Source organism: Bradyrhizobium lablabi (assembly GCF_001440475.1).
GTDB lineage: Bacteria > Pseudomonadota > Alphaproteobacteria > Rhizobiales > Xanthobacteraceae > Bradyrhizobium > Bradyrhizobium lablabi.
The window spans coordinates 1-54,251 of record NZ_LLYB01000128.1 but is presented as its reverse complement, the minus strand read 5'-3'; the positions used below and the strand labels follow the sequence as shown (position 1 = coordinate 54,251).

General features: G+C 63.2%; 62 protein-coding genes and 3 pseudogenes. 32 read left to right on the top strand and 33 right to left on the bottom strand.

Going from position 1 to position 54,251, the window contains the following annotated elements:
- Positions 1–269: 269 nt before the first annotated feature.
- Positions 270–455: a hypothetical protein gene (locus tag CQ14_RS38170; RefSeq protein WP_057840049.1), complete on the bottom strand. Its 186-nt coding sequence runs from the start codon at positions 453–455 to the stop codon at positions 270–272.
- A gap of 237 nt (positions 456–692) precedes the next feature.
- On the opposite strand from CQ14_RS38170, the gene CQ14_RS38165 reads away from it, so the two are divergent.
- Both CQ14_RS38165 and CQ14_RS45075 read left to right on the top strand, forming a co-directional pair.
- Positions 693–926: a DUF6894 family protein gene (locus CQ14_RS38165; protein ID WP_057862890.1), complete on the top strand. Its 234-nt coding sequence runs from the start codon at positions 693–695 to the stop codon at positions 924–926.
- Positions 927–937: 11 nt separating this feature from the next.
- Entirely contained in the window at positions 938–1,096 is a 159-nt protein-coding gene (locus tag CQ14_RS45075) for a hypothetical protein (RefSeq protein WP_199805729.1), read from the top strand.
- 134 nt (positions 1,097–1,230) lie between these two features.
- On the opposite strand, the gene CQ14_RS38160 is transcribed toward CQ14_RS45075, so the two are convergent.
- From CQ14_RS38160 to CQ14_RS38150, 3 genes are all read right to left on the bottom strand, one after another.
- Complete coding sequence (locus tag CQ14_RS38160) at positions 1,231–2,019, bottom strand: SDR family NAD(P)-dependent oxidoreductase (protein ID WP_057862889.1); 789 nt, start codon at positions 2,017–2,019, stop codon at positions 1,231–1,233.
- Positions 2,020–2,161: 142 nt separating this feature from the next.
- Positions 2,162–3,124: an aliphatic sulfonate ABC transporter substrate-binding protein gene (locus CQ14_RS38155; RefSeq protein ID WP_156435835.1), complete on the bottom strand. Its 963-nt coding sequence runs from the start codon at positions 3,122–3,124 to the stop codon at positions 2,162–2,164.
- Positions 3,125–3,159: 35 nt separating this feature from the next.
- On the bottom strand, positions 3,160–3,357 hold the full coding sequence (locus CQ14_RS38150; protein ID WP_057862888.1) for a hypothetical protein: 198 nt from the start codon (positions 3,355–3,357) through the stop codon (positions 3,160–3,162).
- A gap of 451 nt (positions 3,358–3,808) precedes the next feature.
- Here CQ14_RS38150 and CQ14_RS38145 point away from each other — a divergent pair, with 451 nt between their 5' ends.
- Entirely contained in the window at positions 3,809–4,243 is a 435-nt protein-coding gene (locus CQ14_RS38145) for a hypothetical protein (RefSeq protein WP_057862887.1), read from the top strand.
- A 20-nt stretch (positions 4,244–4,263) separates the two neighbouring features.
- Here the strand turns inward: CQ14_RS38145 and CQ14_RS38140 are convergent, their stop codons facing one another.
- Positions 4,264–4,626, bottom strand: a complete 363-nt coding sequence (locus tag CQ14_RS38140; RefSeq protein WP_057862886.1) for a hypothetical protein — start codon at positions 4,624–4,626, stop codon at positions 4,264–4,266.
- 183 nt (positions 4,627–4,809) lie between these two features.
- Between CQ14_RS38140 and CQ14_RS44250 the strand changes: the two genes are divergently transcribed.
- Positions 4,810–4,968: a hypothetical protein gene (locus CQ14_RS44250; protein WP_156435834.1), complete on the top strand. Its 159-nt coding sequence runs from the start codon at positions 4,810–4,812 to the stop codon at positions 4,966–4,968.
- Positions 4,969–5,084: 116 nt separating this feature from the next.
- Here CQ14_RS44250 and CQ14_RS38130 read toward each other — a convergent pair.
- A pseudogene (locus CQ14_RS38130) lies at positions 5,085–5,835 on the bottom strand (SDR family oxidoreductase).
- Positions 5,836–5,993: 158 nt separating this feature from the next.
- Between CQ14_RS38130 and CQ14_RS38125 the strand changes: the two are divergent.
- Together CQ14_RS38125 and CQ14_RS38120 are read left to right on the top strand one after the other, a co-directional pair.
- Positions 5,994–8,078 (top strand): methyl-accepting chemotaxis protein, encoded by a 2,085-nt coding sequence (locus CQ14_RS38125; protein ID WP_057862884.1) that lies wholly within the window; start codon positions 5,994–5,996, stop codon positions 8,076–8,078.
- Positions 8,079–8,214: 136 nt separating this feature from the next.
- Positions 8,215–9,951 (top strand): ATP-binding protein, encoded by a 1,737-nt coding sequence (locus tag CQ14_RS38120; protein WP_430650250.1) that lies wholly within the window; start codon positions 8,215–8,217, stop codon positions 9,949–9,951.
- A gap of 11 nt (positions 9,952–9,962) precedes the next feature.
- Here the strand turns inward: CQ14_RS38120 and CQ14_RS38115 are convergent, their stop codons facing one another.
- A complete protein-coding gene (locus CQ14_RS38115; RefSeq protein WP_057862883.1) occupies positions 9,963–10,640 on the bottom strand; it encodes a nitroreductase in 678 nt (225 codons plus the stop codon).
- A 17-nt stretch (positions 10,641–10,657) separates the two neighbouring features.
- Entirely contained in the window at positions 10,658–11,533 is an 876-nt protein-coding gene (locus CQ14_RS38110) for an MBL fold metallo-hydrolase (RefSeq protein ID WP_057862882.1), read from the bottom strand.
- A 117-nt stretch (positions 11,534–11,650) separates the two neighbouring features.
- On the opposite strand from CQ14_RS38110, the gene CQ14_RS38105 reads away from it, so the two are divergent.
- From CQ14_RS38105 to CQ14_RS38095, 3 genes are all read left to right on the top strand, one after another.
- Positions 11,651–12,526: a dienelactone hydrolase family protein gene (locus CQ14_RS38105; protein WP_057862881.1), complete on the top strand. Its 876-nt coding sequence runs from the start codon at positions 11,651–11,653 to the stop codon at positions 12,524–12,526.
- Positions 12,527–12,604: 78 nt separating this feature from the next.
- Positions 12,605–13,579, top strand: coding sequence for a glycerophosphodiester phosphodiesterase family protein (locus CQ14_RS38100; protein WP_057862880.1), 975 nt, complete (start codon positions 12,605–12,607; stop codon positions 13,577–13,579).
- A gap of 100 nt (positions 13,580–13,679) precedes the next feature.
- A complete protein-coding gene (locus CQ14_RS38095) occupies positions 13,680–14,048 on the top strand; it encodes an avidin/streptavidin family protein (protein WP_057862879.1) in 369 nt (122 codons plus the stop codon).
- 13 nt (positions 14,049–14,061) lie between these two features.
- On the opposite strand, the gene CQ14_RS38090 is transcribed toward CQ14_RS38095, so the two are convergent.
- Complete coding sequence (locus CQ14_RS38090) at positions 14,062–15,684, bottom strand: ABC-F family ATP-binding cassette domain-containing protein (RefSeq protein ID WP_057862878.1); 1,623 nt, start codon at positions 15,682–15,684, stop codon at positions 14,062–14,064.
- Between the two features lie 171 nt (positions 15,685–15,855).
- On the opposite strand from CQ14_RS38090, the gene CQ14_RS42965 reads away from it, so the two are divergent.
- Both CQ14_RS42965 and CQ14_RS47355 read left to right on the top strand, forming a co-directional pair.
- Positions 15,856–16,038: a hypothetical protein gene (locus CQ14_RS42965; RefSeq protein WP_082650216.1), complete on the top strand. Its 183-nt coding sequence runs from the start codon at positions 15,856–15,858 to the stop codon at positions 16,036–16,038.
- Positions 16,039–16,055: 17 nt separating this feature from the next.
- A complete protein-coding gene (locus tag CQ14_RS47355) occupies positions 16,056–16,562 on the top strand; it encodes a hypothetical protein (RefSeq protein WP_245320854.1) in 507 nt (168 codons plus the stop codon).
- A 17-nt stretch (positions 16,563–16,579) separates the two neighbouring features.
- Here the strand turns inward: CQ14_RS47355 and CQ14_RS38070 are convergent, their stop codons facing one another.
- Together CQ14_RS38070 and CQ14_RS38065 are read right to left on the bottom strand one after the other, a co-directional pair.
- Positions 16,580–16,957 (bottom strand): response regulator transcription factor, encoded by a 378-nt coding sequence (locus CQ14_RS38070; RefSeq protein WP_057862876.1) that lies wholly within the window; start codon positions 16,955–16,957, stop codon positions 16,580–16,582.
- Positions 16,954–17,829 (bottom strand): S1C family serine protease, encoded by an 876-nt coding sequence (locus CQ14_RS38065; RefSeq protein ID WP_057862875.1) that lies wholly within the window; start codon positions 17,827–17,829, stop codon positions 16,954–16,956. Before CQ14_RS38065 ends, CQ14_RS38070 begins: the two co-directional genes overlap by 4 nt.
- Positions 17,830–18,139: 310 nt before the next feature.
- Between CQ14_RS38065 and CQ14_RS38060 the strand changes: the two genes are divergently transcribed.
- From CQ14_RS38060 to CQ14_RS38050, 3 genes are read left to right on the top strand one after another with little or no spacing between them, the layout of a single operon-like run.
- Positions 18,140–20,389, top strand: a complete 2,250-nt coding sequence (locus CQ14_RS38060; RefSeq protein WP_057862874.1) for a TonB-dependent siderophore receptor — start codon at positions 18,140–18,142, stop codon at positions 20,387–20,389.
- Between the two features lie 52 nt (positions 20,390–20,441).
- A complete protein-coding gene (locus tag CQ14_RS38055; RefSeq protein WP_245320852.1) occupies positions 20,442–21,545 on the top strand; it encodes a PepSY-associated TM helix domain-containing protein in 1,104 nt (367 codons plus the stop codon).
- Complete coding sequence (locus CQ14_RS38050) at positions 21,542–21,748, top strand: hypothetical protein (RefSeq protein ID WP_057862872.1); 207 nt, start codon at positions 21,542–21,544, stop codon at positions 21,746–21,748. Before CQ14_RS38055 ends, CQ14_RS38050 begins: the two co-directional genes overlap by 4 nt.
- Before the next feature lie 92 nt (positions 21,749–21,840).
- On the opposite strand, the gene CQ14_RS38045 is transcribed toward CQ14_RS38050, so the two are convergent.
- Complete coding sequence (locus tag CQ14_RS38045; RefSeq protein ID WP_057862871.1) at positions 21,841–22,545, bottom strand: GrlR family regulatory protein; 705 nt, start codon at positions 22,543–22,545, stop codon at positions 21,841–21,843.
- 85 nt (positions 22,546–22,630) lie between these two features.
- Positions 22,631–22,780 carry a hypothetical protein gene (locus tag CQ14_RS44245; protein WP_141686549.1) on the bottom strand — a complete coding sequence of 50 codons (150 nt, stop codon included), beginning with the start codon at positions 22,778–22,780 and terminating at the stop codon, positions 22,631–22,633.
- Between the two features lie 138 nt (positions 22,781–22,918).
- On the opposite strand from CQ14_RS44245, the gene CQ14_RS38040 reads away from it, so the two are divergent.
- Positions 22,919–23,359, top strand: coding sequence for a DMT family transporter (locus CQ14_RS38040; RefSeq protein ID WP_057862870.1), 441 nt, complete (start codon positions 22,919–22,921; stop codon positions 23,357–23,359).
- 10 nt (positions 23,360–23,369) lie between these two features.
- On the opposite strand, the gene CQ14_RS38035 is transcribed toward CQ14_RS38040, so the two are convergent.
- The 4 genes from CQ14_RS38035 to CQ14_RS38020 form a co-directional block, all read right to left on the bottom strand.
- On the bottom strand, positions 23,370–24,194 hold the full coding sequence (locus tag CQ14_RS38035; RefSeq protein WP_082650215.1) for a tetratricopeptide repeat protein: 825 nt from the start codon (positions 24,192–24,194) through the stop codon (positions 23,370–23,372).
- 32 nt (positions 24,195–24,226) lie between these two features.
- Positions 24,227–24,910, bottom strand: coding sequence for a substrate-binding domain-containing protein (locus CQ14_RS38030; protein ID WP_057862869.1), 684 nt, complete (start codon positions 24,908–24,910; stop codon positions 24,227–24,229).
- A gap of 6 nt (positions 24,911–24,916) precedes the next feature.
- The gene (locus tag CQ14_RS38025; protein WP_057862868.1) at positions 24,917–25,621 is read right to left on the bottom strand and encodes a GrlR family regulatory protein; all 705 of its coding nucleotides are present in this window, start codon (positions 25,619–25,621) and stop codon (positions 24,917–24,919) included.
- A gap of 190 nt (positions 25,622–25,811) precedes the next feature.
- Entirely contained in the window at positions 25,812–26,849 is a 1,038-nt protein-coding gene (locus CQ14_RS38020) for a glutamine synthetase beta-grasp domain-containing protein (protein WP_057862867.1), read from the bottom strand.
- A 574-nt stretch (positions 26,850–27,423) separates the two neighbouring features.
- On the opposite strand from CQ14_RS38020, the gene CQ14_RS38015 reads away from it, so the two are divergent.
- Positions 27,424–27,627: a DUF2735 domain-containing protein gene (locus CQ14_RS38015; RefSeq protein WP_245320851.1), complete on the top strand. Its 204-nt coding sequence runs from the start codon at positions 27,424–27,426 to the stop codon at positions 27,625–27,627.
- 93 nt (positions 27,628–27,720) lie between these two features.
- Here the strand turns inward: CQ14_RS38015 and CQ14_RS47740 are convergent, their stop codons facing one another.
- A complete protein-coding gene (locus CQ14_RS47740; RefSeq protein ID WP_082650214.1) occupies positions 27,721–28,038 on the bottom strand; it encodes an MliC family protein in 318 nt (105 codons plus the stop codon).
- Between the two features lie 110 nt (positions 28,039–28,148).
- The gene (locus CQ14_RS38005; RefSeq protein WP_210183184.1) at positions 28,149–29,732 is read right to left on the bottom strand and encodes a CYTH and CHAD domain-containing protein; all 1,584 of its coding nucleotides are present in this window, start codon (positions 29,730–29,732) and stop codon (positions 28,149–28,151) included.
- A gap of 579 nt (positions 29,733–30,311) precedes the next feature.
- Here CQ14_RS38005 and CQ14_RS38000 point away from each other — a divergent pair.
- Positions 30,312–31,067, top strand: coding sequence for a tyrosine-protein phosphatase (locus tag CQ14_RS38000; RefSeq protein WP_057862864.1), 756 nt, complete (start codon positions 30,312–30,314; stop codon positions 31,065–31,067).
- A 310-nt stretch (positions 31,068–31,377) separates the two neighbouring features.
- Here the strand turns inward: CQ14_RS38000 and CQ14_RS37995 are convergent, their stop codons facing one another.
- The 3 genes from CQ14_RS37995 to CQ14_RS37985 form a co-directional block, all read right to left on the bottom strand.
- A complete protein-coding gene (locus CQ14_RS37995) occupies positions 31,378–32,016 on the bottom strand; it encodes a hypothetical protein (protein ID WP_245320849.1) in 639 nt (212 codons plus the stop codon).
- Positions 32,017–32,140: 124 nt separating this feature from the next.
- Positions 32,141–32,341, bottom strand: a complete 201-nt coding sequence (locus tag CQ14_RS37990) for a hypothetical protein (RefSeq protein ID WP_057839937.1) — start codon at positions 32,339–32,341, stop codon at positions 32,141–32,143.
- Positions 32,342–32,448: 107 nt separating this feature from the next.
- The gene (locus CQ14_RS37985) at positions 32,449–33,150 is read right to left on the bottom strand and encodes an SGNH/GDSL hydrolase family protein (RefSeq protein WP_057862862.1); all 702 of its coding nucleotides are present in this window, start codon (positions 33,148–33,150) and stop codon (positions 32,449–32,451) included.
- A 128-nt stretch (positions 33,151–33,278) separates the two neighbouring features.
- Between CQ14_RS37985 and fabG the strand changes: the two genes are divergently transcribed.
- Positions 33,279–33,959: a 3-oxoacyl-ACP reductase FabG gene (gene fabG, locus CQ14_RS37980; protein ID WP_057862895.1), complete on the top strand. Its 681-nt coding sequence runs from the start codon at positions 33,279–33,281 to the stop codon at positions 33,957–33,959.
- Here fabG and CQ14_RS37975 read toward each other — a convergent pair.
- Entirely contained in the window at positions 33,956–34,669 is a 714-nt protein-coding gene (locus CQ14_RS37975) for a GrlR family regulatory protein (protein WP_057862894.1), read from the bottom strand. The two genes, fabG and CQ14_RS37975, sit on opposite strands and share 4 nt — an antisense overlap.
- Before the next feature lie 196 nt (positions 34,670–34,865).
- Between CQ14_RS37975 and CQ14_RS37970 the strand changes: the two genes are divergently transcribed.
- Together CQ14_RS37970 and CQ14_RS37965 are read left to right on the top strand one after the other, a co-directional pair.
- Positions 34,866–35,552, top strand: coding sequence for a DUF2161 domain-containing phosphodiesterase (locus CQ14_RS37970; RefSeq protein WP_057862861.1), 687 nt, complete (start codon positions 34,866–34,868; stop codon positions 35,550–35,552).
- Between the two features lie 148 nt (positions 35,553–35,700).
- Positions 35,701–36,003: a hypothetical protein gene (locus tag CQ14_RS37965; protein WP_057862860.1), complete on the top strand. Its 303-nt coding sequence runs from the start codon at positions 35,701–35,703 to the stop codon at positions 36,001–36,003.
- 77 nt (positions 36,004–36,080) lie between these two features.
- Here CQ14_RS37965 and CQ14_RS37960 read toward each other — a convergent pair whose 3' ends face one another.
- Positions 36,081–36,713, bottom strand: a complete 633-nt coding sequence (locus tag CQ14_RS37960; RefSeq protein ID WP_057862859.1) for a GNAT family N-acetyltransferase — start codon at positions 36,711–36,713, stop codon at positions 36,081–36,083.
- 263 nt (positions 36,714–36,976) lie between these two features.
- Between CQ14_RS37960 and CQ14_RS37955 the strand changes: the two genes are divergently transcribed.
- From CQ14_RS37955 to CQ14_RS37940, 4 genes are all read left to right on the top strand, one after another.
- Positions 36,977–37,930 (top strand): AraC-like ligand-binding domain-containing protein, encoded by a 954-nt coding sequence (locus CQ14_RS37955; protein WP_057862858.1) that lies wholly within the window; start codon positions 36,977–36,979, stop codon positions 37,928–37,930.
- A 145-nt stretch (positions 37,931–38,075) separates the two neighbouring features.
- On the top strand, positions 38,076–39,089 hold the full coding sequence (locus CQ14_RS37950; protein ID WP_057862893.1) for a carbon-nitrogen hydrolase family protein: 1,014 nt from the start codon (positions 38,076–38,078) through the stop codon (positions 39,087–39,089).
- Between the two features lie 29 nt (positions 39,090–39,118).
- Positions 39,119–40,159 (top strand): phenylacetaldoxime dehydratase family protein, encoded by a 1,041-nt coding sequence (locus CQ14_RS37945; protein WP_057862857.1) that lies wholly within the window; start codon positions 39,119–39,121, stop codon positions 40,157–40,159.
- A gap of 554 nt (positions 40,160–40,713) precedes the next feature.
- Entirely contained in the window at positions 40,714–41,226 is a 513-nt protein-coding gene (locus CQ14_RS37940; protein WP_057862856.1) for a hypothetical protein, read from the top strand.
- 163 nt (positions 41,227–41,389) lie between these two features.
- On the opposite strand, the gene CQ14_RS37935 is transcribed toward CQ14_RS37940, so the two are convergent.
- On the bottom strand, positions 41,390–41,788 hold the full coding sequence (locus CQ14_RS37935) for a PaaI family thioesterase (protein ID WP_057862855.1): 399 nt from the start codon (positions 41,786–41,788) through the stop codon (positions 41,390–41,392).
- Between the two features lie 175 nt (positions 41,789–41,963).
- Here CQ14_RS37935 and CQ14_RS37930 point away from each other — a divergent pair, with 175 nt between their 5' ends.
- Together CQ14_RS37930 and CQ14_RS37925 are read left to right on the top strand one after the other, a co-directional pair.
- Positions 41,964–42,545, top strand: a complete 582-nt coding sequence (locus CQ14_RS37930) for a hypothetical protein (protein WP_057862854.1) — start codon at positions 41,964–41,966, stop codon at positions 42,543–42,545.
- Positions 42,546–42,596: 51 nt separating this feature from the next.
- Positions 42,597–43,403, top strand: a complete 807-nt coding sequence (locus tag CQ14_RS37925) for a cobalamin-binding protein (RefSeq protein WP_057862853.1) — start codon at positions 42,597–42,599, stop codon at positions 43,401–43,403.
- A gap of 76 nt (positions 43,404–43,479) precedes the next feature.
- Here the strand turns inward: CQ14_RS37925 and CQ14_RS37920 are convergent, their stop codons facing one another.
- Together CQ14_RS37920 and CQ14_RS37915 are read right to left on the bottom strand one after the other, a co-directional pair.
- Positions 43,480–44,757 carry an ArgE/DapE family deacylase gene (locus CQ14_RS37920; RefSeq protein ID WP_057862852.1) on the bottom strand — a complete coding sequence of 426 codons (1,278 nt, stop codon included), beginning with the start codon at positions 44,755–44,757 and terminating at the stop codon, positions 43,480–43,482.
- A gap of 52 nt (positions 44,758–44,809) precedes the next feature.
- Positions 44,810–45,547 carry a pyridoxamine 5'-phosphate oxidase family protein gene (locus CQ14_RS37915; RefSeq protein ID WP_057862892.1) on the bottom strand — a complete coding sequence of 246 codons (738 nt, stop codon included), beginning with the start codon at positions 45,545–45,547 and terminating at the stop codon, positions 44,810–44,812.
- A 63-nt stretch (positions 45,548–45,610) separates the two neighbouring features.
- On the opposite strand from CQ14_RS37915, the gene pdxR reads away from it, so the two are divergent.
- The 3 genes from pdxR to CQ14_RS37905 all read left to right on the top strand — a co-directional run bounded on the left by pdxR (position 45,611) and on the right by CQ14_RS37905 (position 47,599).
- On the top strand, positions 45,611–47,110 hold the full coding sequence (gene pdxR / locus CQ14_RS37910) for a MocR-like pyridoxine biosynthesis transcription factor PdxR (protein WP_057862851.1): 1,500 nt from the start codon (positions 45,611–45,613) through the stop codon (positions 47,108–47,110).
- Positions 47,111–47,195: 85 nt separating this feature from the next.
- Positions 47,196–47,348, top strand: a complete 153-nt coding sequence (locus CQ14_RS45060; RefSeq protein WP_199805726.1) for a hypothetical protein — start codon at positions 47,196–47,198, stop codon at positions 47,346–47,348.
- 20 nt (positions 47,349–47,368) lie between these two features.
- Entirely contained in the window at positions 47,369–47,599 is a 231-nt protein-coding gene (locus CQ14_RS37905) for a DUF6719 family protein (RefSeq protein ID WP_057862891.1), read from the top strand.
- 16 nt (positions 47,600–47,615) lie between these two features.
- On the opposite strand, the gene CQ14_RS37900 is transcribed toward CQ14_RS37905, so the two are convergent.
- The 4 genes from CQ14_RS37900 to CQ14_RS45055 form a co-directional block, all read right to left on the bottom strand.
- Positions 47,616–48,065, bottom strand: a complete 450-nt coding sequence (locus CQ14_RS37900; RefSeq protein WP_057862850.1) for a nuclear transport factor 2 family protein — start codon at positions 48,063–48,065, stop codon at positions 47,616–47,618.
- Between the two features lie 40 nt (positions 48,066–48,105).
- Positions 48,106–49,332 (bottom strand): serine hydrolase domain-containing protein, encoded by a 1,227-nt coding sequence (locus tag CQ14_RS37895; RefSeq protein WP_057862849.1) that lies wholly within the window; start codon positions 49,330–49,332, stop codon positions 48,106–48,108.
- Positions 49,333–49,432: 100 nt separating this feature from the next.
- A complete protein-coding gene (locus CQ14_RS37890; protein WP_057862848.1) occupies positions 49,433–49,831 on the bottom strand; it encodes a hypothetical protein in 399 nt (132 codons plus the stop codon).
- 45 nt (positions 49,832–49,876) lie between these two features.
- Positions 49,877–50,038, bottom strand: a complete 162-nt coding sequence (locus tag CQ14_RS45055; protein ID WP_199805725.1) for a hypothetical protein — start codon at positions 50,036–50,038, stop codon at positions 49,877–49,879.
- Positions 50,039–50,563: 525 nt separating this feature from the next.
- Between CQ14_RS45055 and CQ14_RS45410 the strand changes: the two genes are divergently transcribed.
- A complete protein-coding gene (locus CQ14_RS45410) occupies positions 50,564–50,716 on the top strand; it encodes a hypothetical protein (RefSeq protein ID WP_156435832.1) in 153 nt (50 codons plus the stop codon).
- A 40-nt stretch (positions 50,717–50,756) separates the two neighbouring features.
- Here CQ14_RS45410 and CQ14_RS47345 read toward each other — a convergent pair.
- Positions 50,757–51,048: pseudogene (locus CQ14_RS47345) on the bottom strand (CreA family protein); the annotation flags it as partial.
- Positions 51,049–51,102: 54 nt separating this feature from the next.
- Positions 51,103–51,307: pseudogene (locus CQ14_RS47340) on the bottom strand (CreA family protein); the annotation flags it as partial.
- Positions 51,308–51,641: 334 nt separating this feature from the next.
- On the opposite strand from CQ14_RS47340, the gene CQ14_RS37875 reads away from it, so the two are divergent.
- Together CQ14_RS37875 and CQ14_RS37870 are read left to right on the top strand one after the other, a co-directional pair.
- Positions 51,642–53,315 carry a L,D-transpeptidase gene (locus CQ14_RS37875; protein ID WP_245320847.1) on the top strand — a complete coding sequence of 558 codons (1,674 nt, stop codon included), beginning with the start codon at positions 51,642–51,644 and terminating at the stop codon, positions 53,313–53,315.
- A 72-nt stretch (positions 53,316–53,387) separates the two neighbouring features.
- Positions 53,388–53,960, top strand: coding sequence for a glutathione peroxidase (locus CQ14_RS37870; RefSeq protein WP_057862845.1), 573 nt, complete (start codon positions 53,388–53,390; stop codon positions 53,958–53,960).
- Positions 53,961–54,251: the final 291 nt, after the last annotated feature.

Here is a 54,251-nt window from a genome sequence, read left to right as displayed (position 1 = left end):
TCGGCGCTGACACCGCCGCCTCCGGCGCGGCAGGTCACGCCTCCGCCCGCCCCGCGCAGGCCGAAGCCTGTCACGTCCTACCCGCCGTCCTATTCACCCGCGCCGATGGCGACCGCTCCCGCAGCGCCGCCTCCGCCGGTGCAGGCCGCCGCGCCCCCACCGCCTCAGCAAACGATCGCTGACGACGGCGCGCCGGTGATACGCCCGCCGATGCCGCTGCGGTAAGTCATGTGCTTCCCGGATGCGGCGCACCGCATCCGGGATCATCGCTAGCTCTGATGCGGCCCCCGCATCATCTTCATCGCGTCTTCAATGTGACGCCACTCCTTGGCTTCCTCGATGTCGCCCTTGCTCTCGCAGGCCTGTGCATTGTGGGCGGCTTGCGCGATCGCGGTGAGGCCATGCTTCTCCATCATCTGACGCGCAATCGTGTGGATCTGCATTTCCGAGATCATGTCGCTCTCCCAGGGTTCCGCCACGCCGTTCTTCCGAATCGTCGCAGCTCCTCGTGAAAACGGCCGAACCGAAACTCTCGTTCCTCCCGGTGACATGGATAATTTTCAGACAATTGCAGGTAACAGTTCCACCGCGGCGCGCTACTCCCCGTAGTATCCCGTCCGCAATCTCCCCGAATATTAAGCCGCTCTTCCGCCTGCTATTTTCAGCGTAAATCGCAACTGCGGGAGTCGGACATGGCACGAATCTATTTCCACTGCTCCAATTCCGAGGGCGTATGCTTCGACCAGAGCGGCGCCGCCGTCGAAGATCTGGCCGAGGTGCGCGCCCATGCCGCCCGTGTCGTGCAGTCGCTGATCATGCTGCAGGACCCGGAAGACTGGCGCGACTGGACACTGCATGTCAGCGACGATCTCGACGAGGAAATCTTCGCCCTGCCGTTTTCGTCCCTGCTCGGCAAGCCGCATTGAGAGGTGTCGCCATGCTGGCCATTCAACCGCTGGTCCGACGCCTGACCGAGATCATGACCCGATGGCGGATTCTGCTCGATCCTGCCCGCAACCGCTATCGCCCCGAGCTGCATTATATGCGCGGCCCCGGCCCGAAATGGCACGCGAAGCATCAGGAACATAGCGCGTAACCCGTAAACCGGATGGGGCGAAGTGCTATCCATCCGGGAACAGAGCTCTCGTAGGATGGGTAGAGCACAGCGAAACCCATCATCCCCGCCGCAAACGCGATGGGCATCGCGTTGCTCCCCATCCTACGGGCCCCTTACATCTCCCCCAATTCCGGCGGCTCGAACCAGTTCGTCAGCGATAGCCCGCCGTCGACCACGATCGCCGCGCCCGTGACGTAGCCCGATATCCGGTTCGACAGCACCGCCAGCGCCAACGGCGCAAGGTCGTTGGCATCGCCAAGCCGGCCAAGCGGAATGTGCCTGGCAAGCGCGGGGTCGGCGACGAAGCCGCCGGCCGCGATCGCGCCGGGCACCAGCGCGTTGACGCGGATGCCAAAGCGGCCGAACGTTTTGGCCAATTCCTTCACCAGCATCGAAAGCCCGGCTTTCGCCGTCGAGTAATGCGGCAGGTTGCGTGGCGTGCTGGCATGCAGCGAGGTCAGCAGCAGGAACGAGCCGGCTTCGTTGTCGGCGATCAGCTTTTGCGCCAATTCGCGGCAGAGATGAAATCCGGCTTCCAGGTTCACCGCATGCATCCGCGCCCAGATCTCGGGGGTGACGCCGAGCGCATGATCGCTCTCGCGCCGCGGCGGCGAGGCGCTGTGCACGAAATGCGTCACGCGCCCGAGCACTTTGCCAGATTCCGCCAGCAGAGCCTCGCGTGCGGCGGGATCGGCGAGATCGCCGACCCACGGCATCGCCAGTTCCGGGCGCGCCGAGGCCTTGATCGCCGCAGTCACGGTGTCCCCGTTCACATCGGCAAACACCGTGCGCACGCCCTCTCCAACCAGCGCTTGCGCAATCGCGCGGCCGATCCCGTTGCCGGCGCCGGTGACGAGCGCGGCCTCGCCCGCCGAATCGAATGGTCTGTCGAAGAGGCTCATGGCGGTGGCTCCCGAAGGCGTTGCACGGCCAAGGTTTGACGCAACCCGCCTTCCTCTGCAACGCCCTCCGAACGAAAATGGGGCGGACCCGCCATGTCCGCCCCAACCGTATCAGGATATCCCGAAAGTGACGTCGCTGCGATCAGGACCCCGGGGACCATTTCCAGACGATATCTGACACGTTGACCGGTTTCGGAATGAGCCCGAGCTTCGCGAAACGATCCGCAATCGCCTGCTGGCTCCTGACGACTTCGTCATCGACGGGAACGACGCGATAATTCGAACGGGCGACGAAACGTTTGACGGCATCGATATCCACGCCGGTCGCCTCGGCCTGCGCCTTCGCGACCTCGTCGGGGTGGCGCTCCGCCCACTGTCCTTCCGAGGAAAAGACGGCGTTGAGTTTCGTGACCAGCGCCGCATGCTTGTTCACGAAATCCGATCCGGCGATGTAGAACGCGTTGAGCTTGTGCACGTCCTTGTCGAACGCGATGATCCGCGCGTTCTCCTTCAGCTCGGCCAGTGCCAGATAGGGATCCCAGATCGACCACGCATCGACCGAGCCTTTCAGAAAGGCCGCGGTCGCATCGGCCGGCGCGAGCGGCGCCGGCGTAATATCGCCATAGGAAAGCCCGGCCTGCTCCAGCGCCGCGACCAGAAGGTTATGCGCACTCGATCCCTTTCCGAAAGCGACGCGCTTGCCCTTGAGATCGGCGACCGTTTTGATCGGCGAGTCCCTGGGAACGATGATGGCCTGGGTGTTACCGTCCGATTTGACCGCGGCCACGTAGCGTATTCGCGCGCCACCCGCCTGCGCGAAGATCGGCGGCGAGTCGCCGACGAAACCGAAATCGACCGCGCCGACATTGATGGCCTCGAGCAGCGGTGGACCGAACTGGAAATCGATCCATTTGATCTCGATGCCGAGCGGCTTGAAGGCATCCTCGACCGTGTGACGCTGGCGGACGGCCGGAAAGAAGCCGCCCTTCTGCGTGCCGATGCGTATTTCGGTTGGCCTGTCCGTCGACTGCGCTTGCGCGGGTACCACAGCGAGCGATGCGAAGATCAGCGCGCCGATGACGATGCCTCTTCTGGTGATGGTCATGCGTTTGTCCTTTCTGATGTGATCGCGACGGCGGCTCACGGCAGTGAATGCGTGCTGGTTTTCCTGCCCAGCATCGCCCTGGCCGCGCGCTCAGCTTCCCGGGCGGAGCTGAAATCGCGGCCGTCGAGGCGATCGAAGGCGCGGTCGGAGGAGAAAAACGTAAAGCCGCGCTCGTTGCCGGCGACGATGCCCGCGGTGCGGTCTTGAACTTCGATGATGTAGGCTTTGGACATAGCTGCTCGTTCGCCGAAATGGCGCTCCTGTCGAATGAGTGATCGCGAGAATGTGTTATGTGCGGATCAGCAACAGGCGCCGGTCGCCGCCGAGACGCAGCGGCGCGTGATGCGCTTGCGCATATCGCCCACGACTGGCTTTGGATTCGATCTCATGCGGTGACCCTGACTTTGCGAAAGCAGCGTCAAATATCCGGTCGTTCGCCGGGTTGGTCAATGAAATGGCTATCCAATGTTTCCCGCGCGACACCTGCGCTCTTCTCCGCAACGCGCGCAAAACGGATGAAACCATTTTCGGCCATCGCAAGTTGTTCTACCTGCCGATCTGCGCGCAGAAGCGCTAGCCCTCGCGTGCACCGTCTCAATTTGGCGCACGCCTGCACCGTCAGGTTGCTTCCGCCCGCGGTGAAATCGGCTTAACCTGCTCCGACAAGCAGCGGGGAGACGAAACATGCAGACCCGCGTTCGAAAAGTTGCCCACGTTCTGGAACGCCTTGGGCTTGCAATGGCAGGTGCAGCGAGCGGGCTGTTTGTGGCCGCACTGGTCGGCACGAGCCATTCCGCGCTCACCAACCAGGCCTTCCTGCTCCTGATGATGATCGGCGGCGCGATCGGATTTTACCTCGGCATCGATACGCCGCCCCTTCCTGTCAGCGTCTCAAACAAGCCGCCCGCCGATGGCGCCTGGGTCGGCAAGATCGACACGCCGGAACTGCTCAGCGCAGTTGGCACCTTCCTCGCGGCCTTCTCGGCGTTCGCTTGCGTTGGCGTCATCGTACTGCGCCAAAATCCGCATCTGGGATGGATAGGGATGATCATGGCGGGATGGATGGTCGGCGTCACCATGCAGATCGTCGCCGGCGCGATCGCCCGCCTGCGCCGCTGATCAGGCAAGCCGTCCGACCTTCAGCTTTCTTCTTCCAGCGTCAGTACCAAACCGGTCAGCGCTGAGCCGATGCCAAACATCAGGGCGTAGGTCGTGACCAGCATCACCGTGGTCTGAACCGGTGCGGTGCTCTTGGCAACGAGATCTCTGACATGGAAGGCCTCGATGAGGCTGAGCAACAGGACCATCGACAGCCCAAGCGCCACACCCATCAGGAAATGGGTAAGCAGCTTATTGAAGAGTGACTTTTCCGGACGCATAGGCCGTGCCTTCGGCATGATGCCGGGCCAACGCACGGCCGGAGAAACTGGTTCCTGCGCGCGAGAACAGAATTCGCCCTGCGCCCCGGCGCGGTCGCGCGGCGTTTGCCAATTGTTAAGCAAGCGGCGCTACGCCCAACGGCATTCCCAAATATCTCCACAATATCTTTTAGGAAGAACACATCGTTTTCGAGAAAAGGAGAATTTGTCATGCGGCTAGGGCAAGCGATCTTCTTCGGTTCAGCGGCTGCGCTCCTCACCTTGGCAGCGCCGACGCTCGCCAGGAACTCAAGCACGAACTCTCATATGGCTAAGACGAGCGAGGCGCCCGCTTCCGCCTCCTGTCATGCCTATCAGCAGGAAACCGACGGCACATGGACGCAACTGCCGTGTCATGCGATGGGTTCCAAGGCTCCGGCCCAGTCGCGCCCCTCCGCAAAGGATGCGACCGAAGAAGCGCAGTGAGTGGGCGCTACATCTCCCCGTCCGCCAGTTCGTAGGGTGCAAAGGCGCGCCAGCGTCGTGCCCATCCTTCACCCATCGTCGCTCCTGATGGTGGGCACGCTTTCGCTTTGCTCACCTTACGAACTTCGCTGAGCCAGCCAATCATCAAACCGCGTCGGCATGATCCGCGCGCCGTCGTCCGGCACCAGCGTGCGCAACGCGAGCGGCGCGCCGAAATACGGCACGTCGGTATCAGCCACGAGCTTGCTGGTATCGCCCTGCTTGCGGAGCCAGCGGGCAACGAAATCCGCCATCGGCGCCGCTTCGGGACCTGCGACCTCGCGGATGCCGCCGGCAGGCTCGCCAAGCGTCACATCGGCCAGCGCTAGCGCGACCTCGTTGGACAACAACGGCTGCATCAACTGGCTGGAGACATGGACCGCGCCATCCCTGCGCCCGGAATCCGCGATCGCGCCGACGAATTCATAAAACTGCGTGGCGCGCAGGATCGTGTAGGCCAGGCCGGCATTTTCGATCAGCCGCTCCTGCGCCAGCTTGGCGCGGAAATAGCCGCTGCTCTCGAGCCGGTCGGTGCCGACGATCGATAACGCCACGAAGTGCCGCACGCCGGCCTGCTTCGCCGCCGCGATCAGGTTGCGCGTTCCCGTCTCGAAGAAGTGCAGCACCGCCTTGTCCTCGAACGAGGGCGAATTCGACACGTCGACGACGGTGTCGGCGCCCGTCAGCGCCGCCTGCAGGCCCTCCCCGGTCACGGGCGTTGACGCCATTGCTCGGCGAGGCCTGCAGCACCTCATGGCCGCGCGAGCGCAGTAACGGAGCCAGTTTCGAACCGATCAGGCCGGTACCACCGATGATAACGATCTTCATGTTCCTTGCTCCTCTCCTGAAAACCGCGGAACCCCCCGTTAAATCAAGACGAAATGGAAGGCACGGGTGTGACACGCCCACCCGTAACTCTGGATTAATTAGCACCACTTATACTGGTGGTCCGCACTCCCAGACCCGCGCAAATGGCCTGAAATCCCATGAAAATCGGCACCCTCCTCACCGCTGCCATCGTCTCGCTCTCCGCCGTCGGCGGCGGGCTCGCCGTCTATGTGGCGGTTGCGAAGTACCAGACCATGGACAAGGTCTCGCTTGCGCAGAGCCGGCTGGAGGTGGTGCGCGCGGTCGGCGACATCCCGCGCTACATGAACTCCGAGCGCGGCTTCTCGACCAACATCCTGTACGGCCCGCCCGCGGTCGATCCGGCGGTGCGGAAGGAACTCAACGAAAAACTGCGCAAGAACACCGACGGCGCCCGCGACAAGATGAACGCGGTTCGCAAGAGCCTGTCCGGCGGGCTCGACGATGCCGCCGCGATCGGCACCGGCATCGACGAACTGAACGTGAAATTCAACGCGCTGCGCGACGCCATCGACAAGGCGATCGACGGCCCGGCCGAAGCGCGCAAGGACGCCGCCAGAAAGATCGTCGCCGACAACGCCGTGTTCAACGCCGCGGTCACCAAGCTGCTCGACGAGCAGGTACGCCGCATGGCGCAGCTCGACGGCGATGCCTATCGGCAGGCCGTCTATGCCAACATCGCCTGGAACCTGCGCGACGTCGGCGGTTACAACGCCAGCATCCACAAGAACCTCGTCGGCGCCAATCGCGCCGCCACCGAGGCCGAAAAGATGGAATATTCGCGCTCTCAGGGGCGCGCCGACCAGATCCTGATGTCGCTGCAGGAACTGCGGGGCAACCCGGCGACGCCACCCAACGTGGCCGCGGCATTGGAAAAGATGAATGAAGTCTATGTCGGCCGTTTCGGCAAGGAGCTGAAGCTCGCCAAGGAAGGCGCGGCGTCAGGCAAATACGAGCACAATGTCGATTTCTTCTACAACGAATCCCAGGTCGGCCTCGGCACCGTCGTCGAAGTCCGCAACGCCTTCTACGATAATGCCGAGTATGTTCTGGGCTCTGCCTATTCTTCGGCGCGCTTCAGCTTCCTGATCGCGCTCGCCGGCCTCATTGTGGTTAGCGTTGCCAGCGCCGCGCTGATCGCGATGGTTCGCCGCCGTGTCTGCGGCCCCATCGTCGACCTCACTTCCACAATGTCACGGCTGGCCAGCGGCGACGTATCCGGCGATATCGCCGGTGCCGGACGCGCCGACGAGATCGGCGCGATGGCTGCGGCGGTAGGCGTCTTCAAGCACAACATGATCGAGGCGGAACGTCTTGCCGCCGAGAAGGCTTCCGAGAGTGACGGCAAGATGCGTCGCGCCCAGGTGCTCGACGAACTCACCCGCGCGTTCGAAGCCAAGGTCATCGAACTGGTCGGCGGGCTTTCAGCGGCCTCGTCCGTTATGGAGGACACCGCGCAGTCGATGTCGTCGACCGCAACCCTCACCAATCGTCAGGCCGCGATCGTTGCCGCCGCGTCCGAGCAGACTTCCGCCAACGTACAGACGGTTGCCAGCGCCACCGAGGAGCTCGCCTCCTCGATTTCCGAGATCGGCCGCCAAGTCGCGCAATCGACCGAAATCGCCTCCCGCGCCGTCGACAATGCCCGGCGCACCGGCGATACCGCCCGCTCGCTCGCCGAAGGCGCGCAGAAGATCGGTGACGTCGTGACGCTGATCCAGAGCATCGCGGCGCAGACCAACCTGCTCGCACTGAACGCGACCATCGAAGCCGCGCGCGCCGGCGATGCCGGCCGCGGCTTTGCCGTCGTCGCCTCCGAGGTCAAATCGCTGGCCGGCCAGACCGCAAAGGCGACCACCGAAATCTCCGAACAGATCGCCGCTATCCAGACGGCGAGCGACCAGACCGTGACGGCGATCCAGAACGTCGCCAACGTGATCGCCGAAATCGACCAGATCGGCACCGCCATCGCAGCGGCGATCGAGGAGCAGGGCTCGGCGACCAAGGAAATCTCACGCAGTGTGCAGGAAGCCGCGCGCGGCACCCAGGAGGTCAACTCCAACATCACGGGCGTGCAGAAGGCCGCCGACGACACCGGCGCCGCCGCCAATCAGGTGCTGGGCGCCGCCGAGCAATTGTCTTCGCAGTCCAAGGATCTTGCCGGACAGGTCAACCGCTTCCTCTCCGAGGTACGTGCGGCGTAACCAAGCCGCACTACCCCGCCTATCCGACCGGCGTGCGAGTAAAAGGAACTTTTCGCGCCGCTGGAACTTGATATGGCGCAATGAGGCACACCTCTGAACCGACAACTGTTGTTGCGGTCGCCACCGGCGGCTGCGCATGGTGACTCTGGTCGACATCGATGAACTGGAGCGCCGGATCACGGCGCTAGAAGCCGAGAACGCGCGGCTCAGGGCGCTCCTGGTCGCCGACAACACCGAACGGGAACGAGCCGAGAGCGCCCTCGCGGACAGCGAACAGCGTTACCGAACCCTGTTCAATTCCATCGACGAGGGCTTTTGCATCATCGAATTCCTCGACGGTCCGCACGGCCCGCTGAGCGACTACATCCACATCGAGGCCAATCCTGCCTACGCGCAACATGCCGGCATCCCCAACGTGGTCGGCCAGAAGCTCCGCGAGATGGTGCCCGACGAGGCCGACGGCTGGGCCGAACTCTATGGCGGCGTACTGCGCACGGGGGTACCGATCCGCTTCGAGCGCGAGCTGATTGCGACCGGTCGCTATCTCGAACTCGCGGCCTTCCGGATCGAGCCTGCCAGCCGCCGGCAGGTCGCCGTGCTGTTCCAGGACATCACCCCGCGCAAGCGCGCCGAGGCCGAGGCGCGCCGCCTCAACGAGACGCTGGAGGCGCGTGTAGCGGAGGCGATCGCCGAACGCAAACAGGCCGAGGAAGCCTTGCGTCAGTCGCAGAAGATGGAAGCGGTGGGCCAGCTCACCGGCGGCATCGCGCATGACTTCAACAATCTCCTGACCGGGATCATCGGCTCACTGGAATTGCTCGAGGTACGGCTGCGCCAGGGCCGCACCTCCGACATCCACCGCTACGTTGCCGCCGCGCAAGGCGCGTCGAAGCGCGCCGCGGCCCTCACCCATCGCCTGCTCGCGTTCTCACGCCGGCAGACGCTCGATCCCAAGCCGACCGACGTGAATCGGCTGGTAATGGACATGGAGGAATTGATCCGGCGCACCGTGGGGCCGCAGATCACGCTCGAAGTAGTCACGGCCGGCGGCCTCTGGCCGGCATTGATCGATGCGTCCCAGCTCGAAAGTGCTCTGCTCAACCTCTGTATCAACGCCCGCGATGCCATGCCGGAGGGCGGGCGCATTACCATCGAAACCGCGAACAAATGGCTCGACGACCGCGCCGCCAAAGAGCGCGACCTGCCGCCGGGCCAATATATGTCGCTCTGCGTCACCGATACCGGCACCGGCATGACGCCGGACGTGATTGCGCGCGCATTCGATCCGTTTTTCACTACCAAGCCGATCGGCCAGGGCACCGGCCTCGGGCTGTCGATGGTCTATGGCTATGTGCGCCAGTCCGGCGGCCAGGTCCGCATCTATTCCGAAGTGGGATGCGGCACCACGTTGTGCCTCTATTTGCCGCGGCATTGCGGGAGTTCGTCGGAGGCCGTCGTCAGCACGCGTCCTGCCGCCTCCGCCCGCGCGCCGACCGGCAAGACGGTGCTGATCGTCGATGACGAGCCGAGCGTTCGTATGCTGGTGACAGACGTGCTCGAAGAGCTCGGTTATGCCTCGATCGAAGCCGCCGACGGTCCTGCGGGACTGCGTATCCTGGAATCCGAGGCGGCCATCGACCTGCTCATCACCGATGTCGGCTTGCCCGGGGGCATCAACGGCCGTCAACTGGCCGATGCTGCGCGCGTCTCGCGGCCGGAGCTCAAGGTCCTGTTCATCACGGGCTATGCGGAGAACGCCATCATCGGCAGCGGTCATCTCAGCCCGGGCATGCGGGTGCTGACAAAACCGTTCGTGGTGGAAACGTTGGCGAACCGCATCCACGAAATGATCGGCGACGACAAGAAGCGCTGACCGGCACGGCGTCAGTCGGCGAACCCGACATAGCGGACGAAATCGCTGTTGGCTTCACGGTCGGACCGCACCGCATTGGCGGGAAAGCTGTCGTCGGGATAGCCCATGGCGACGCAGGTCATGATGACCTCGTCCTCGGGGATGTTGGCGACCTTGCGCACGATGTCCGAGCGCATGATGCCCTGCCCGTTGATGACGCTGCCGAGCCCGCGGTCCCAGGCGGCGAGCACGATGCCGTAGCAGAGCGCGCCGAGATCGAAATGGCAAACCGCGCCGGGATCGAGAATCTTGTCATAGGTCAGCACCAGCGAGACCGGCGCGTCGAACTGGCGGAAGCCGCGCAGCACCCAGTCCTGCCGCATCGGCTTGTCGTCGCGGGCGATGCCCATCACCGCGAACAGTTTCTTTGCAATGTCCACCTGCCTGCCGCGATGCACGCCCTGATATTCGCCATGGCTGATGATGTCGCGCTTCGGTTTGGCGCCGGCGATCATCTCCTCCATGTTGCGGCGGCGCACTTCCTCCAGCGGCTCGCCTGTCAGGGCATGGATATGCCAGGGCTGGGTGTTCATCGACGACGGCGCGCGCTTGGCGACCTCGATGATCTCCTCGATGACGGCGCGAGAAGCCGGCTCGCTGGTAAACCCGCGCACGCTCTTGCGGGTCTGAACCAGCGTCTCGAAATCCATCCGTTGCATTCCCATAATCAGTCCCTTTTGAAGCGATAGTCGAAGCGGTCGCCGTCCGCGGTAATCAGGCCGACGGTCGGCGCCGGAAAATGGATCGGCAGGATCAGCGTGTCGGTGCCGGCAACGGAGGCGAAGAACTTGCGCCGCGAGATCGCCGACTGTTTCGGGTCCCAGTCGGGCTTGGCCGACCAGTCCGGCTCGCGGCACTGGATCACGTGATGCATGAGATCGCCGGCCACCACCGCGCGCTTGCCCTCTGAGAAGATGTTGACGCAGCAGTGACAGGGCGAATGCCCCGGAGTCGGCGTCAGCGTAATGGTATCGTCGAGGGCGTAATCGTCGTCAACCAGAACGGCCTGCCCGGCCTCGACGATCGGCAGGCAATTGTCGCGGAAAACCGTGCCGGGCGGGTTGGCGCCCTTGGCGTTTTCTGCCTCCCATGCCGCATATTCCCTCTTGTGAAATATGTACTTCGCATTGGGAAAGGTCGGCACCCAGCGCCCGTCGCGCAGCGTGGTATTCCAGCCGGTATGATCGATGTGCAGATGGGTGCAGAATGCGTAATCTACCTGCTCATAACTAATGCCAAGCGCGAACAGCTCGTTGCGCCAGCGCTCCTTGCCCGGAAAATCGAACGGCGGCGGATGGCCCTTGTCCTCGCCGGTGCAGGTGTCGACCAGGATGGTGTAACGCGGCGTGCGGACCACGAAGGTCTGGTAGGTAATGACCATCAGCCCCAGCACGGCGTCGAACACCTCGGGCTCCATGCCGGCGAGGTGATGCCTGAACACCGCCTCGTCATAGGCCGGGAAGAAATCCTGTGGCCGCCGCCACGGTCCCTCGCGCTCGATCGCCGCATCGATGGTGACGTCACCGATCCTGAGCTGCTTCATCCTCGCCCCCTTTTTCGCTCAGCGTAGCTGCGAGCCCCGATCTCCACAAGGCGAGCACGGCTCGCTTTGCCATGCGTCCTTGCATTGCAAGTCCGAATTGTTGCTAATGCTACCCAGATGGCCAACCACTCGATTCACTTTGTCTTCCTCGTGGTGCTCGCAATGCTGCCAGCACGCTCAGCCCTCGCGGCGCCCGACACGGTGTTTTTTCCGAGCGCCGACGGCGCGAGCGAAATCGTCGCCTATCTCTTCAAACCGCAAACGCCGGGTCCTCACCCCGCCATCGTCATGCTGCACGGCCGCGGCGGGCCCTACTCGGCCAACGTCAGCAAGGGTTGCACGCTGGTGTCGCGTGCCGGCCCGTCGGCGTGCAATGCGAACAGCCTGTCGAAGCGGCACATGATGTGGGGTCAGTATTGGGCGGAACGCGGCTACGTCGCGCTGCTTCCGGACAGTTTTGGACCGCGCGGCAAGGCGCACGGCTTCGGCCGCTTCACCCACGACGCCCCCGATCGCGCCGACGTCAATGAACGGACCGTGCGGCCGCTCGATGCCGAGGGCGCGCTGAGCTGGCTGCGCAAACAGCCCGACGTCGTTGCAAATCGCATCTTCCTGCAGGGCTGGTCGAATGGCGGCAGCACCGCGCTGAACGTGATGCAACGGCAAGGCGCGAAGACTTCGGGTTATCGCGCCGCACTGGCGCTCTATCCCGGCTGCGGGCCGAAAGCCCTGCTTGCACCCGCCCTCGTCACCAGCGCACCGGTCACGTTGTTGCTCGGCTCGGACGACGAAGAGGTATCGCCGGTGAGATGCCAGGACATGGCGCAGCGTTCCATCGCCGCGGGCAGCAAGATCGATGTCGTGCTCTATCCCGGCGCGACACATGGCTTTGACGACCCGGGACGGAGCCACCAATCCATTCCAGGCAACCGCGCGGCGCTTGAGGATGCGCTGAAGCGCGCGATCGCCTTTGTGGAGCGATTAAAGGATTAACGGAGCCGGCAGCGCTCTCCGCCGCAAATCGAACAGAAATGCTGCCTAGCGAATGCGCCTCTCACGCGGGGGCAAGCCTTGAACAAGAAACTCAGATATGCCGCGACGGCGATCGCCATTATCGCGGCCGCGATCTACCTCAACAATACCAATCTTCTCACCGAGCACCGTGACGGCAAGCCTGTCCTGCTCGCCCACCGCGGCATGGCGCAGCGCTTCGACGAACGCGACCTGAAGAACGACACCTGCACGGCGGCAAGGATGCTGCCTCCGACGCACGAATATCAGGAGAATACAATCAGCTCGATGCGGGCGAGCTTTGCGGCCGGCGCCGATATCGTCGAGCTCGATGTCCACCCGACGACAGACGGCGAGTTCGCCGTATTTCACGACTGGACGCTGGATTGTCGCACCGACGGGCAAGGCGTCACGCGCGAACACTCCATGGCCGATCTGAAGAAGCTCGATATCGCTCATGGCTATACCGCCGATGGCGGCAAGACCTTTCCCTTCCGCGGCAAAGGCGTCGGCCAGATGCCGACGCTCGCCGAGGTGCTGTCAACCTTCCCGCAGGCGCGGCTATTGATCAACGTCAAGAGCCGCGATGCATCCGAGGGGGAGAAGCTGGCGGCCGTGCTGGCCAAGCTGCCCGCCGAGCGCCGCGTGCAGATCATGGTCTATGGCGGCGACGAGCCGGTCGATGCCGTGCGCAAGCGACTGCCGGAGATCCGCACAATCTCGCGCGCGACCATCAAGAGCTGCCTGCTCGGCTACATCGGCTACGGCTGGACCGGCCTGGTGCCGAAGGCCTGCAGCAACGCGATGGTCATGCTGCCGATCAACGTCGCGCCGTGGATGTGGGGGTGGCCCGATCGCTTCCTCAACCGGATGAAAGCGGCCAACAGCGAAGTCTTCGTACTCGGCCCCTATCGTGGCGGCGAATTTTCCAGCGGCGTCGATACATCAGAGCAGTTTGCACGGCTGCCGCAAAACTTTTCCGGCGGCATCTGGACCAACGAGATCGAGGTCATCGCCCCGCTGGTGCGCAAATAGCGTTCCATGGACCGGCGCAGAGCCCGGGAACCCGCCTCGTGCGAGGCGGAACATCCAGCGTTTGCTTTCGTTAGTCGGCGTTGACGGAAGGGACGCACCGATGACGTGGAAGGGCAAATGGCGAAATCAATACGGCTCCATCGTTGACATTACCGACGATGCCAATCGCAGGATCAGCGGCACCTTCAAGACCGCCCTGAAGGACAGCGGCTTCTACGGACAGGAAATTCCCGTCGTCGGTATCCATCAGGGCAATTGCATCAGCTTTGTCGCCGGCGGTGAAACGGCAGCGGGAGATGCCGCGGTCTCCTACACGGGTTTGCTGCGCGACGGGAAAATGGAAACGATGTGGTTCGTCGTCGCCGACAGCGTGGTCAGGGCCACGGCCGAGGGCGCTGCCGGCAGACGAGAGAAGCTGAGCTGGTGGCGTTCAATCAGCACCAACGCCGATACGTTCGAGCGCCTGTGACAAGTCTTCCCGCTCAGCTGCGCAATCCCGGCGCTTCCTGCCCGGTGCGCGCGACATATTCGGTATAACCGCCGCCATACTGGTGGATGCCGTCGGGCGTCAGCTCCAGCACGCGGTTGGAGAGCGCCGCCAGAAAATGCCGGTCGTGCGAGACGAACAGCATGGTGCCCTCGAATTCGGAGAGCGCGCCGATCAGCATCTCCTTGGTCGCGAGATCGAGATGGTTGGTCGGCTCGTCCAGCACCAGAAAGTTCGGCGGATCATACAGCATCTTCGCCATCACCAGCCGCGCCTTCTCGCCGCCCGAGAGCACCCGACACCTCTTCTCGACATCGTCGCCGGAGAAGCCGAAGCAGCCCGCAAGTGCCCGCAGCGAGCCTTGGCCGGCTTGCGGGAAGGAATCTTCCAGCGACTGGAACACGGTGCGTTCGCCGTCGAGCAGATCCATGGCGTGCTGCGCAAAATAACCCATCTTGACGCTGCCGCCGATCGCCACCGTGCCGTCGTCGGGTTCGGCCGAGCCCGCCACCAGCTTCAACAGCGTCGACTTGCCAGCGCCGTTGATGCCCATCACGCACCACCGCTCCTTGCGGCGGATCATGAAATCAAGCCCCTGATAGATACTGCGGCTGCCATAGCCCTTGTGGACGTTCTTCAGGCTGACGACGTCCTCGCCCGAACGCGGCGCCGGCATGAATTCGAACGCCACGGTCTGCCGCCGCTTCGGCGGCTCGACGCGCTCGATCTTGTCGAGCTTCTTGACCCGGCTCTGCACCTGCGCCGCGTGGGAAGCGCGCGCCTTGAAGCGCTCGATGAACTTGATCTCCTTGGCCAGCATCGCCTGCTGGCGCTCGAACTGGGCCTGCTGCTGCTTCTCGTTCAGCGCACGCTGCTGCTCGTAGAATTCGTAATTGCCGGAATAGGTCGACAACGTGCCGCCGTCGATCTCGACGACCTTGTTGATGATGCGGTTGATGAACTCGCGGTCGTGCGAAGTCATCAACAGCGCGCCCTCATATCCCTTCAGGAACTGTTCCAGCCAGATCAGGCTTTCGAGGTCGAGATGGTTGCTCGGCTCGTCCAGCAGCATCACGTCGGGCCGCATCAGGAGGATGCGCGCCAGGGCGACCCGCATCTTCCAGCCGCCCGAGAGCGCGCCGACATCGCTGTCCATCATCTCCTGGCTGAAGCCAAGACCCGACAGCGCCTCACGCGCACGGCCGTCGAGGGCATAGCCGTCGAGCTCCTCGAAGCGGTGCTGCACCTCGCCGTAGCGCGCGATGATATCTTCCATCTCGTCGGCGCGATCCGGATCGGCCATCGCGGCCTCGAGTTCCCTCAACTCGGCCGCCACGACGCTGACCGGGCCGGCGCCGTCCATGACTTCGGCGACTGCGCTGCGGCCCGACATCTCGCCGACATCCTGGCTGAAATAGCCGATGGTAATGCCGCGATCGAGGGAGACCTGGCCTTCATCCGGCAGTTCCTGCCCTGAAATCATCCGGAAAAGCGTGGTCTTGCCTGCCCCGTTCGGGCCGACGAGACCGATCTTCTCGCCCTTCTGCAGGGCTGCGGAAGCTTCGATGAAGAGGATCTGGTGGCCGACTTGCTTGCTGACGTTATCGAGGCGGATCATGGGGGTCTGAAAGGAGGAAATCGCTGCGGCCGCTGCTTAGGACATCGCGGCCGGACCTTCAAGTTCCGTGAAACTCCGGCGATGTAGTTCCCGAAAAATCGGCCAGAAACCCTCGCGGTTCGCCGCGCGTTGACCTCGCAGCACAAAGCGAACCAACAACGGGAGCCCGCAATGACCAAGCCTCCGCCCGTCCCGCAGGATAATCAAAGTCACAAGGGTACCGGTGATCCCAAGTCCGGCAATGCCCATCAGGCCCGGAAGGATCGCGGCCGTATCGAAGATCCGGAGCAGCAGGGCCAGCAGGGCAACACCGCCCAGAATACCACCCATCAGAGCCATCAGCAGAACCGCTAGCGAGGGAGGAGCGCATCATGAGCTCCAAGCACGTGAAACTGAGCCGGCCGACCAACGCCGATCTGCATCGCAATCCGCTGATCGGCGGTTCGAAAGGCACCGCGATGGCGCAGGTGACGCCGGATGAACTGGAGGAGTTCGAAGGCGCCAATACCTTCGAGGGCGACATCGAGAACGACACCAACGCTCAGGGCGGCATCGACAAGGCGGAGGTTCGCGACCGGCGGCGCGGGCCGCCGCAGAACGATCGGGATTGCGGCCCGCGGAAAACAACGCTGCAGGGCAAGAAGACGCATGAGCAGCAGCTGCGCATGCTGGAAAGGAAGCCTGATGTTCCGGATGCCAGACAGGTCGAGGATGACATCGCGCGGACGCAACGCGATGGCGGCGCAAACATCGCCAAGCGTGAGGGCCGTCAATCCGAGTTTGCGGTGAGCCGCGGCGGCCTCAACCAGGAGAGCCAGCACAACAAGCACAATCATCCGGGCCAGTCAGGCCACAAGCCTCAAAAGCCGCACGGATAGAACCTCAACACGTCAGGTCACAGGTTGATCACACCGAGCCGTGCCGCGTGCGCGACCGCATCGGTACGGCCGGTCGCGTCGAGCTTGTCCAGCAGCGAACCGACATGGAATTTTGCGGTATGAACGGATATTCCGAGCCGTCGCGCAATGGCCTTGTTCGATGCGCCCTCTGCCAACAGCAGGAGCACGTCGCGTTCGCGCGGCGTAAGATCGATCTCGGCCGGCTCCATGACCGTCGGATGGTCGCGTGAGACGAGCGCGACCGCCGCTTCTTCTCCTGGTGCCGCCAGGCGAATGCCGGTTACGCCGCTGAGCAGCGACGCGAGCCGGTCGGCCATCGCCGCATCTGCGATCTCGATCGCGACCACGATCACCGGCGACGCCGCGTCGTTCATGCCTCTGGCCTTTCACCGATCGTGAGCCTGACCTGAACCAGCTCGCCGGCGCGTCTGATCGCGACGTCGACGACCGAGCCGATGCTTTCCGGGCCGAGGGATCGTAGCAGAGACCGGACGCCGGAGAGCTTCTCATTGTTCCACCCAACGATAATGTCGCCCTGCCGAATGCCGGCGGCAGCCGCAGGACCTGCCCTGTCGACGCTCATCACCATAGCGCCGAGGCCATCGTCGAGTTCGACGGGCTGCAAACCAACGCCAAGATACCCCCGCGCGATACGGCCATGGGTTTCAAGCCTTGCGGCAACCCGCTCGATCGTGGCGCTGGGAATCACAAGGACCCGTCTCACGCCCTGAACGACCATGCCAACAGCTTCTCCAGAAGCATTGATGACAAGGCCGCCCTCGTGACGGCGCCGCAGTCGCGCGTCCAGTTCGATCCTTGCATCGATCTCCCCACCCCGCATGCTGCGCCAGCGGCTGCCGACCAGCGATATCATTCCGAGCGCCACCGTCGGAACGCCCTGCTCGGCCGCAACGACGACCGCCAGCGAACCGAGATCCGGGACGGTGGATGAAAGCGCGACCGGCGCACTGTTTCCACCATCGACGCGCAGCAGGGCAATGTCGGTCGTATGATCGCGTCCGGCGATGCTCGCGCGCCGTTCCGATCCGTCGGAAAACCTGATCGAGACATCGCCTTCATCGGCCAGGGGCTCATCGGCCGTCACGATCAAGCCGGGCTTCCAGAGAAAGCCGGAGGCTCGCGAGCGATGGGAATGCACCGAGACGACCGCGGATTTTGTCCGGGCGACCACATCGGCAAGGGCTGAGGATAACGAGGGAAGGATTGGAGCGGCTGGATCAGTCATGGCGAAAACTCCCGTCGAGAACTGCTGGATTCTGACTTCAATCTGGGAGTTCGGATCGCATTGGGGAACTAGCCTGATGGGGAGGCAGCAACGATTGCCGAGCGTTCCCGCGCCACAGCTTTCAAGTGTCGATGGGCAAATCGACAGTGTACGGAGCATTTCTTGGAAGCTTTCTAAGAAGACCTCTAAGAGCCTTTCCATTAGAGGAATCGAACTCCGTCGCGTATGCGTCCAAGCGTTGCGCCGCTGAACAGGGGAAGGCGCGACAAAGTCGCTCGCAGGTTGGGGTCGAACCTTGAAGTCTCGTGATTTGTTGCAGGTCGCCGCGTTGGCGACCGTATCCGCATTGGCGTTGTGGCCGCAGGCGTCGTTCGCACAGTCAAGCTCCTCGCAATCCGGGGCACAGTCGTTGCCCCCCGTGGTCGTCGGAGCGCCGGAGGCGCGCCGTCGCGCTGCCGCGCCAGAGCGGCGGCAAACACGGAGAGCAACGCAGACCGCGCAATCCAACCGGCCGCAGCCGCAGCGTGGAGTCGGCTTCGTCGAGAACCCGCGCGGCGACGTTCAGGGTTATGTCGCCGGCCGCTCGATGGCGGGCACCAAGACCAATACGCCGATCATGGAGACACCGCAGTCGCTGTCGGTGATCGGCAGCGAGCAGATTCGCGACCAGAAGCCCGGCAAGTTCGACGAGATCCTGCGCTACACGCCGGGCGTTGTCGCCGGCACCTTCGGCGCGGACAACCGCAATGATTGGTTCCTGATCCGCGGCTTCAAGTCCGACGATATCGGCCTGTTCCTCGACGGTCTGCAGCTCTTCTACACGTCCTATGCGAGCTGGAAGCTGCAGCCGTTCAATCTCGCTCGCGTCGAGGTGCTGCGCGGCCCCTCCGCCGTGCTGTATGGCGGCTCCAGCCCCGGCGGCATCGTCAACGCGGTCAGCAAGACGCCCCCGGTAGAGCCGATCCGCTACCTTGAGACCGGCGTCAATAATTTCGGCAATGCGTATTTCGGGTTTGATTTTGGCGGCCCGGTCGCAACCGCACCCGAAAACGGCAAGCTGTTCTATCGTGTGGTCGGCCAGATCCAGAACGGCGGTACACAGGTCGATTTCACGCCCAACAATAACTACTTCATCGCGCCGTCGCTGACCTGGAAGCCCGATGCCGATACGACATTCACCGTGCTGGCGTCAGCTTCGAAGTTGGAGACTCGCAGCGAGAACTTCCTGCCGTATATTGGCACCGTCGTTAACGCGCCGTTCGGCCGGATTCCGACCCGCCTGTTTGCCAGCGATCCCAGTGTCGACACCTTCAAGCGCGAGCAGGAGATGATCGGCTACCAGTTCGAGCGCAATCTCTCCGACGACGTGACCTTCCGGCAAAACGCCCGCTTCGCCCATGTTGACGTTACGCTATCGACGCTGTTTGGCCTCGGCTATGTCAACGGAGACCCCGCGACGGCCTCGTTGGCACGTGGCAACTTCCTCACCCACGGTATCGCCAATCAGGGCAATCTCGACAGCCAGCTGGAATATCGCTTCAACACCGGCATTCTCCGGCACACCGCGCTGTTCGGCCTGGACCTCAAAACTTACAGAATCGACGACTGGCAAGGGTTCGGCGGCGCCACGCCGCTCAATCTCCTGAACCCGGTCTATACACCGACGGCGCGCTTCAACGGCGCTCCCTATCAGGACACGACGCTTACACAGAAGCAGCTTGGCTTCTACATGCAGGACCAGATCAAGCTCGACCGCTTTACGCTCGTACTGAGCGGCCGCAACGATTGGGTCGCAACCGACAACAACAACCACATCGGCGCAGGTCAAAGCCGCGAAGACAGCAAGTTCAGCGGACGCGCCGGACTGATCTACAACTTTGATTCCGGCCTTGCCCCCTACGTCTCCTACGCCACGAGTTACAATCCGATCATCGGGCTCAGTTCCGGCCAGCTGCTGTTGCCGGAGACCGGCCAGCAAACTGAAGTCGGATTGAAATTCCAGCCCAACGGTTTCAATGGCCATTTCGGCGTCGCTCTGTTCGACCTGAAGCGCCAAAATGTGCTTACCACCAATCCCAATAGCATCCCGCCAAATCTGCAGATGCAGAACGGCGAGTGGACCTCGCGCGGCATCGAGCTGGAAGCCGTTGCCAACCCATTCCCCGGCCTCAAGGTGATCGGCGCGTTCACGAGCTATGATCTGTTCGTTAGCAAGGATCTGGACCAGGCCGTGATCGGGAAGGTCCCGACCGCCACGCCCCGGACACTCAGCTCGGGCTGGATAGATTACACCTTCCAGGAAGGCCCGCTGACCGGCTTTGGCTTCGGCGGTGGCGTGCGCTATATCGGCGGCTCCTTTGCCGACAATATCAACCTGATGCCCGTCCCCTCCGTGGTGCTCGGCGATGCCACCGTCCACTACGAATGGCAGAACTGGCGCGCGGCCCTCAATGTCATCAACGTCGCCGACACAACCTATGTGGCGAACTGTTCGTCGACGAACGCCTGCTTCTACGGCGATCGGCGCCGGGTGACGGCGAGCCTCGCCTTCAAGTGGTAGGAGCGATCGAAGGGAGGCTGCGCTGAAAGCCAGAACCGTTCGCATCTGGTCGGTGGTTCACACCTGGAGCAGCCTGATATCGACGCTGTTCCTGCTGCTGTTGTGCATCACCGGCCTGCCGCTGATCTTCCATCACGAGGTCGATGAGCTGCTCGGCTACGATCCGAAGCCCGAGATCGCCCAGCCGGGCGCGGTGAAACGGAGCATCGACGAGATCGCCCGCACCGCGCTGGCGCACGATCCCGGCCGCGTCCTGCAATACATCTCGTGGGACAAGGACGAACCGAACAACGTGATCGCCTTCACCAACAACAAGGTCGATGGCGATCCGGATGCGGCGACGCTCCGGGCATACGACGCTCACACCGCCAAGCCGCTTGGCCCGGTCGGCGGCGGCCCGATGCTGATCTTCCTCAAGCTCCACGTCGACATGTTTGCGGGACAGCCCGGCAAGCTATTCCTCGGCGCCATGGGATTCCTGTTCCTGGTCGCGATCGTCTCCGGCGTGGTGCTGTATTGGCCGTTCACGCGCCGCCTGAAGTTTGGCACACTCAGGGACAAGTCGCGCCGCATCGCCTGGTTCGACTGGCACAATCTGCTCGGCGCGGTGACCATCGCCTGGGCGCTGGTGGTCGGCGCCACCGGCGTCATCAACACGCTTGCGGAGGTAATGCTGGGCCAGTGGAAAGCCAACGAGCTCGCCGACATGGTCAAGCCATACGCCGGCAAGCCGCCGCCGGTGCATCTGGCCTCGCTCGATACGACGCTCGCGAATGCGCACAAAACCGCGCCCGGCATGAACGTCTCGTTCGTTGCCTTTCCGGGCACACCGTTCACCAGTTCGCACCATTTCGCGGTCTTCATGCGCGGCGACACGCCGCTGACCTCGCGGCTGCTCAAGCCGGTGCTGCTCGACGGCGAAACCGGCGAAGTCTCCGACGCGCGCGACCTTCCCGTTTATCTGAAGGCGCTGCTGGTCTCGCAGCCGCTGCATTTCGGCGACTATGGCGGCATGCCGCTGAAAATCATCTGGGCATTGCTCGACGTCATGACCATCGTCGTCATCGGCAGCGGGCTATACCTGTGGATCGTCAAGCGCCGCAAGCATCGCAGCCACGCGATCGCGAAACAGCCTTCGCTACAGCCGGCGCGATGATCGACGCACGCAAACCACGATCCAGCGGCAATTGGCTGACGGTATATGGCGGCCCGCTCTTGATCGGCGCGCTATCTATCGCAGGATTGTTGAGCGCCCTGTTGTACGAAGGTTTGGGCCGCTATTTTTCCTGGCTAACGCTTGGCGCGCCGGTTGCCCTCACCGCCTGGTTCTACGCGCGGCGGAAGCGCCAACGCTTCTGAATCGGTCAGAAGCGATGGCGCGCTGGATTCCTATTTTGACGCGCTTTCTTGACGCGAACCGGTATCCACTTCGCTTGAAAACGCTATGAACTCTAGGCCGGCCGCATCAGCTTCAGCGTCGCGGCCAGCCGCAGGCTGCGCTTGCCGGCCAGCGCAATGGCTTCGAGCTCAGCCCCCGCTTCGTCGCAGGTGCCGGTAAAGCCAATGCCCACCTCGTGGCCGCCGAACACGGGGTTCTCGCCTTTCGCCGGCGTGTGCTCCTGATTGAGGATCTCACCCTTCCAGCGGCCATCGGCCGAAGCGTAGGAGCCGAGATAATAGAAAAAGGCGTCGCCGCCGAGGATGCGGCCGTCCAGCAGCAGCATGACGCCCGACAGGCCCGCCTCGACACCGTCGAGCGCGCGAAGCTGCAGGGAATAGAGGCCGTTGGTGATACCGCCCGGCCCGACGATGCCGACCGGCGGCAGCGCCTCATCGTCGAGCCGCGTCAGGTTGGCCCAGAACAAGGCGCCCGGCCGCGGCGCGGCGCTGCCCTCGAAGCGAATATTGTTGCCCTTCAGCTTGCCCCGCACGCTGATGGCGGCGACGTCGGTGTCCATCAGCGGCTTGTAGTAGGGATCGTCATTGTAGCGCTGGGTGATGACCTCGCCGACGATCTCCCCGCCGATCTCCTGATAGGTGCCGAGATGGGCAAAAGCGGAATTGCCGCCCAACAGCTTGCCATTGTGCATGCACATGATGCTGCGGCCGAACGCGTCGTTCACGCCGTACTCAACCTTGTAAAGCCCGTTCAGCAACGGAAAATGTCCTGCTATATCCGAAATATCTGGCGGGGGCTTAGCACCGCCGCAGGCGAGGTGCCAGCCGGGATTTCACACGGGTTCAGTGCCGCTTGAAATATTGCACGGCCCGTTCGTGCTTTTCAGCCGCCGCGCGTGATTTGAAGGTTCCAAGATTCCGACGCTTGCCGGTTTTTGGGTTAATTTTACGGGAATAGAGCCGGTATTCGCCCGATTGCAGTTTTCGGATCATAACAAGCTCCGCTTATTGGCGAGCCCCTGCCCCGCAATAATGGCGCTACGGTCCCTCTTGTTCCGATCCCGCTATTCGCGTTGTCTTCGGCTTGCAATGCCGGATCGCTCCGCCGGCACGGAATGAACGGGGGATCACGTGCAATATTTCTTCTATCTCCTCGCGCTTGGCGCCGGCGTCAGCGTGGTCACGCAGCAGATCCTGAATGGCAGCCTGCGCACCGCGCTGGATTCACCCGCATGGGCGGGACTGGTCAGCTATGCCGGCGGGCTCATCACCATGATTGTCGCGGTCATTGCGCTCGGCGAGCGCTTGCCGTCCTGGAAAACCATGGCCGACGTGCCGTGGTATGCGTGGTCCGGCGGCGTGTTCGGCGGCGCGTTCATTCTGCTGGCGATCCTGTTGCTGCCCTCGCTGGGTGCGGCGACGCTGTTTGCGCTGGTCATTGCCGGCCAGGTACTCGCCGCGGTGACGCTCGATCATTTCGGAGCGTTCGGGTTGACGCCGCATCCCATTGGGGCTGCACGGCTCGCGGGCGCGGTTCTGTTGATCGCCGGGGTCGTGCTGATCCGGGAGTAAGCGTAGCTGCTCAGAAGCACAGATTGGTGACCACGTTTCCGCGCTTGTCTTTGATCGCATAGGGACAGCGCAGCCGCTCCAGCGCTTTCTTCGCGTCCTCGTCACCGAGCGCCGCAGCGCGCTGATAGTAGGTCTTCGCGGCCTCCGCATCCTTTGGTCCGCCGCGGCCTTCCTGCGCGAACGCGCCCATTCGCTCCAGCGCGCCGGGATGATTTTGCGCCGCCGCCTTCTCGAACAGCGCGCGAGCGGCGGCATCGTCCTTGGTCCCGCCATTACCTTCCGCCAGCATCATGCCGAGCTGATACTGCGCCTCGGCATTGGTCTCGGCGCCCTTCGACAGTAATTCACGCGCACGCGCCGGATCGGATGACGCGCCGCCGCCGAGCGCTGCGAGATTGCTGATTCCCCGCGGATTGCCGGCTTGCGCCGCGCGCTCGAACAGTTTTCGCGCCTGCGCCTCATCGCGCGCGACGCCGGCGCCGGTTCCGTAGAGCACGCCGAGTTCGACCATCGCCGAGGTCGAGCCCTTGTCGGCCGCCTTGCGCCAGGCCGCCATCGCTTCCGGTAGTTGCCGATTGGCGGCGTAGGCGCGCCCGAGCTGGTACATCGCACGCCGCGACGCGTTCGCGGCGTTCCTGCAAAACTTGATGGCCGTGGCGATATCGGAGGCGCCAATGTCGGGCACGCCTTTCGCATCGGCTGGCTTGTCTGGATCCGCGGGATCGGCAGCCACGCGGTCGCACAACACAAGGTCGGCCGATTGCGCAGCCAAGGGCGTCGGCGCGACGGCTGCGGTAACGGTCACGATCAGCAGGTTTCGGAACGTCTCCTTCATGAGGCACAGGTTGCTTCGACGCGACGCCAAATTCAAGGGTCGAGCCCGCTCTCGCGCAGCAGCGGCGCGACATCGGGCGAAGCGAGGTAGCGCAGCAGCCGATCTGCTTCGCCCGCGTTCTGCGCCTCCGCCATTCGTCCCGCCGAAAACACCGCAGGCGTCTGCAGTTCGCGCGGAATGGGCCCGACCACCTCGATGCCGCCGACCTGCTTCAACTCGCTGATCTGCTGAACCGCTAGATCGGCCTCGCCGGTTACGAGCCGCTCGGCGGTGAAGCCTTGCGGGATGATGACGGCGCGGGCATTGATGGCGGCGGCAATGCCGAGCCGCTCGATCAGCTTGGCGAACAGGATGCCGCTGGCGCCAAGCCGCGAATAGGCCACGCGCGCGCCGAGCAACGTCGCGCGCAGCGCGGCCTCGGTGGCGATGTCGGGATGGGGCGCCCCAGCCTTCACGGCGATGCCGACCCACGAGCGGGCCAGGTCCACGCAGCTCTCCGCGGCCACCCGCCCCTCGCGGGCGACCTCGTCCAGCCCCTCGCGGGTCAGGATCACGACGTCGGCGGCTTCGCCTGCGCGCAAGCGATCCAGCAGCGCCAGGGTGGGCGCGAAATCGGCATCGATGCGCACGCCGCCGGCCGCCTGATACTGGCCGGCCAGGCCGTGGACGGCGCCCTTCAACGCCAGCGTCGAGAGCACGCGGATGGCATCGCTCATCGGCCGCTACACCCGCCGCATCAGCTTCAGCACCGCGGTCATGCGAAGGCTGCGCTTGCCGGCGAGCGCCGTCGCCTCCAGCAACGCACCTTCTCCGTCGCAGGATCCGGAAAAACCGATGCCGACTTCATGGCCGCCGAAGATCGGGTTTTCGCCCATCGATGGCGTATGCTCCTGATTGAGGATCTGGCCCTTCCAGCGGCCTTTCTCCGACGTGTAGGTCCCGACATAGTAGAAGGATGCGTCGCCCCCGAGGATGCGTCCCTCATTGAGCAGCATCACGCCGGTCAGGCCACCCTCGACACCGTCGAGCAGGCGAACGTGGATGGAGTAGAGGCCGTTGACGATACCGCCCTCGCCGACACCGCCAGCGATCGGTATGGCGTCCTGCTCGATCGGCGTCATCACCGAGTGGAACGCCACGCCGGGCAATTCCTTCAAGCCCCCTTCAAAGCGGTAGAGGCTTCCGTCTGCCCTGCCCTTCGCCAGCAGCGTGGCATCGTCGGTGCCGGCCATCGCGCGATAGGCCGGGTCCGGATTGTGGCGCACCGTCTGGATCACGATGTCGACGCCGTCGTCCTGCTTTTCGTAGGTGCCGATATGGGCAAAGGCCGAGTTGCCGCCCAGCATCTTGCCGTCGCGCGCATACATCACGCTGCGGCCGACCGAAGCGCCAAGCTGAAACCTGACCTTGTAAAATCCCTCAAACAATGCCGTGTCCCCGGCAATCCTACCCCGTTGTCTCTAGCGCGGTTCATAACGCAGGGGAACGGGCTTGAGCCGGCCTATTTAAAATCCCATCAGGAAGCCGTGTCATCAAAACGCAATGATCCGCCAAGGCGGTTTTGCCTTGGCGGATCATCTTTTGCCCCCCGGTGTCCCGGGGCCTGTCGTTCGTGCCTTAAGCCGCGGCCGCCTTGGCCCCGGTCGGGACTTCCGAGATGGTCTTCAGGATCTGCGAAGCGATCTGGTAGGGGTCGCCTTGGGAGTTCGGGCGGCGGTCTTCCAGATAACCCTTGTAGCCGTTGTTGACGAAGGAGTGCGGAACGCGGATCGAGGCGCCGCGGTCGGCCACGCCGTAGCTGAACTTGTTCCAGGGCGCGGTCTCGTGCTTGCCGGTCAGGCGCTTGTCATTGTCCGGCCCGTAGACCGCAATGTGGTCCATGAGATTCTTCTCAAAGGCGCCCATCAGCTTCTCGAAGTATTCCTTGCCGCCGACTTCGCGCATGTACTTGGTCGAGAAGTTGGCGTGCATGCCCGAGCCGTTCCAGTCGGTATCGCCGAGCGGCTTGCAGTGGAATTCGATGTCGATGCCGTAGGATTCGGTGAGGCGCAGCATCAGGTAGCGGGCCATCCACATCTGGTCGGCAGCGGTCTTGGAGCCCTTGCCGAAGATCTGGAATTCCCACTGGCCCTTCGCCACTTCGGCGTTGATGCCTTCGTGGTTGATGCCAGCGGCGAGGCAGAGGTTGAGGTGCTCTTCCACGATCTTGCGGGCAACGCTGCCGACGTTCGAATAGCCGACGCCGGTGTAGTACGGGCCCTGCGGCGCCGGATAGCCATCCGACGGGAAACCGAGCGGACGGCCGTCCTTGTAGAAGAAATATTCCTGCTCGAAGCCGAACCAGGCGCCTTCATCGTCGAGGATGGTCGCGCGCTTGTTCGAGGCATGCGGGGTCTTGCCATCGGGCATCATGACTTCGCACATCACCAGCGCGCCGTTTTCACGCGCAGCATCCGGATACACGGCGACCGGCTTCAGCACGCAATCGGAGCTGTGGCCTTCGGCCTGATTGGTGGACGAACCGTCAAAACCCCACAGCGGAAGCTGTTCCAGCGTCGGGAACTTGTCGAATTCCTTGATCTGCGTTTTGCCGCGCAAACTCGGCGTCGGCGTATAGCCGTCGAGCCAAATATACTCGAGCTTGTACTTGGTCATTGAGCCTCTCTTGAGTTGCTTCTGTGAAATGCGGAAGACCGACGCTTGAAATCTGAGGTGTGACGCCCAGCCCCCCGGAGGTCTTTCGCATACGTGTACCCGGCCACGTCAGGCCACGTCTTACTAAGCATGGAACGTGCCAGTCGCTGCGCTGCGGCATCGATCATCCACAGGGCTTGCCGGGTCCGGCCTAAAATAAAAGCTGCGACATAGGAGCGCGGCAGGCCTGCAAATCAGGCGGTTCTGGTCCGGGGTCGGAGCCCGAATCCAGCCCATTTCTCCGGCATTTCCGCTTGCCTGCCACTAAACGCTTAAAGCTGCGGCATCCTTTTGACGCCCCCGCCTTGGGCGCCGACCTGGCCGAGCAACCATCCCGCTGGCCCACGCGTTGATCACGCAACTGCTGCCTCGCAGGAAGCAGCGCCGAAACTGCCTACGAAATAGACAAAATCTGCCGTTCTATTGGTCACTTGCACCCGCCCGGAGCACCGACAATATCGACTTGCGTAACCACTCAAGAACGAGTCGGGCGCACCATGGAGGCTCGCGCGTCGACAGAAGGAGACTTGCAATGATGACTACGGGTTTGAATCAGGGGACTGCCAAGATCTACCAATTCCCAGCCGGGGGCCGGGCGGCTCTCGGGGGACGCCGCTATGGCGAGACCAAAGCCGTGACCGAGTTTGCCGCTGCCCAGCCGGTCAACCTCGCCGACTGCTGCGATAGCTGGTACCACGCTGCGGCGATCCAGGACGCCAGCAACGAGCGGGATCACTGATGCCTAGGAGGTGTTTGGCAGGGACGCGCCCGGCAAACGAGGCGCGGACGGAGAACTAGAAAAGGGTCGGAACGAAAGCGTTTCGGCCCTTTTTCATGTCTGCTCGCATGTCGTCGTCTCCCGTCTGGCGTGCTTGAGCGTCGTAACCCCGGCCTTGGTAATTCGTAAGGTCACGCCCTTTGCTTGATAGCGCGAGCCCGAAAGGGTCCAACGCCTGGGCAGCGTCAGCGCCTTGCCGTCGAGCTGCAGATGGGCGCGCTTGTCGTACTGGAAAAATCCGACCATGAATTGCGATCCGTCGGCGCAACGATAGTTCCGGAAGGTGGACTGCGCGAACGCGGCTGGCGAGATCGTTGCAATCGCCGCAGCGCATAGCGCCGCACCAAAAACCTTATTCCCAAGACAATTCATGTTTCGCCCCTTGCAGATTGCAGAGTTCAGTATAGACGAGACGGGAGCGGGCGACATGCCCTTGCGTCGTTTGTCCGCAGCACGAGATCGGCCGTTGCGCCTGCCGGACTTTACCGCCCCCAGAATGCAGGCGCCGTCTTGAATCGCCGCCATCTCTTGCGCAGCGTTTTTGCCACCGCAATCTGATCACGGGCTTGCCAACCGGCCACTGCGCCGATGGCGAGATGAAGCGCAGGCCGGTCTTCCTGCCTGATGGCGTCGAGCAGAATGCGGCCGCTTGCGATGTCGCACGCGCGTCCAAGACTGGTCTGGAGCCCGGCGAGCCGCTTCACGTAGCGCTTCGCCGGCGCATGCGTGGCATAAAGCGGCAAGAAGAACTCCGCCGCATAGCGCAGCTTCTTGAGGTCGATTCTGAGATCGTGCTGCGCATAGACGTTGAGCTTCCGGAAATGCGCGCCACGCCTGAGCGCCTTGCGATGCAAGCGCGCCAAGATCTTATCCGCGAGCGTCGGCATCGGGAGCGACAGGACGGCCAGCGCTTCATTGCCGATCTCGTTGCGCCAGCCACGGCGTTCCACCAATTGCCCCAGCGAAAGCAGGAAACGGCTGCAACGGGGCTCGGCGAGAACGGCCTGCAACGCGGCGTAGCTTGATTTGCGCTGCCGTTCGACCGCCTCGCGCAGGCCGCCGAGATCGACCTCCGGAGCCGCCGCGACCAGCCGAGTGATGGTCGTCTCGGCGAAGACATCCCAATCCCGCGCCGGGCCGAGCTGCTGCATCAGCCACCTCGCCTCCTCGTTGACCGCCTGGAACGCTGGCGACGGAATATCGCGACGGAACAGCGCACATATCGTCCGCAAGCGGCGCAAGGCGACGCGCATCTGGTGCACGCCTTCGGGGTCCGCCCCCTCCTGCGCCACCACGTGATTTTTCAAAAGGTGATGCCAGCAGGTCCCGATCAGGAGTGCGATGACGTCGTCGACCATATGCTCGGCAGTAATGCTGACCAACTCGGCTTTCGCCGCCGGCTGCACGACGTCGAACGCGAGCGCATAGCCGCGCTCGGCCTTGCTACGCGTGCCGACCTGTAGCGGCGCAGCGTCGAGCAACTGCGTTCCGAGATCGAACAGGACGCCGGCATTGCCGCTCTTCAATTCGAGTTCGATTTCGGATAGGACTTCCTTGCGCCCGTCGACCTCGATCGTCCCCTCGTCGAATGCGATTTCAACAGAAGCATCGGATAGCTCGAGTTGCCGCGCATGCCGGCGAACCCTCGTCGCGAAAACCGGCACCAGCGCGTCGTTGGTCAGCGTCGTCACGGGATCGCCGACCTCGTCGGCGGGAAGCCGCGCCAGATCAGGGGTGAGGTCGTCAACCGGCGCTTCCCACTGCCGTCGGGTCAGGGGCTGTCCGATATTAGGTAGAAGCTTCAGTGTCTGGATGAAGTGTTTGCCGCTCCGTCGCACGCGCAGCGACATGCCACGTTGGAATAGAAGGTGTTCCGGCGTGTCGTAGTACACCGTTTCCAGCCAGCGAAACGCGCCGCGGTTGCGCGCATGCTGCATGATGACGGGCATCTCGCGTAGTTTTTCGAGGGCGCCGTGCGGCGCGAGCAGCTTTAGTTCGATTTCCGCCTGTTCAGCCGGTCGCACGGCAATAGCTGCGCCGGAATCGCTCACGACTGGCTGCCGCACGTTCAACGATGTCTCCATCGGGATGTTGCATGAAAGTTTTATGACGGTGACAAAGCGTTTCCAAGTTGTCCAAAGGGGACGGATCCGCGAATTGAAGCGAAGATCATACGACGGGGCTGCTGGCGCCGCAGCGCAGCAAGCAACAGGCGGGGGAACGCCTCTCTGGGGTATACGGGGTCGCCTACCGCCTCGCCATCCAGCCGGGACCAGTTGTGGCCGTCTCGATTGGCGGCCTCAGCCTTTCCTAAATTGTGGTCCCTGCCCTGCAGTGATGATAATCTCTACCTCAAATCAACTAGCCAGAGGAGGTCCCGCCATGCTTGCGGAGAAGTTCTTCCTAGTGCTGGAAACGCTCAGGAGTTTTGCTTCGGATGGAAGCGTCAAGGTGGTTAGCACCACGCCGCATATCCCGGTCAAGGTGCCGCCAAAGAAGTAGCCCAGAGGCCGCCTCCGTTGGCGGCCTCTTCCGCTTTCGGATTTTCGATCCCCTTCCCTTCACGAACGCTAGCGCATAGAAAATCTGCGGGCGATCGGCATGCCCTTTCATTTGTTCGCAGCACGAGATCGTACAAACCGCCAATGTCAGAATCCCCTGCCTCCCCCGACCGCCATCTCAATCTCTCCGGCGCCAGCAATTTCCGCGATCTCGGCGGCTATCCCACGAGCGACGGCCGGACCGTGCGCTGGCGGCAGATCTTTCGCTCCAACCATCTCGGCCACCTCACCGATAACGATGTCGCCGTCCTGCGGGAGCTCGGCGTCCGCAGCGCGTTCGACTTTCGCGGCACCGAGGAGCGCACCGCCGCCCTGTGCGGCATGCCTGATATCACCGTCCACTCGCTGCCGGTCGAACCCACGGTGGTCGCGGCGCTGCGCGCAATCGTGGCCGCCGGAACGCCACTGTCGACGGATCACGCCGTCGAGGTGATGCGCGACTCCTACCGCAGCTACGTGCAGAAGAACACGCGGCACTTCCGGTCGCTGTTTGCGCATCTTTTGGAAGACCGTGCGCCGCTGGTGATCCATTGCACCGCCGGCAAGGACCGCACCGGCTTTGCCTGCGCGCTGATCCTGCATGCGCTCGGCGTTTCCGAGGACATCATTTCGGAAGATTATCTGCTGACCAACCGTTTCTACCGACGGGATCCCAATCACAGCACCGACCTGCCTGACGACATCAGGCAGGTGCTTGGCTCGGTGCAGGCATCGTTCCTCGCCGCCGCCTTCGAGGCGATCGACGCCGACTACGGCGATCTTAAAACCTATCTCCGCGACGGCCTCGGTCTCGGCAAGGCCGAACGCGCCCATCTCGAAGCGCGCTATCTGCAAGGCTGACCACGCAGAAAGAGAACCCCGACGCTGCGCGCGCCGGGGCTCCTCTCTCGGATCGCAAGGCTGGGTACTTCCGCCAACCCAACAATCCTGAACTCGGGAATTGCCGCTCCGCTTTTTCCGCAAGCCTGCACGCAGAATACAGCGCCTTGGTGAGCGGCTGAATACCTCGGACGAGCTAACCCTTACACTCAGGGGGCGTATGATGCGACGAAGTCTGCGGCATTCGCAACGACGCGCAACCGCGTCGCTTTAGAAGCAAAGGAGACATGAGAAGCAAGCAGACATCGACCGGGATGAACGAGTACGTGTCCTAGTTCGCCTTCGCCCGCCGCACCGAAACGACCTGCGCGGATGGCTTGCCGCCGCTCGTCCGGACGTTGACTTGTACCTTGTAGTCGTTGCTGGTCTCGCTCTTGGGCACGTAGAGCATCGCGGTAAAGCGCAGACGGCCGCGCGCGTCGATCGTCACCGGCAGATCCGTGCGCACGCGGAAGGCGTTACCCTCGCGGTTTCGCGGCGGAAGCCTGGCCGTCATGACCGGCTCGACCATCGCACGCAGATCGAGCTTGCTCGCCGATGCATCGTCGATTCGGTAATAGGCAAAGGAATCGCTGCTCCAGCGGCTGTTCGCGACCTCGATGACGGATCGGCTGTCCGGCGACCAGGCGGCAATCAGTTCGTAGCGGTTCGCGCGCATCTCGCCGGTCGCCCAATACTCGCCGCCGAGTTTGGCAAGCACCGCGCCGTCTTTTAGGCGAACCAGGACGTTCTCAATGTTGTCGGGAATATCGTTGCCTGACGGCAGGCCCTGCGGGCTGCGCCAGGCGAACGCATAATTCTTCGAGGGCGAGGTGGTGTCGGCGACGACGCGCATCGCGGCCTTGCCCTCGCCGCAGACGAGGCCGCCATGCTGATCGGCGACGCAGGCCTGGGCATTAGCGCCAGCCATTGGCTGAACACACCATGCGAGGAGAGCGAGTTGAACTGCCGAAACACGCATGGCGCGATCTTATCCGGCGCGCGCCGGCAGTAAAGCGGGGTCGTGGCGGTAGCGGAAGGCCGCGCCTATCGGCTCAGGCCGCCGCTTCCATTTCCATTTCGGCATCGAGATCGGCGATGACGTCCTCGAACGCCGAGATAGCCTGCTGGATTGCGGCGATCTGCATCAATTCCCAGCTCGAGACCGGACCGCTGCGATTTTGCAGCGCTACGACCAGGTCGCGCCGCTGCTCCTTAAGCTGAACAAGCGGTAAACCGTGATCCGGCAAACCCATGACAAATCCCCCTGCCTTATTGTTGGAGTTCGCTTGTAGCGAACGGAGTCTGCAAACGGCTTACAGAACTCCGGCAAATTTTATCGATTTCGCCCCATTCCGTAATCTTACGTGACGCCGTCCAGTTCCACCGCCCGCTCGATCGCACCAAAGAGGGAATGCGTGATGCAATTCGTCGCCCATTCGCCCGTGTGAAGGTGGGCATTGTCTCCATCGTCCAGATCGAAAATCGGAACGCCGTCGTCGACCCAGCGCTTCATCAGCGCGAAGCGGCTGAAGACGTTGACCCCGGCCTTTTCTCCAATGGCCCTTATCCGCTCCACCATCGCCTTGGACCGGTCGAGTTGGTCAACCATGGCTTGCGTATATTGCAGATCCATCAGCACCACATCCATCTGCAAGCCGGCGAGCCAATCAAGACCGACTGCGATCGCCTTTCCCACTTCATCCGGATTGTAGCTGGTGTTGCGATAGACGGCGTTGGTGCCGACCTGCCAGATGACGAGCGCAGGTGTTTCGTCGATCACATCGGTCTCCAGGCGCGACAGTTCCTCCGGAGCCTCCTGCCCGCCGATCCCGCGATTGAGCACGTCGATCATCCGGCCATAGAAATAGAAGTTGCGCCGCAGGAGCAGTTCCAGCCGGGGCGAATAAGGCAAGACCGGCAGCACGCCTGCCGTCGAGGACGATCCAATCGCAACGATCCGGACCTTTCGCCTGTACCTGAGAGCTTCCTTGAAATACCGCAGCGGGTATTTGAATCTGACGAGATCGGGATGCGTCTCGCAGGGCCTGGTCGCGTCAGGCATGGGAACATCCTCCGCGGGAACGGTTGGTCACATGCCCGTATTTGGATTCCGAAATTAGCCGCATTGCAAATGAAAAGCTCTCGGCGCTAGGCTGTGATCCCCTGTTTCCCCAGCGTACGGAGGCCATCATGGACGGAAAGGTCATCGTGGTGACGGGGGCTCTCGGCGCACTCGGCAGCGTCGTCGTCGACGAGGCGCTGGAGCGCGGCGCCAGGATTGCGAGCGTCGATCACGCGCCAACGCAAGCTCCGGCTACAGCCGATCTGTTCGAACTTGGCGGCGTCGATCTCACCGACGCGGCGCAAGCCAGGAGAGCCATCGACGCCGCGGCCAGGCATTTCGGCAAGCTCGATGCGCTGATCAACATCGCCGGCGGCTTCGCCTTCGAAACGGTGGCCGATGGCGATCCCAGGACATGGCAGCGGATGCACGCACTCAACGTCATGACCGCGCTGAACGCCTCGCGCGCGGCGATCCCGCATCTCGTCGCATCTGGCACCGGGCGCATCGTCAATGTCGGCGCGATGGGCGCGCTGCAGGCAGGCTCCGGCATGGGCGCCTACGCCGCCTCCAAGGCCGGCGTGCACCGCCTCACCGAGTCGCTTGCCGCGGAGCTGAAAGGCAAGGTCACGGTCAACGCCGTGCTGCCGTCGACCATCGACACCGCGGCCAACCGCGCCAGCATGCCCAAAGCCGATTTCGCCAAATGGGTGACGCCGAAGGAATTGGCCGAGGTGATCCTCTTCCTCGCCAGCGACGCCGCAAGCGCCGTCACCGGCGCGCTGCTGCCGGTGAACGGGAGAGTTTAACCCTCCACATCCACCAGCTTTCGCAGCACCGCCTTGAAGCGGATGCTGCGCTTGCCGGCGAGCGCGGTGGCTTCGCCTTCCGCGCCGTCGGCATCGTAGGTGCCGGAAAAACCGATGCCGACTTCATGGCCGCCGAATATCGGCCGCTCGCTCATGGATGGCGTATGCTCGCGGTTGACGAGTTCGCCTTTCCATCTGCCGTTCGCCGCCGAATACGCCCCGATATAATCGAAGAAGGCGTCGCCGCCGCGGATACGGCCGTCGCGCAGCATCATGACGCCGGTATTGCCGGCATCGATGCCGTCGAGCATGCGGATGTGAATGGAATAGAGCCCGTTGCCGATCCCGTCAGGGCCGACCACGCCGGGCGGCGGCGCGTCGGTAACATCGATGGGAGTCAGAACGGTCGTGAAATGGACGCCGGGCAAGGCCGCACTGCCACCTTCGAAATGAATCTCGTCGCCGCGGGGCCTGCCTGTGAAGTTCATCACGGCATGTTCGACTTCGAACATCGGCACGTATTTGGGATCGTAATAGTGGCGCGACATCGTCACCTCGCAGGAGACGATGCCATCGGCTTCGGTGAAGCTGCCGACAAAGGAAGAGCCGGAATCGCCGCCATAGAGCCTGCCGCCCGCAGTCGCGAACATCACGCCCGAACCTTCCCCGCGCTCCGTCGTGAAACGGAATTTGTACAGTCCTTTCAGCACGCCCCTGCTCGCTTCTAGTCCGGCAAATGTCATTCGCCCCCGCGAACACTGGATTCGCAGGTTCCATCAATTGCCGTATGGCCTTGTCCCCCGGCACCCAGAATAGCCGCCGCAGTGGGGCCCGATCAACGCTTTGCCGGAATTCGGCTAAAGTCCGGACATTGAGTCGCGGCCACACCCGCCGCCGGAGCAGATTTTGGAAACCGCGCTATATCTTCCCGTCAAACGCTTCCTCGAAAAGCTCGGCTTCACAGTCAAGGGCGAGGTCGGCGGCTGCGACCTGGTCGCGCTGAGCGGCGATGACCCGCCGATCGTGGTGATCGGTGAACTCAAGCTTTCCTTCAATCTGGAGCTGATCCTGCAGGCAGTGGATCGCGCCGGTGCCGCCGACGAGGTCTGGCTCGCGGCCAAACTGTCTGCCCGTGGCAAGGGCCGGGAAAGCGACGCGCGCTACCGCAATCTCTGCCGCCGGCTTGGCTTCGGCATGCTCGCCGTCACCAGTACCGGCGATGTCGAGGTGATCGTGAAGCCGCCGACATCGGCGCCTCGCCGCAACCCCAAAAAGCGCTCGCGGCTGATCGCGGAGCATCAGAAACGCAAGGGCGATCCCGTCCTCGGCGGATCGACGCGCGCGCCGATCATGACAGCCTATCGCCAGCAGGCGCTGGCCTGCGCCTCGGCGCTGTCAGGCGGGCCACGACGCGTCAAGGATCTGCGCGCCCAGATTCCCGATGCCGGCAAAATCCTGCTGCATAATGTCTATGGCTGGTTCGATCGCGCCGAGCGCGGCATCTATTCCCTCACCGATGCGGGCCATGCCGCGCTGAAGCGCTGGCCGCAACAGCCGCTGGATCTGGCCGCGGCCGGCGATTCCGCGCCCTGACGCAACGGACCGATCAAAAAATCGAAACCGTACGGCGCTACCGAATTTTGAGGGGTTATTGACGCATGGCTGTATTGCCACGCGAAATTCATATTGCAATGCAACATTAGGGCACCTAGGTATCTCGGCAATACAATGCGAGGCCCCTATGAGCGAAGACTGGAACACGAAATACGGCACACGACGCGTCCGGCGGGATCCGCCGACGCTGGAGGAGGCAATCTTCGCCGCGGTGGGAATCACGGACGATCAGCAGCAGCAGGCGGAAATCGCCGCCGCGCTGATGGGGCTGCCCTATGAGGAAGTGCTGGCGGAAGTGAAGAAAACCGGCCGCGCGATGGCACGATCGGCGACTCGCGTCATCGCGGGCGAAGCGGGCGCGCAGCGCTCCGTCGTGGTTGAGCGCCGTGTCGTCAGGCGCTTCGGCAACGACAAGCGCACCGGCACCTGAGAAGCCCAAACATTCACTGAATTGCGTCCAGCGAATCGCCTTTTGGGCAATTCGCTGGATTGAACGTGCGGCTCTGGCTACGAGGCGCCCCACTCCGTCGGCGCGGTGCCAGCCATCCGAAGCAGCATTCGCCAATAGGCACGGTTGAAAGCCACCACCGTGCGCGTAGCATTTATTGCGTTCTCGACCCAGGACGTCGCGAATTCAGCCTGCTCATATTTCGTCACATCGATCGTGCCGGTGGATTCGCCATGGCGGAACACGAGCTGTGCGCCGAACTTGCTGGCAAGCGCCCGCATTGCCTCGTTCTGCGCGCCCGTGGTGATCCGCAGGCTCTTGTAGCCCTTGGCTCGCGCCACGGCGATCAGCTTGCGGAACAGGATGCTGCCGACGCCACGACGGCGCACTGACGCTTCGACGCTGAAGGCGACCTCGGGGAGCGAATCCGGTGATTGATCCGGCGGATGCAGCTCTGCCGCGCCCCGAACCACGCCGTCTTCGAAGAAGGCAATGATGACCGTGCCGTCATTGGCGCATTTCTCGGCGTAGCGCTCGATGAAGCTGTCGTCCATGAAGCCATGGAAACGATCGCGGCGGCTGATGCGGTCGAGCCGCAGCAGGTGATCGCGCAACAGCGGCAATTCTTCCTGCTGGCTGAGCGTGCGCACACTGCTGTTGGCGAGTGCGGCCGCAATAACGCTGAGGTACATAGTCCAAATCTCCTCTCAGAATAGCCCTTCGAGGAGGCGTCGAATCCCTAGACCGCCAATATTGTGCGTCGCAACATCAAATACAAGGCCGGATTGCTCCGTATACTGCCTTAAATAACAGCAATGTTTGCAGCATCTTAACGGCGGCGCCATTAACCAATTGTTAAGGTTCGCCGCCCGGCGCAGACTGGCATGGCGCCTGCTTATTTCCGAACAAACCAAGGCTTAAGCCGACATACCCGGATCGTTCGTGGAGGCCCGTTGTGGCTGTGGTGCTCGACACGCGTTCATGCCTCCCGGACCGCCGGCTTGCGGTGTGGCAGGACATCGTCTGCGACACCTTCGTTGGCCTCGACTGCAAATCGGACATGCGCGGTGCGTTCTGGGGCTCGGTATCGCAATCCAGAATCGGACCAGCCGCATTCACGCGGGTCGATTCCACCGCGCAGCGGGTGTTCCGCACGCCGTCGCGAATTGCCCGCGCCAGCGAGGATTTCGTGCTGATGGCGCTCGGCAACAGCGGCGTCAACGGCGTGTTTCAGGATGGCCGCGAGGCGATCGTCTCCGCAGGACAATTCGTCATCTACGACACCACCCGCCCCTACGAGCTGCGCTTCGACGACAGCTTTTCGCAGACCATCCTGCAGATGCCGCGCAAGCTGCTGCAACAGCGCATCGGCTCGTTCGATGGTTTGACTGCAACGACGTTCGCCGGCGATCGTCCGCTCGAACGGCTGACCTATGATTTCACGCTCAATGTGAGCAAGACGATCGAACAGGTCGATCCCGCAGCCGCAAGCCGCCTGCTCGACCAGGCGCTCGACCTGCTGGCGATGACGCTGGCCGACAGGCTGCATGCACGCCTGCCGGACCAGTCGGCCCACCGCTCGGCGCTGCTCTACCGGCTCAAGAACCATATACTGACCCATCTCGCCGACCCCGAATTGTCGCTGCCGCGCACCGCCGCCGCCATCGGAATCTCGCCGCGTTACGCCAGCGACCTGATGGCCGACGAGCAGAGCTCGTTCCGCTTCTATGTGCAGACGCAAAGGCTGGAGCGCTGCAAGCGCGACCTTGCCGACCCCGCCTGTCAGGCCCGGCACATCGGTGAGATCGCCTTCGCGTGGGGCTTTAACGACCTCGCCCATTTCAGCCGCATCTTCAGGCAGCGGTTCGGCGTCTCGCCGCGCGAATGGCGCGAGCAGTCCGGCAAATAGCGCCAGCCCTCGCCGCGTCCCGCCAACCCCTCAGCCGTCCATCTGCCGGTTACGACAAGTTTTCGTTCCGCCGCGGACAAGCGGCGCACGCCGCCGTGGCGGTAGGCTGGCCCAGCAAGGTCACCAAACGACGAGGATGGGTGCGATGGGTCTAGTTCATCAGAAATACAAGGTGGCGGTGGTTCAAGCGGCGCCGGTCTTTCTCGATCTCGACGCAACTGTCGACAAGACCATCGCCCTGATCGAGGAGGCTTCCGCGAAAGGCGCCAGGCTGATCGCCTTTCCCGAAACCTTCATTCCCGGATATCCGTGGCAGATCTGGCTCGGCGCGCCGGCCTGGGCGATCGGCCGCGGCTTGGTGCAGCGCTATTTCGACAACTCGCTCGCCTTCGACAGCCCGCAGGCGGAAAAGATCCGTCAGGCCGTGAAGCGCGCGAATCTGACCGCGGTGCTCGGCCTGTCCGAACGCGACGGCGGCAGCCTCTATATCGCGCAATGGCTGATCGGCCCCGACGGCGAGACCATCGCCAAGCGTCGCAAACTGCGTCCGACCCATGCCGAACGCACCGTCTTCGGCGAAGGCGACGGCAGCGATCTCGCGGTGCATGATCGCGCCGACGTCGGACGGCTCGGCGCGCTGTGCTGCTGGGAGCATCTGCAGCCGCTGTCGAAATTCGCGATGTATGCCCAGAACGAGCAGGTGCATGTCGGCGCATGGCCGAGCTTTTCGCTGTACGATCCGTTCGCGCATGCGCTCGGCCACGAGGTCAACAACGCCGCCAGCAAGGTCTATGCGGTCGAGGGCTCCTGCTTCTTCCTGGGCCCCTGCGCGGTCGTCTCGCAGGCGATGATCGATGAACTCTGCGACTCCCCCGAAAAGCACGCCTTCCTGCACGTCGGCGGCGGCCACGCCGTGATCTACGGGCCGGACGGCAGCTCGCTTGCTGAGAAGCTTCCGCCGGACCAGGAAGGTATTCTGTATGCCGACATCGATCTCGGCATGATCGGGGTGGCGAAGAACGCAGCCGATCCGGCCGGGCATTATTCGCGGCCCGATGTCACGCGGCTGTTGCTCAACAGCAAACGCTCCAACCGCGTCGAGCATTTCTCGCTGCCCGTCGATGCCGAGGTCATGAGCGAAATCAGGCTGCAGGCCTGAACGCGTCCATTCAGACAAGGAGCAGGCCGATGGAATCCGCGATCCCTGCACATCTGCAAACCGCACGAACGCGCCATCGCCGTGTCGGCGACGATTATGCGCCGCCCTACCCGTCCTTCGTGGCGCGGCACAAGCCGAGCGTCACGCGCGTGGTGATGGCCTATTTCGGCCTCCAGACCCGCGGCACACCATCAATCGCCGTCGAGCAGGCACCGGCCCGGCTGGCGTCGGAGTTCGCGGCCGCGGACGGCCCGACGCATTGGGACCGCGCGCGCTATATCGACGAGGCCGGCTTCACCACCGTCGTCACGGTCGCCTATTGGGATGATCGGCCGAAATTCGATCGCTGGTTTCCGCCCGCGCGCGATCGCTGGACCGGCAGCGAGCGCACCAGCGACGGGTTCGGCACTTTCATCGAGGCGCTGTACCCTTCCGTGGAAGGCTATGAAACGTTGTTCTCTTCGCTCGACAGGCCGGAAGGCGTCGCCGTTCTCGCCGACGGCATGAGCGGCGAGGTGTTGGAGCATGCCTATTGGGGCGGAATGCGCGATCGCATCCCGTTGTCGCAGACCAGCGAGATGGCGCCGTCGGGCTCGGCCCGCACCATTCGCGACGGCGCGCGCGTCCGGATCATTCCGCATGACAATGTCTGCCTGATCCGCTCCGGCCAGGATTGGGGCGATACCGAAGCCGCCGAGCGCAAGATGTATCTCGGCGATGTCGAGCCGGTGCTGCGCGAAGGCATGGATTTTCTGCGCGACCAGGGACGTTCGATCGGCTGCTACGCCAACCGTTACATGACGGTGGTTGGCCCCGACGGCGCGGTGACCGAAAAATCCTACGGCATGAGCTGGTGGAAAAGCCTGTCGGCGCTCGAACGCTGGGCTGAATCGCACCCGACCCATGTCCGGATTTTCGGCGCCGCCATGAAATACCTGTCGACGCTCGGGCCGGCCGCAAAGTTGCGGCTCTACCACGAGGTCACCGTCGCCCGCGCCGACGAGCAACTCTTCGAATATGTGGATTGTCATCCACAAACCGGCATGCTGAACGCGGTGGAGGCGGCTTAGGACCTGGGCGCGCACTCATAAGTCAGGCGTCTTGGCCGCGCCTGATGTCGGCTCATCGCTCAACAGCAACACAAAAGCGGAGGTCGCCGAAGGGCCAACAAGGGACATTCGCGAAATGATGGAAGCCGCCAACTGAGACGACCTCAATCGCCCCAGGCAATTCCGCCGCACAGGCATCGAAACAGACGAAGCGTCCTGCCGCTACGGGAATCTAGTATCTCGATGAAAAGATGAAGCGTGGCGGCACATCTGGCACAAAATACCCGCTCGCTCCCTCGGGCCTCGTTGCCCGCGCGCTCATCTGAACTCGCGCACTCATCTAACTCAGCGCGATCCATGGCTTGTCCCCTGGGCTGCGGTGCGCCCCAGGCCGACAAGGCTTGAATCCAGCATTGACGAAAACATGGCCACACGATGGAGAGTGTGAGGCACCGGAACATTGGAACTCAAGGCGCCGAGGTCAACACCGCCGAGGAGTCCCGGCTGCGCTCGGGGCGCGCAAGGGATACAGTGCGTTGGTTAGGTCGTGCCTTGCTCCCTGTCAGGAGGAAAAGATGCGGTTGCCAGTTGCACTCTCTATCGTGTTGATTCCGGTCACATCGGTCATTGCGCGTGAGCAGGATCAGACCGTGTCCGTTGGACCATGGACGATTGCTACCTCTTTCAAGGCCGAGAAGTTTGACAGGTGCACGATGAGCCGGTCCGCTAATGATCTCGATATAACGTTTACGAGATCTAATGACGGCTTACTGCTGTTTCTCGATTCATCGAAATGGAAGCTCGAGAGAGGCAAGACGTACGATGTGACGCTCGTTGCGGGTGCGCGATTAGTCCCGGCAAAAGCGTTGGCCGAAACCAAGAGCGTAACGATCGCTCTATCGGACCGCCCGCTCAGCGAGAGAGTGCGCACAGCCAATGTTCTCGAAGTGAGAGGAGAAGGAGCGACGTTGAAGGTACCACTCGACAGAAGTACGGCGGCCCTTGAACGCCTGGAATCATGTTTTGAGAAAAACAGCCACGCCGGAGTTGAGAGTAACCCGTTCGTCGCCCCCAGTCGAAAGCCTTAGCACTGTACTCGGAGCTAACCGGCAGCCGCATCGGCCGAGCGGTGAGTTTCATCCAATCTTGCGAAAACGCTTGGGTCACCCTTGGGTCACCCGCAGTAGCGCTTTAACCGATCAGAAGATTTCCGCTCGGCCCGCACAAGCCGATATCGCTTTAGTCCACGCCCTACAACACCATCTGGGTCTGGGTCACGATCGCGACCAGCTTACCGTCCTCGGTCTCCAGCCGGGTCTGCCAGACCTGGGTGCGGCGCCCGCGGTGCACCGGCGTCGCAGTGGCGATCACCGTCGCCCCTTCCTTTGCGCCACCGATGAAATTGGTCTTGCTCTCGATCGTGGTGGTGCCCTTGGCGTCAGCCGGGAGATTGATCACGGTCGCCGCGGCGCCGACCGAATCCGCGAATGCCATGACGGCGCCGCCGTGAATTGTGTTCCGCAGCGTGCAGAGATCCGGCCGTACCAGCATCTTCGCCACTACCCGATCCATTCCGGCTTCCGTGAAGGTCACCCCCTTCAATTCCGCAAAGGGCATCTTCATCGACTGGATTTTCTCGAGCGGCGTCATTCGTCCTCCGGCTTTTTCTTGAAGCGATTTCCCGGACAGAATGGCCGCTGCCGGTAAATCAGGCAATGACCTCCGAGGTAATGGCTGCCGTGACATGGCGCCCACAATTCCTCATACTGACCGCCGCGTGCTGTGACGACCGTGGGTAAAGCTTCATTTCCTTGAGGGATCGGCTATGTCGCTCCTGGAACAATTTCTCCCCAATCATCAGTTCTCGGAACGGCACCAGGCCATCGTGCGATGCAGGCCTGGCGAATTACTGGACATCATCCAGACTTTTCAGCCGCCCAGGGATCGCACGGGTGATGTGGCGATGTTTCTTCGTCAATTGCCCGCAAAAATAATGCATTGGACGGCACCCTCGCGCGTACCGCGCCCCGCCCCATTCACGCGGGCAAACTTCACGCCGCTGGCCCGCGACGGAGACAGGGAGATGGTCGGCGGGCTAGTCGGAAAATTCTGGCGCCCGGACTTTGGACTGCTGGCCGTCAATGGCCCTTCGGAATTCCTCGCCAGCAACCCGCCCAAGACTGCAAAGCTGGTGATCGGATTTCGGGCCGAGCCAGCCGGAGAGCGCACCCTCCTCACGACAGAGACGCGTGTGTACTGTCCGGATCGTTATTCGCTGCTGATGTTCACGCCCTATTGGCTGGCTATTCGCCCGGTCAGCGGGCTTCTTCGACGGCGAATGCTCAACACCATCAGCAAAATCGCAGAGTATCGCGACGGCCGGCCCGACGCGGTTCGAACCACTTGATCAGGCATACGCGCCGTGCCACCACGGCCATCATTCTGCAGATCACTTGCCATGCGCCAGTTCCCGCCCCGCCGTATCGTCTGCCTGACCGAAGAGACCGTCGAGACGCTGTATCTGCTCGGCGAACAGGACCGCATCGTCGGCGTCTCCGGTTACGCGGTGCGGCCGCCGCAGGTCCGCCGCGAGAAGCCGCGGGTTTCCGCCTTCATCTCTGCCGACATTCCGAAGATTTTGGCGCGTGAGCCGGATCTCGTGCTGGCCTTCTCCGATCTGCAAGCGGACATCGTCGCCGATCTGGTGCGCGCGGGGATCGCCATCCACGTCTTCAACCAGCGCGACATCGCCGGCATCCTCGCGATGATACGCACGCTCGGCGCCATCGTCGGTGCGGCGGAGCGTGCTGATAACCTCGCCAAGGGCTTTGAGGAGCGCCTCGCACGCATCGCAGCGGCACCCCGTCCTTCGCCCAAGCCAAAAGTCTATTTCGAGGAATGGGACGATCCGTTGATCTCCGGCATCGGCTGGGTGTCCGAACTGATCGAGATCGCCGGCGGCGAGGACGCGCTGCCGAAATTGCGGTTTCAGCAGGCCGCCAAGGACCGGATCATTTCACCGGATGTGGTGCGCGACACCGCACCCGACGTAATCCTCGCCTCCTGGTGCGGCAAGAAGGTCGTGCCCGATCGCATCCGGCAACGTCCGGGCTGGAGCGATATTCCGGCGGTGCGCAACAACCGCATTGTCGAGATCAAGTCGACGATCATCCTGCAGCCGGGACCGGCGGCGCTGACGGACGGGCTGGATGCAATCGTGCAGGCGCTGTGGCCTGCAAGCCCCTCATCCTTAGGAGCCGCGTAGCGGCGTCTCGAAGGATGAGGCCACCAGCCGGGCCTCAAGGTTCGAGACGCGCTACGCGCTCCTCACCATGAGCGGATCACACCTTCTCCACCCCGCACCATTCCGCAATGAACAGCGCGGTGGCTTTCGTCGACTTCCGCAGCGAGTCCAGTTCGACGTACTCGTTGAAGCCGTGCATCGCAGCGCCCTTGGCGCCGAAGCACAAGCTCGGGATGTTGTGGTTCAAGCCGTAGAACCGTGTATCGGTCAGCGCGGTAAACGCGCGATCCGGCACCACGCCGCCATAGACGGCGCCAAACGCTTTAGCGAATGCGGCTTCCGGCTCGGCCGAGTTCACCAGTTCATATCCTTCCGACAGGAAGCCAGACCATTCGACCTGCGGCGGGTTGTTGGAGAGGAAACGGTGATCGCGCGCGGCCGCTGACACGCAGGCCAGAATCTCCTTCTGGCATTCGGCGATCGACCAGCCCGGCAGCACCGCAATCCGGCAATCGACGTCGCACCAGGCCGGCACGCTCGAGGCCCAGTCGCCGCCCTTGATGATGCCGGGGTTGAAGTTGAGGGGATGGTTGACCGCCTTGAAGTGACGGTCGGCCTTGGCGCGCTCGTTCCAGTCGGCCTCGAGCTTTTGCAGGGCGTGAATCAGGTGATAGGCCGCCATGATCGCGTTGGCGCCCGCGCCGGCCTCGAACACGTGCACCGGGAAGCCGCGCACCTTGAGGCGAAACCAGATCACGCCGACCTGCGAGCGCACCATGGTCTCGCCGGTCGGCTCCGGGATGAAGCAGGCGTCCGCGCGATAGCCGCGCTGCAAGGTGGAGAGCGCACCGACACCGGTGCTCTCCTCCTCGATCACGGACTGGAAATGGATGCGCGCCGTCGGCTTCAGGCCCGCGGCCTTGATCGCGTCCAGCGCATAGAGCGCGCCGATGGTGCCGGATTTCATGTCGCAGGCGCCGCGGCCGTACATCCTGCCGTCCTTGATGGTCGGAGAGAATGGCGGCGTCTCCCACATGTCGAGCGGGCCGGCCGGCACGACGTCGCAATGGCCCTGCAGTATCAGCGATTTGCCGGCATTATTGGACGGCCGGTAAGTGCCGACCACCGTGCGCGCCCTGGAAAAATCATGCTCGATCGGGCCGAAGCCGCGCAGATCCTTCAAATCCTCGACGTCGATATGCCAGTCGTCGACCTCGTAACCGCGTTGGCGCAGGAGATCGCCGATCATGTCCTGGCACGGCCCTTCGGCGCCGCGGGTCGAAGGGATCGCAACGAAATCCCGCGTCGTCGCCAGTTGCGCTTCAAAGCCGGCGTCGACGGCATCGAGGATTTTTTGTTGCGTATCGGTCGTCATGCGGCGGCTCCAGTCGCGAATTCAGGTCGGGAGCGCGCACCCTACCCCGATCTCAGCCGCCGGCGTAATGCGCAAAATGCGCATCCCGCAATGCATCTTCGAGCAGGCGGCCTTCCGAATAGGCACCGAGCGACACCGGGCGCTCGACGCCGTCGAGAAGCCGCGGACAGGGTTCCGGCCGCCCCAGCACCGTGCGCACCGGAATCCGTTCGGCATAGATGGGAAGCTCGTAGTCCTCATCGTCGTCAGCGACGCCCTTCGACCTGATCTTGGCGGACGCCTGCTCGATCTCCATCGCGATCACAGACGTCGCCTTGATCTCCTGCACGGTGCTTTGCCTCAAGCTCGCGGTGCGGTCCGGAAAGAAGCGGTCGACCATGGCGACCAGCGCGTGCTCCTTCTCGACCGGATCGGTGACGAGATAGGCGGTGCCGAAGGCCATCACGGCGCGGTAATCCGCCGAATGGTTGAAGCCGCAGCGGGCCAGTACCAGGCTGTCGAGATGCGCCACCGTGAGGCAGACCCGCTCGCCTTCGGACTGGTTGCGCAGCATGCGGCTTGCGCTGCTGCCGTGCCAATACAGTTTGCTGCCCTCCCGCCAGAAGAACGTCGGCGTGCAATAGGGCTGGCCGTCGATCACATAGGAGACGTGGCACAGCATCGAGGCGTCGAGCAGGCGGTGGACCGTGGCGTGATCATAGAAGCCGCGATCGTGGCGCCGCTTCACCTGGTTTCGCGGCGATAACGGATACGCTTCAGTAGTTACGGCGTCGGTCACGGCAGTCCTCATCCAATTGAGTGCGATCGTTAGAGAGTTGTAGCGGCCCATTTGGTCTGCGATAGTGCCAATTCCATGCGAAAAATTCCGACCAATTCTGCGCCGTCCCCCCGCAAGGCCGAGCTCGCGCTCGACCTCTCGGGTGCGCACGTGACACCGGGCGCCTCGTCCCAGCACCGGCTCTATCAGGCGCTGTGCCACGCCATCACCGGCGGGATCGCAAAGCCCGGCGAGCCGCTGCCGCCGTCGCGCACGCTGGCAAAACAGACCGGTTTTCGTCGCAACGCCGTCACCTCGGCCTATGAGCGGCTGATTGCGGACGGTTTTGCCGTGGCCACCGTCGGCTCCGGCACCTTCGTCGCCGCGCGCATCCCCGCCCCAGCCAACGACGCACGCAAGACCAAGATCGCAATCGAGCCGCAGCAGCAGGGTCCGCTGGCGCTCGGCTGCACCCATATCGACGAGCGGGCGCTGCAACGCTTCCGGGCATTTGCCGGCCGGCGCATGCGCGCCTTCGGCGCCGAGCACCTTCACTATGGCGACCCCCGCGGCAGCCGTGAACTCCGCGCCGCGATTGCCGATCACCTGCTGTCGGCGCGCGGGCTGCGCTGCGATCCGGACCAGATCATGCTGACGTCGGGAACGCAGCACGCGTTGAGGATCGTGCTCGGCGCGATCCTCAAGCCCGGCGATCAGATCTGGTGCGAGGATCCCGGCTATCCCGCCGCAAGACGAGCGATCGGGCACTGCGGCCTGCGTCCCGTCGCCGTGCCGGTCGATGCATCAGGCATGATCGTGGCCCGGGGCCGGGCGCTTGCTGCTTCAGCCGGCGCGGCCTACGTGACCCCGTCGCACCAGTTTCCGCTGGGCGTGCAGATGTCGATGACACGGCGGCTGGAACTGCTCGACTGGGCCAGGGACGCCGGCGCCTTTGTGATCGAGGACGATTACGACAGCGAGTTTCGCTACGACGGCGCGCCCTTGCTGTCGCTCGCCGGCATCGACCACCTCTCGCGCGTCATCTACATGGGCACGTTTGCCAAGACCTTGTTTCCGGGATTGCGCATCGGCTATTGCGCCCTGCCCGAGCGCCTCGTCGGACCGGTGACGACAGCCCGCGCCGCGCTCGATCGTTTTCCCGGCACGCTGCTGGAAGGCGCGGTGGCAGATATGCTCAATTCCGGCGCGTTCGCCGCCAACCTGCGCAAGGTACGCGGGATCTACCGCGAAGCGCGCGACGTGCTGGCCTCGACCCTGTCGGCGGCATCGCAGGGAATGCTCTCGGTGCCGGTGCCCTCGCAGGGCCTGCATCTGGTCGCGCGGTTCGATCCCTCGACCGATCCGCTGGTTGCCGCCAAGGCAAAGGCGGACGCCGGTGTCGCGGGCTGGCTGTTGGCGGAAACCTATTTTCGCGCGCGGCCGCTGCCGGGCTTTGTGCTGGGATTTGCCGGCCACAAGCTGCCGCAACTGGCCGCGTCGGCCGAACGGCTGGCGAAATCATCGCTGGCCGCACTGCAGGGAGATCGCAAGTCCCGTGGAACCGGCCGAGTCAAGCTGCGGAAGGCCGCGAGCTGACCGCTCCACCTGGCGCGCACTATCAGAATCGCCGCCGCGTCACTAAGCTCGGTGGCTGAATCAACTTTCACGGCGGAAATGGCGGATGCCCAGCAATCGCAACGTTCTGTATCTCGTTATCGGCGTGTTGATCGTCGCCGTCGGCGTGCTCGGCTACAATCTCTATCAAGCCAAGCAAGAACCCGAGGGCCTGCAGATCAATGTCGGCCCCGACGGGCTGAAGATCAAGACCAAGTGAGGAAGACCGATTTGACGCCGATGAAAGCCGCCGCCGCCCTCGTTCTGTTGTTGCTCGCCACACCTGCGCTCGCCCAAGCAGTCTCGCGCGAGCAGGACATCGTCGACCTCAGGCTCGGCCAGCGCGTCCTGGTCGATGACGGATCGTGCCCGGCCGGACAGATCAAGGAAGTCCAGGGCTCGCAGATGACGGCGTCAGGCGTCGTGCGCACGCGCAAGTGCATTCCGCGGCTGGGGACCAAGAAGCGATAGCGGCGCCCGCCAATCGCTAGAACATGCCGTTGGTGTTGGCGGCCTTCTCCGGAATCTCCTGCACGACATCCCAGTGCTCGACGATCTTGCCGTTCTCGAGTCGAAATATGTCGACGATGGCGCGGCCCCGCGTCCCCTTCTCTCGCACGCTGTGGACGTGGAGCATCACGTAATCGCCGTCTGCGAAGACCCGCTTGATCTCGCTGCGGGAGTCCGGAAATTTCTCTCTCAGGAAACCGAGGAAGTTCTTGAAACCCTCGATGCCGTCGGGCGCCGTCGGATTGTGCTGGATGTAATGCGGGCCAAAAAATTTGGCGGCGGCATCAAAGTCCTTCCGGTTGAGCGCTGCATCGTAGAATTCGAGCACCGCCTTCTTGTTGGCTTCCTCACTGGCCGCGTCGGCGGCCGAAGCCGGAGACACGACGAACGGCAATATGCCGATGAGGCCGATGATGATGGATCGCATGGTCTTCCCCTGTGCTATCTGTTTCGATGTTGAGCCCGACCTACCAGCTGCCGTATTTGGCGACGACCCCGCGCCACAGCGCATCGCGCTCGCGCGCGAACGGCTCTTTGCCGACGCTGGCGTTCCTTGCCGCCGCGGTGATCACCATCACCAGCTTGAGTTCGGGATCGACGAAGATCGACTGCCCGTAGACGCCGAGCAGCGCGAACCGCCGCTTCTCGCCCGGAAACAGCCAGAACTGATAGCCATAGCCGAAATACGGCGTCGCCTTGCGCGGCGCGAACGCCTCGGGCTGGCGATGCCAGTCGGTGGCGTCGAGCAGATAATCCTTCGGCACGATCTGCCTGTCGCCCAGGGCGCCGTCGTTCGCCAGCAACAAGCCCAGACGGCCATAGTCGCGCAGCACCGCATTGAAGCTCCCCGAGCCTGTTTCGGTGCCGTCCTTGATCCTGACCCAGGTCGCATCGGCCTCCGCGCCCATCGGCTGCCACAGGCGCGTCGTCAGGTATTCGCTCACCGAGGTGCCGGTCACCGCGCGCAGCAGCAGCGTCAGCGCCACGGTCTGGTTGGATGCATAGTGAAACCGGCTCCCCTGCTCGACCTCGCGCGTCGTGAAGGCGCGCAGCGCCGCGACCGAGTCCTGCGTGAGGCGGATCCTGTTGAATTTCGCCATGTCGTCCTTGCCGTCATACACCTCCTGAAACGGTACGCCAGACGCCATCCGCAGCATGTTGCGGATCGTCGTCTCGCCGTAGGGATTGCCGGCAAGTGCAGGCACGTATTTGGCGATGGTGTCGTCGAGCGAGGCAATCTTCTTTTCGGCCAGCGCCATCCCCACTGCGATGCTGACAATGGACTTCGCCATCGAATGCGAAACAAGGCGATGGTCCGCATGGCGATCATACTGATAGCGCTCAGTTAGCAGTTCGCCGTCCTTGATCAGCAGAAAGCCGGTGACGCGCTGATGGTTGAGAAAATCGTCAAGTGTGCGGGTCTGCTGTTCGAACCGATACTCGATCTTCGGCTCGGTGGAGGTTTTTCGTAAGGCCAGCGGAGAAGCCGCCTTCTTCAGCGTGTAGTGCGGCAGGATGCTGTCGAGGTGACTGAACGATCCGATCCGGACGCGCTCGTCATAAAACCAGTTGGCGCGCGAGCCGATCGGGTAGCCTGCCGCCTTCCCCAACAGGTCCTCATCGGGCGCAGCGGCGGCCGGCAAGCCCAGCCCGACAAGCACCGCACATGAGAGCAGGATTCGTCCCGGCTGCATTGACAGGCCCCGCACAGATCGTCGACTGGCCATTGCTTACAATGGCCGTTATCGGCGTGTCGAGACTGAGGGAATTGCAGGAGACTAGGTAACGCCGGCGTTACTGGTTCGTGGCCGGCTCGAACATGCATTGCAGCGTCGGCTTGGCGATCTTGGTGAAGGTCGGTCCGATCTGGGATTGCTTCGACGCCGGGACCCAGGCGGTCTCGATCGTCGGCACGCCGGTCTCGCTGATGCCGCGCAGCAATGCTTCGCGCAGGTCGGCATCTTCCACGGTCGCGGCGGCGTAGTCGTGCAGGCAGCCGCAGACGCTTTCGGGGTGCGCCCAGCGCCCGACCATATGCGGCGCGCACATCCGCACGAATTCGCCGCGCGGGTCGGGCACTTTGAAGAGCGAACGGAATGAAGTCTGTGGCGGCTGAAACTGGACCTGGGCCTGCGCCGCGCCGCCGAGAAGGAGGCACGTCAGAATTACGGCAAAACAGATGCGTACCAACATGCAGGGGCCTTTATCGGCGATCTCTTTGCAACGGATACGCTACGCTTACTTGGCGGCCAGAACCATCGGCTGGGCGGCCGTGGTCGCAACCGGCGACCCACTATAGACGAAGGTGCCGACGCCCGGCAGACCCTGATCCGCAGAACCAGCCATCGAGGGACCCGCCAGGATGAAGGCAAAGGCGAGGATGAAGCTGGTGGTTCGCATCTGAATGTCTCCGGTTGTCGGTGGCCGCTAGCCGCCGCCGTCTCGTTGGGAACCTGATAGCCGCCGGCCGTTTCCGGACATCTGCGCCCAAAACGAAAAATGGTTTCGTCACACAGGAGAATTGTTTCGTCGCCGCCGCCGGACGAAACAATGGCGGAAAAAATCCAATGAATTCAGCCGGCACGCCCTTGCTTCAGATGTTCCGGCTGAACGCCGTAAGCCGGCCATTGGGACCCTTCTGGCCCTCGTCCAGTCGACGAGGAACGTCTCGTTCGCAGGCTTATCGGATGAGCCGAAGCTTCTATCCGGCCGACTCAGTCAAACGCCGTGCAACTTTGCGCGGGCTCGTGCGTTTCGACCCCTCCTCAACAAAGGATAGCAGTCGTGGGCCATCGCAACATCGATGTTGGCAATGACACCCCGACCCGCAAACCCGGCCAGCCGGTTGTTGGAAACTTATCCGGGGGTTCCGAATTGCGGATCGATCCTTCCCTGAAGCGCCAGGAAAAAGCCTCGGAGCATCCCGTGGGCGTTTGTGGCGCGATGTCGCAGCAGGGCGACGAATTCCGCGGCAATGTCTCGGCGCCGCAGAAATTCGTGCATCTGGTCGGCTGCCGCGACCGCAAGGTCGTACCCGGCCCGGAGGCCCACCAATATTCCAATCCGCTCAAACGGTAAGCCCGAAGCCCTCATCCCGGAACCGGGATGGCATTGGGGCTTACTGGATGAATTCACCGCATTTCTGAACCGCGGTCTCGGTCGCCCCCCAGGGCATGATCGGCACTGAGGAGGTCGAGTTTTTGGGTGAGCCTTCGATCAGCTTGTCCGAATAGACCATGTAGACCAGCACGTTGCGCTTGGCATCGCAGCCGCGAACAATCTGCATCTTCTTGAAGAACAGCGAGCGGCGCTGGCGAAACATGTCATCGCCCTGCTCCAGCTTGTGCTTGAACTTGACCGGGCCGATCTGGCGGCAGGCCAGCGAAATGTCCGAGACCTCCTCGGCAACCNCCGAGCCAGCCCTTGAAGCCGCCCTTCTCCGGCACCGTGAAGTGACAGGCCANCCCCGTCGACCTCGGGATCGTCGACGGCGTAGGTCGCGAGCTTGTCGTTCGGGCTTAGCCATTTGAAGACGGTCGAGCGGCGGAAAATCAGGTCGGGCTCGTCCGCAGCCGACGCCGGGGATGCCTGCCACACTGTCAGCGCCAACACCACCAAGGCCAGAATTTCCCACTTCTTGTCACACTTAACGACGGCCTTGGATGTCATTGATATCTCCGCTGAAGGGCACGTCGCCTATGTAGTGCTGCAATGCCGAACAGGAAGGCCATCGTGCTGACTCGATAGTGCGATACCTCCGGCCAGCCCGGCCGCGGCCGTTTAACGGAATGTGAGGCTTTTTTGCTACGATCAGGGCGAAAAGCGCTGAAATTATAAGGCCTACGCTGGTGAACGCTTTTCGCCTCTGCGACAACAAACGGATTGGCAAGACGGTAGATTCGAGTACCTGGATTTGAGGGTTATGCGCGTGAGCGAGCATCGGTTTTTCAGTACGAGTATTGCGGACGCGACGATTTCCAAGCCGCGATTTTGGCAGATTGCGATGCTGACCGTGGCCGGCTCCATTGCCGCCGTTTCCCAGGCGGATGCCGCCGCCATGTTCTACTGGCAGGATTCCGATCCGAGCTATTACCGGCCGATGCCGCCGGCGCAGCCGCGCAAGCCGAAGACACGCCGGCCGTCGGCCAAGACCGACGCTGCCGTCAAGGAGACCAACGCCAAGCCGCACGGGCCGCTGATCATCGCGATCTCGATCGAGCAGCAAAAGGTCCGCGTCTACGACGCCAACGGGTTGTTCGCCGAAAGCCCGGTATCGACGGGCATGAAGGGTCATTCGACCCCGATGGGCGTGTTCAGCGTCATCCAGAAACACAAGATGCACCGCTCCAACATCTACAGCGGCGCGCCGATGCCTTACATGCAGCGCATCACCTGGTCGGGCGTCGCGCTGCATGCCGGCGTGCTGCCGGGCTATCCGGCATCGCACGGCTGCATCCGCATGCCGATGGCCTTCGCCGTGAAGATGTGGAACTGGACGAGGATGGGCGCGCGCGTCGTCATCACGCCCGGCCAGATCACGCCGGCCAGTATCTCGCACCCCTTGCTGGTAGCGCAGAAGGTCGTGCCGCAGCCCCTGATCGCCGACGACCCGAAGCTCGATGCGCCCGCGATCAAGAGCGACAAGGGCGCAGACGCCGGCCGCGCGACCAGGTCTGCGAATGCCAGCCTGGCGAACTCGGAGCCGGGCCTCGATCTTCGATCCACCCTTGGCCACACGGCCCCGTTGCGCGACCAGACCCACACCGCTGATGCCAGCAGCGCGCTCGCGGCGAAGAGCACGGTCATGTCCGATGCCGCGCCGTCTGCAGCCAAGGCGCAGCCGGCTAGCGATACGGCGAACACGGAAGCAAAGGCTGACACTGCAGCGAAGACCGAAGTTTCCGCCAGCGAAAGCATCAAGGCCGAGGACAAGCCCGGCGAGACGAAGTCCGACGAAGTAACTAGCGAGACTCCCACAGCGGCGATCACCAATGCGGAGCCTGCCAAGGCTGCAGCGCCGAAGGCCGAGGAAACCAAAACTTCAGAAACCAAGGCCGTTGAATCCAACGCGACGGAATCGAAGGCCGCCGAAAAGCCGGCAGAGCCCGTCAAGGCGGTCACCGATGCACCGGCCATTGCACCTGACGCGAAGAAAGATCCGGCACGTCTGCCCGGCGCGGAAAAGGCTGCCAAGGCCGAAGCGCCCCGGCGCCCGGGCCAGATCGCCGTGTTCGTCAGCCGCAAGGACGGCAAGCTCTACGTCCGCGAGAACTTCAAGCCGCAGTTCGACGTTCCGATAACGATCGCACCCGGCGACCGGCCGCTGGGTACGCATGTCTTCACCGCCGAGGCCGACAAGAACGACCCCAACCAGCTGCGCTGGTCGGTGGTGTCGCTGCCCGCGCTCCGCAACGCAGCTCCAGTCAGCGAGGACGACCGTACTGTGCGGCGCAGGCTGGCCGGCGGTTCATCGGCCGAGACAAAGCCGCAGCCGGCGCAGGACAGCCCGGCCGAGGCGCTGGACCGGATCACAGTCCCGCAGGACGCGCTTGTGCGGATCGCGGAGGCGATCACCACCGGCGGCTCGATCATCGTGTCCGATCACAGCATCAACCAGGGCGGCGAAACCGGCGAAGGCACCGATTTCATCGTTCCTCTGCGCGCGGTCCGGCCATAACGGCTTGTTGAGCGGCGACTGTCCGGACGTTGCGCTATGCTTTGCGCTGTTGAACCACAGCCGAGGCGTTTCATGATCGACCGCAGGAGCGTGATGACAGCGGCGCTGGCCGCGATCACAGCCGCCGCCTCGAACAGGCAATCCCTGGCGCAGACCGGCATGAGTCGGACCACGGCTTACGCGTTTTCATTTCCTGGATTGGACGGCGGCGATATCAAGCTGGCCGAATTTGCCGGCCGGCCGATCCTGGTCGTCAACACCGCTTCGCTCTGTGGCTACACGCCGCAATACGGCGGGCTGCAGGAATTGTGGACCGAGTTTGGCGAGCGCGGCCTCATGATCGTCGGCGTTCCCTCCAACGATTTCGGCGGCCAGGAACCGGGCGGCGCGGCCGAAATCACCGCGACTGCACAGAACCACCACGTCACCTTTCCGATCGCCGCGAAGGCGGTCGTGAAGGGACCGAACGCGCACCCCTTCTACAGATGGGCGGCGGACGCGCGGCCGAAGGATGTTCCCCGTTGGAACTTCCATAAATACCTGATCGGTCGCAACGGCTATATCGCCGACGTCTTTCCGGAGTCCGTCGAACCCGTGGATACGCGGGTGAAAACTGCCATTGCCAGGGCGCTGGCCGGATCCTGAATAACCGGCACGGCGACAAATCGGCTGGGCGTAACCGCAGCGGTTGCGTTGGCGCGTCTGCTCCAACTAGGCTACTATGTGCTTCGGGGAATGGAGGCAGACCGGACGACGGCAGCGCCGCGACCGGATGCGGGATTCAAATTTAAGGAAAACACGATGCGTATAGCGGCAGGGATGATCTTTGCAGGCGCAGTTTCTCTGTTGGCATCAAGCGCGGCGTGGTCGCAGGCGCTGCCCACCAAGGGCGCGGCGGCCGCTCCTCAGGCCGCTCCCGCGGCGGCGCCAGCCCCC

Bases quoted from the DNA above. Each gene is read 5' to 3' on its own strand.
- CQ14_RS38170 (WP_057840049.1), bottom strand. From the start codon at position 455: ATGATCTCGGAAATGCAGATCCACACGATTGCGCGTCAGATGATGGAG.
- CQ14_RS38165 (WP_057862890.1), top strand. From the start codon at position 693: ATGGCACGAATCTATTTCCACTGCTCCAATTCCGAGGGCGTATGCTTC.
- CQ14_RS45075 (WP_199805729.1), top strand. From the start codon at position 938: ATGCTGGCCATTCAACCGCTGGTCCGACGCCTGACCGAGATCATGACC.
- CQ14_RS38160 (WP_057862889.1), bottom strand. From the start codon at position 2,019: ATGAGCCTCTTCGACAGACCATTCGATTCGGCGGGCGAGGCCGCGCTC.
- CQ14_RS38155 (WP_156435835.1), bottom strand. From the start codon at position 3,124: ATGACCATCACCAGAAGAGGCATCGTCATCGGCGCGCTGATCTTCGCA.
- CQ14_RS38150 (WP_057862888.1), bottom strand. From the start codon at position 3,357: ATGTCCAAAGCCTACATCATCGAAGTTCAAGACCGCACCGCGGGCATC.
- CQ14_RS38145 (WP_057862887.1), top strand. From the start codon at position 3,809: ATGCAGACCCGCGTTCGAAAAGTTGCCCACGTTCTGGAACGCCTTGGG.
- CQ14_RS44250 (WP_156435834.1), top strand. From the start codon at position 4,810: ATGGCTAAGACGAGCGAGGCGCCCGCTTCCGCCTCCTGTCATGCCTAT.
- CQ14_RS38125 (WP_057862884.1), top strand. From the start codon at position 5,994: ATGAAAATCGGCACCCTCCTCACCGCTGCCATCGTCTCGCTCTCCGCC.
- CQ14_RS38120 (WP_430650250.1), top strand. From the start codon at position 8,215: ATGGTGACTCTGGTCGACATCGATGAACTGGAGCGCCGGATCACGGCG.
- CQ14_RS38115 (WP_057862883.1), bottom strand. From the start codon at position 10,640: ATGGATTTCGAGACGCTGGTTCAGACCCGCAAGAGCGTGCGCGGGTTT.
- CQ14_RS38110 (WP_057862882.1), bottom strand. From the start codon at position 11,533: ATGAAGCAGCTCAGGATCGGTGACGTCACCATCGATGCGGCGATCGAG.
- CQ14_RS38105 (WP_057862881.1), top strand. From the start codon at position 11,651: ATGGCCAACCACTCGATTCACTTTGTCTTCCTCGTGGTGCTCGCAATG.
- CQ14_RS38095 (WP_057862879.1), top strand. From the start codon at position 13,680: ATGACGTGGAAGGGCAAATGGCGAAATCAATACGGCTCCATCGTTGAC.
- CQ14_RS38090 (WP_057862878.1), bottom strand. From the start codon at position 15,684: ATGATCCGCCTCGATAACGTCAGCAAGCAAGTCGGCCACCAGATCCTC.
- CQ14_RS42965 (WP_082650216.1), top strand. From the start codon at position 15,856: ATGACCAAGCCTCCGCCCGTCCCGCAGGATAATCAAAGTCACAAGGGT.
- CQ14_RS47355 (WP_245320854.1), top strand. From the start codon at position 16,056: ATGAGCTCCAAGCACGTGAAACTGAGCCGGCCGACCAACGCCGATCTG.
- CQ14_RS38070 (WP_057862876.1), bottom strand. From the start codon at position 16,957: ATGAACGACGCGGCGTCGCCGGTGATCGTGGTCGCGATCGAGATCGCA.
- CQ14_RS38065 (WP_057862875.1), bottom strand. From the start codon at position 17,829: ATGACTGATCCAGCCGCTCCAATCCTTCCCTCGTTATCCTCAGCCCTT.
- CQ14_RS38050 (WP_057862872.1), top strand. From the start codon at position 21,542: ATGATCGACGCACGCAAACCACGATCCAGCGGCAATTGGCTGACGGTA.
- CQ14_RS44245 (WP_141686549.1), bottom strand. From the start codon at position 22,780: ATGATCCGAAAACTGCAATCGGGCGAATACCGGCTCTATTCCCGTAAA.
- CQ14_RS38035 (WP_082650215.1), bottom strand. From the start codon at position 24,194: ATGAAGGAGACGTTCCGAAACCTGCTGATCGTGACCGTTACCGCAGCC.
- CQ14_RS38030 (WP_057862869.1), bottom strand. From the start codon at position 24,910: ATGAGCGATGCCATCCGCGTGCTCTCGACGCTGGCGTTGAAGGGCGCC.
- CQ14_RS38020 (WP_057862867.1), bottom strand. From the start codon at position 26,849: ATGACCAAGTACAAGCTCGAGTATATTTGGCTCGACGGCTATACGCCG.
- CQ14_RS38015 (WP_245320851.1), top strand. From the start codon at position 27,424: ATGACTACGGGTTTGAATCAGGGGACTGCCAAGATCTACCAATTCCCA.
- CQ14_RS47740 (WP_082650214.1), bottom strand. From the start codon at position 28,038: ATGAATTGTCTTGGGAATAAGGTTTTTGGTGCGGCGCTATGCGCTGCG.
- CQ14_RS38000 (WP_057862864.1), top strand. From the start codon at position 30,312: ATGTCAGAATCCCCTGCCTCCCCCGACCGCCATCTCAATCTCTCCGGC.
- CQ14_RS37995 (WP_245320849.1), bottom strand. From the start codon at position 32,016: ATGGCTGGCGCTAATGCCCAGGCCTGCGTCGCCGATCAGCATGGCGGC.
- CQ14_RS37990 (WP_057839937.1), bottom strand. From the start codon at position 32,341: ATGGGTTTGCCGGATCACGGTTTACCGCTTGTTCAGCTTAAGGAGCAG.
- CQ14_RS37985 (WP_057862862.1), bottom strand. From the start codon at position 33,150: ATGCCTGACGCGACCAGGCCCTGCGAGACGCATCCCGATCTCGTCAGA.
- fabG (WP_057862895.1), top strand. From the start codon at position 33,279: ATGGACGGAAAGGTCATCGTGGTGACGGGGGCTCTCGGCGCACTCGGC.
- CQ14_RS37965 (WP_057862860.1), top strand. From the start codon at position 35,701: ATGAGCGAAGACTGGAACACGAAATACGGCACACGACGCGTCCGGCGG.
- CQ14_RS37960 (WP_057862859.1), bottom strand. From the start codon at position 36,713: ATGTACCTCAGCGTTATTGCGGCCGCACTCGCCAACAGCAGTGTGCGC.
- CQ14_RS37950 (WP_057862893.1), top strand. From the start codon at position 38,076: ATGGGTCTAGTTCATCAGAAATACAAGGTGGCGGTGGTTCAAGCGGCG.
- CQ14_RS37945 (WP_057862857.1), top strand. From the start codon at position 39,119: ATGGAATCCGCGATCCCTGCACATCTGCAAACCGCACGAACGCGCCAT.
- CQ14_RS37940 (WP_057862856.1), top strand. From the start codon at position 40,714: ATGCGGTTGCCAGTTGCACTCTCTATCGTGTTGATTCCGGTCACATCG.
- CQ14_RS37935 (WP_057862855.1), bottom strand. From the start codon at position 41,788: ATGACGCCGCTCGAGAAAATCCAGTCGATGAAGATGCCCTTTGCGGAA.
- CQ14_RS37930 (WP_057862854.1), top strand. From the start codon at position 41,964: ATGTCGCTCCTGGAACAATTTCTCCCCAATCATCAGTTCTCGGAACGG.
- CQ14_RS37925 (WP_057862853.1), top strand. From the start codon at position 42,597: ATGCGCCAGTTCCCGCCCCGCCGTATCGTCTGCCTGACCGAAGAGACC.
- CQ14_RS37920 (WP_057862852.1), bottom strand. From the start codon at position 44,757: ATGACGACCGATACGCAACAAAAAATCCTCGATGCCGTCGACGCCGGC.
- CQ14_RS37915 (WP_057862892.1), bottom strand. From the start codon at position 45,547: ATGAGGACTGCCGTGACCGACGCCGTAACTACTGAAGCGTATCCGTTA.
- pdxR (WP_057862851.1), top strand. From the start codon at position 45,611: ATGCGAAAAATTCCGACCAATTCTGCGCCGTCCCCCCGCAAGGCCGAG.
- CQ14_RS45060 (WP_199805726.1), top strand. From the start codon at position 47,196: ATGCCCAGCAATCGCAACGTTCTGTATCTCGTTATCGGCGTGTTGATC.
- CQ14_RS37905 (WP_057862891.1), top strand. From the start codon at position 47,369: ATGAAAGCCGCCGCCGCCCTCGTTCTGTTGTTGCTCGCCACACCTGCG.
- CQ14_RS37900 (WP_057862850.1), bottom strand. From the start codon at position 48,065: ATGCGATCCATCATCATCGGCCTCATCGGCATATTGCCGTTCGTCGTG.
- CQ14_RS37895 (WP_057862849.1), bottom strand. From the start codon at position 49,332: ATGCAGCCGGGACGAATCCTGCTCTCATGTGCGGTGCTTGTCGGGCTG.
- CQ14_RS37890 (WP_057862848.1), bottom strand. From the start codon at position 49,831: ATGTTGGTACGCATCTGTTTTGCCGTAATTCTGACGTGCCTCCTTCTC.
- CQ14_RS45055 (WP_199805725.1), bottom strand. From the start codon at position 50,038: ATGCGAACCACCAGCTTCATCCTCGCCTTTGCCTTCATCCTGGCGGGT.
- CQ14_RS37875 (WP_245320847.1), top strand. From the start codon at position 51,642: ATGCTGACCGTGGCCGGCTCCATTGCCGCCGTTTCCCAGGCGGATGCC.
- CQ14_RS37870 (WP_057862845.1), top strand. From the start codon at position 53,388: ATGATCGACCGCAGGAGCGTGATGACAGCGGCGCTGGCCGCGATCACA.